The sequence below is a fragment of the Comamonas odontotermitis genome, assembly GCF_014207855.1.
GTDB classification, from domain to species: domain Bacteria; phylum Pseudomonadota; class Gammaproteobacteria; order Burkholderiales; family Burkholderiaceae_C; genus Comamonas; species Comamonas odontotermitis_A.
This window is the reverse complement of record NZ_JACHKZ010000022.1, coordinates 1-57,671: the sequence shown is the minus strand read 5'-3', so window position 1 is coordinate 57,671 and position 57,671 is coordinate 1. Positions and strand designations below refer to the sequence as shown.

Below are 57,671 nucleotides of genomic sequence, written 5' to 3'. Positions count from 1 at the left end.
CTGATCCGCTGATGAACCCTTACCTGGGCTTTGCAGCGCTGCTGATGGCAGGCCTTGACGGCGTGGAAAACAAGATCCACCCAGGCGAAGCAGCCACCAAGGATCTGTACCACCTGCCTCCTGAAGAAGACAAGCTGGTGCCTACCGTGTGCCACAGCCTCGATCAGGCGCTCGAAGCCCTGGATGCAGACCGCGCCTTCCTGACCAAGGGTGGTGTGTTCAGCGACAGCATGCTTGACGCCTACATCGAGCTGAAAATGAGCGAGGTGACCCGCTTCCGTCAGGCGGTGCACCCTGTCGAGTTCGACATGTACTATTCGCTGTAAAGCTGTTGTGGCTGGAGCGGCATTGCTGCCGCTCTTTGGCGATTTCTGTAAAGCGGCCTGTATTGCACAGGCCGTTTTTTCATTTCTTGTTTTTGTATAAAGTTGATAGCAAAGCGGTTTGGCGGGCCGGGCATGGTGTGGCCCAGGCGCTGCGAATCTGTAACAGTAGGAACTGTTATTCATGGTCAGCCTCTGTTTGTCTATACACTGCCTGTGCACGCCACAGCAGTTGCCCGCGTTATGAAACGTGATTGCAGCTAGTATTTGTTTGCTGTTGCAATGGGGTGCTGGAATCTTTGATGTACAGATTGGCGTGATACTTGCCACTGTGGAGTGAATGGGCGAAGAGAGGTTATGCATATCAAGTGGTTGTTTTTGGCGGTTGCAATGGCGGGTGCGCAGGGCGCTGTGGCGCAGGATCGCATTTATCGCTGCGGCAATGAATACACCAATGACGCGGCCAAGGCGCGCCAGCGGGGTTGTGCCCAGATCGAGGCTGCCAATGTGACCATTGTGCAGGGCACGCGCCTGCAAGGTGGTGCAGGGGCGGCCAGTCCGGCACCCGCTCCGTCAGCAGCCGCACCACGCCCCGCCCGTGCACCGGCAGCAGCAACGCCGGCGCCGCGTTCCACATCGGCTGAAGGCCGTGCGCGTGATTCCGACGCGCGGCTGATTCTTGAGACCGAATTGAAGAAGGCCGAGACGCGCAAGGCAGATCTGGCGCGTGAGTACAACAACGGCGAGCCTCAAAAGAATGCACTGGAGATGCGCAATCCTGCCTTCTACAACAAGCGCGTGGAAGACCTCAAGGCTGAGATCACACGCATGGACAGTGATATCGCCGGTATTCAGCGCGAGCTGCAACGCTTGCCTCCGCCTTGATTCCTCTTTCTTTGCCGCTGCAACCCCATGCCTGACCTGACTGCAGCCGACCGCGAATGGCGCGAGTGGCAAGCGCTGGAGCATATTGCTACCCTGGTAGCCGTTGTCCGGCTCGATGGCGCAACGGTGCGTGTGAACGCCGCACTTGAAAATGCGCTGGGTGTATCGCGTAAAAGCATTCTGGGCCATGAGCTCGGTGTTTTTTTTCAGGACGATGAGCTTTTGCACAAGGCTTTGGTGGACGCAAGGGCGCAGCGCTTTTCGTCCTTGAGATTCGAGGCGCAGCTGCGTCGCAGCCTGCAGGATGCCTTTCCGGTGCACGTGAACCTGTCCTGGTGGCAGGAAGACGCCGAGATTCTGGTGGAGCTGTGGCCTCTGGAGCAGCAGGTGCGCCAGGACCGGGAAGAGCGCGTGCGCGAGCAGGCCCTGGCCAATAAAGAGTTGATCCGCAACCTTGCCCACGAGATCAAGAACCCGCTGGGCGGCATCCGTGGCGCAGCGCAGTTGCTTGACATGGAGTTGCCCGACCGGCAGCTTAAAGAATACACCGACGTCATCATCCACGAGGCCGACCGCCTGCAGGCTCTGGTGGATCGGCTGCTCGCGCCGCACCGCCATCCGCATACGGTGGGTGATGTGAACATCCATGAGGTGTGCGAGCGCGTATGCCAGCTTGTGCTGCTGGAATATCCGAGCGGTCTCAAGATCGAGCGCGATTACGATATCTCGCTGCCCGAGATCCGGGGCGATCGGGAGCAGCTCATCCAGGCCTTGCTCAACATTGTGCAGAATGCCGCGCAGGTGCTGGAGCCGCAGATGGCTCAGGGAACCGCGCGCATCATTCTGCGCACGCGCATTGCACGCCAGCTCACACTGGGCCGCAAGCGCCACAAGTTGGCATTGGAATTGCATGTCATCGACAATGGTCCTGGCATTGAGCCGGACATCAAGGAGCGGATCTTCTACCCCTTGGTGACCGGCCGCGATGGTGGCACGGGCCTGGGCTTGCCGCTGGCACAAACCTTTGTACAAAGGCACGAAGGTCTGATTGAATGCGAGAGCGAGCCCGGGCGCACGGATTTCCGCATCATGCTGCCATTGACGGATTAGGTTGCATGGCGCAGCCCGGCCAGGACCACGATTCATGGTTTGTAGATTTGGAAGGGCGATAGCGACAATGAAACCCATCTGGATAGTGGACGACGACCCTTCGATCCGGTTCGTACTTGAGAAAGCGCTGGCGCGCGAACAATTGCCGACGCGCAGCTTTGTGCATCCGCAGGAAGTCCTGGAGGCGCTCGCCTCGAACGATGACCCGGCACAGGCGCCTTCTGTACTGGTGAGCGATATCCGCATGCCGGGTGGCAACGGCCTGCAGCTGCTGGAGCAATTGCACGCCGCCCAGCCCGAGCTGCCTGTCATCATCATGACGGCGTACTCCGACCTCGACAGCGCAGTGTCTGCCTTTCAGCGCGGTGCTTTCGAGTACCTGCCCAAGCCATTTGATGTGCCCAAGGCGGTGGAGCTGATCCAGCGTGCGGTGCAGCAAAGCCAAAGCCAGATGCCGGATCCGGCGCAGTCTGCCGGCAACGGCGAGATGCTCGGCCAGGCGCCCGCCATGCAGGACGTCTTTCGCGCCATCGGGCGCCTGTCGCAAAGCAATGTGACCGTAATGGTGACTGGCGAATCGGGCTCGGGCAAGGAACTGGTGGCGCGCGCGCTGCACAAGCATTCTCCAGTGGCAGGCGGGCCGTTTGTGGCCATCAACACTGCAGCCATTCCCAAGGACCTGCTCGAATCCGAATTGTTCGGTCATGAGCGCGGCGCCTTCACCGGCGCGCAGACCCAGCGCAGGGGCCGCTTTGAACAGGCCGAGGGCGGCACGCTGTTTCTCGACGAAATCGGCGACATGCCTTTCGATCTGCAGACCCGTCTGTTGCGTGTGCTCTCCGATGGGCATTTCTACCGGGTGGGCGGCCATGTGCCGGTCAAATCGCATGTGCGGGTGATCGCCGCCACGCACCAGAATCTGGAAGAGCGTGTTCAAAAGGGCGTATTCCGCGAAGACCTGTTTCACCGTCTGAACGTGATCCGTCTGCGGCTGCCGCCGCTGCGCGAACGCAAGGAAGACATTCCGATGCTGGCCCGCCACTTTCTGGCTGCCAGTGCCCGGCAACTGGGCGTCGAGCCCAAACAGCTGTCCGAAGGGGCACTGGCGCGGCTGGCGCAGTTCGGTTTTCCAGGCAATGTGCGTCAGCTCGAAAACATCTGCCACTGGATCACCGTGATGGCACCTGCCCAGCGTGTGTCCGAGCAGGACTTGCCGCCCGAAGTGCTGCAAAGCACGGCAGGGGCTGGCATATCCGCTGCGCCTGTACCGAAGGCCATGATGCCCGATACACATTTTGTGCCCGCTCCTCATGCGCCAATCGCTATTAATTCAGTAGCAAACGGCAGTGCTGTAGCGCCTGCAGAGACACCACGATCCACCATCGCGCCTGTCCCGGGCTCCGCACCATCATGGGAATTCGATCTGGCACGGGAGGCCGATGCGCTGCTTCAATCGGGTAGCACGGAGGTCTGGGATGTCCTCAGCCGCCGGTTTGAATCTCAGTTGATACGGTCTGCGCTGGCTGCCACGCACGGAAAGCGCATAGAAGCCGCGCAGCGCCTGGGCATTGGCCGCAACACCATCACACGCAAAATTCAGGAACTGGGCCTCGCAGCAGGTGATGAGTAGGCTGCTTTGCGGCTTGAAAGCACAGCCCGCAGCACGCGGGCTGTGTTGCTTGCGAACCCTGCTGCCATGGACGGACACAAGAAGACGGAGCGCCTGTGCAACTGCTGGTGGACCATGCCACAATGGTCAGATACAGCTTTCCTACGTGTACAAGCATGCAAAAAATGTCTTCGGTATTCACGGCACAGGCTTACCGCAACTCGCCGGAGCGGGTAGGGCGGCAGCGCTCGGCCATGCTCAATACTGTGCGGCTGGCGGTATCCACAGCCAATGGCATGGCCCATGTGGCGGGCGACGCGGTGCACAGTCTGCTGGCCAGAGGTCTGCCGCCCAAGGCCAAGGGGCAGTGGGGTAACCCCGCGCGTGAAGAAGCCTACTGGCGCAGCCATTACCAGAGCATGGATTTTTATGAGGTGGGCCAGCCGTTTGAGGTGTACCGCCCCGCGTTGGCGCTTGGCTGGTTTGCCGCGCAGCGCAATCCGCAAGGCTTTGACGAAGTGGCACCGCAGCTGGAGGTGCAGTGGCAGCATGTGCGCGGCAGCAGCACGCTCAACTGGCCTCAGGTGCGTGAGATTGCTGGTGCGGCCTATGAACACGCACTGCAAGGTATTCGCGGGGAGGAGCTGTCGGCGGCGCAAGTGCAGCATGCACTGCGGGTACTGCAGACCGGCCTGAAGGACTGCGAAGAATGCTTGGTGGCAGGCAGCGAGCAGGCCCGCGCCATTGCACTGCGCACGCACTTGTATGCGCTGGCCGAGCAATTTCGCGCGCTGAACTGGCAGTTGCAGGACGTGCTGCTGGCCATGCCTGAAAGCGGCCCGCTGGTGGAGCGCCCCAGCCAGAGCGCCGCCGGCCGCCTACATCGGCGCTGGACGGATTTCAAGCAGCGCGCCAACATGGTGAGCGACCGCGATCTGATCGCCGAGTGCAGCCTGTGCCTGGTGCTGGCTGCCGAGCGCTACCAGCGTGTGCTGGAATCTGCTCTTCCACTGGAGCTGCGTCCGCTGCTGCAAGGCCAGGCCCAGCAACTGCGCCGCCATATCGACGAGCTGCAGCATATGCAGGACGCGCGGGCACGCTGATTTATTGCTATAAAACTTGAATATACGGCGACCGCCTACCGGGCGCTGGCAGCTTTTTTCTGATTTTTTTTGTAGCAGAGGCGATGTGCATTCAGCCGGGCAAGATACCTGCTGAGTGCACGGGAATTGGGCGTCTTTGCGCCTTAGAAGGCTGGAGGTTGCGATTACAATCGCACCCGCAGAACATTGCATTCCTGCTGTCAAAAGCGGGCTCATGGTTTCCTTCCTGCTGGCGCCCTGCATGCGCCTTGGCGCGCCAAGCTGCGCGGCATCGGAGAGGAATGTGCACATCCGGATCACGAGAACAACAACCGCCGATGTGCATCAAGGGCCCCGCTCGGAGCGTTGATGGCACCAACAACCGCTCTGATTGAAGGTAATCGTTATGGCTCTAACGGGCAAAAAGGGCATGTCGTCGGCCCTGGTCATTCTGGCCGCCATGGTGCTGGGTATTGTGGTGGGCTATATCGTCCATGCCAGCGTGCCGGACCCGGCAGAGGTCAAAGAAATAGCCGGGTATATCTCCCTGGCCTCCGATATCTTTCTGCGCCTGATCAAGATGCTGATCGGGCCACTGGTGTTTTCCACCCTGGTCGTGGGCATTGCGCACATGGGCGATGCCGCCTCGGTGGGCCGGGTGTTCTTCAAGGCCATGCTGTGGTTTTTGACGGCTTCGCTCGTGTCGCTGCTGCTGGGCATGGTGCTGGCCAATGTGCTGCAACCGGGCCATAACCTGGGGTTGCCGCTGCCGGATGTGAGCGCCGCCACCAACCTGGCCACGGGCAAATTCACGCTGCGCGAGTTCATCAACCACACGGTGCCCAAATCCTTTGCCGAAGCCATGTCGAACAACGAGATCCTTCAGATCGTCGTGTTCTCGATGTTCTTTGGCGTGGCGATGGCGGCACTGGGTGACAAGGCCAGGACCTTGCTCGCGGCGATCGACGAGTTGTCGCACGTCATGCTCAAGATCACAGGCTATGTAATGAAGCTGGCGCCGCTGGCGGTGCTGTCGGCCATGGCTTCGACTGTGGCGGTCAACGGACTGGGCATTCTGTTGAAATTTGCGGTTTTCATGGGTGAGTTCTATCTGGGGCTGTTCATCCTGTGGTCGATTCTGGTGCTGGCGGGCCTGGCCTTCCTTGGCAAGCGCGTGTTCAAGCTGTTGGCGCTCATCAAGGAGGCATTCATGGTGTCGTTTGCCACCGCCAGCTCGGAGGCTGCGTACCCCAAGATTCTTGATGCGCTCGACCGTTTTGGCGTCAAACGCAAGATTTCGAGCTTTGTCATGCCCATGGGCTACTCGTTCAACCTGGACGGCTCGATGATGTACTGCACCTTTGCAACGCTGTTCATCGCACAGGCCTACGGTATCGAGCTGTCGCTGGCCACCCAGGTGACCATGCTGCTCGTGCTGATGCTGACCTCCAAGGGGATTGCTGGTGTACCACGTGCGTCGCTGGTGGTGATTGCTGCCACCCTGGGCCACTTCAATATTCCAGAAGCAGGCCTGCTCCTGATTCTGGGGGTGGATACCTTCCTGGATATGGGCCGCTCGGCCACCAATGCGGTCGGCAATTCGCTGGCATCAGCCGTGGTTGCCAAGTGGGAAGGCGAGTTGCTGTCGGAGGCGGATGCCGAGGTGCTGGCGCGCAAGCTCGATGAGGAAGCTGCACTGGCCATGCACGCGGTGCAGGAGCCTGAAAAGGCCTGACGAAGGCCGGGGCAACCAGGCTGCGACTGATCAAGAGATCAAGATCAAGCGAGCTAACGGGCGCATGCAGCGCCCGTTTTTTATTGACAGCCTATTTCTCGATGGCTCGGAGCCGCCGGCGCGGAAGGGGAAACGCCCTCAGCAGTATTGGCCGCAATGATGTGGCCAGAGAGCAGTCTCATTCCAAGGCTCTGGTCACCCCAGGGTGATCACTACCGGGGCGTGGTCACTGGGCTGCTTGTTCTTGCGCGGCACGCGGTCAATCATGCAGGCGCTCACGCTGCCCTTGAGCGCCTCGCTCACCAGGATATGGTCAATGCGCAGGCCGCGGTTCTTCTGGAAGCCCAGCATGCGGTAATCCCACCAGCTGTAGCTTTTTTCCGGTTGCTCGAACATGCGGTAGGCATCCGTCAGGCCCAGGGCCAGCAGGCCCTGGAAGTGGTTGCGTTCTTCGGTGGTGTGGTGGATGGTTTCGCGCAGGCCATCAGGGTCGTAGCTGTCGCGGTCTTCCGGGGCCACATTGAAGTCGCCAACCAGCACGAGACGTGGGTGCGCTGCCAATTCGGCCTTGATATAGGCCTCCAGCCCGCCCAGCCAGCGCATCTTGTAGGCAAATTTCTCCGATCCTGGCTCCTGGCCATTGACGAAATAGCAGTTGACCACGCGGATATCGCCAGCAGGGCTGGAGATGGTGCCCGCAATGATGCGCGCCTGCTCGTCCTCAAAGTGCGGGTTGGCGCGCACCACATCGGCAATATCAGTGCGGGCCAGCAATGCCACACCGTTGTAGGTTTTCTGGCCAAAGCTCACCGCCTGGTAGCCGACTGCCGCAAACGCATCGTGCGGAAACTTGTCATCAGTGAGCTTGAGCTCCTGCAACCCCAGCACATCGACCGGATTGGCTGCCAGCCAGTCCAGCACCTGCGGCAGGCGGACGGAGAGGGAGTTGACGTTCCAGGTGGCAATTTGCATATCTCAAAAATTCCGTTTCGATGGCTGGGCCATGGGGCAATGTACAGTGCATTGCGATGGGTCAAGTGTAGAACATGCACTGGACTGTTGGCACAAGGTTGTTGCCGGTAGGGCGCGGGCCTGGCTTCGCTTCTGGCAAAAAAAAGCCACCGCAAGGGTGGCTGAACGACGCTCAGTAAGCGCTGGCGCCGAAGGAGAAGGGGAGCTACTCGCTGCATCCGGTGCATCGGGCGCACCAGCATCCGCTTTCGCTCAAAAAAAATTCGCCCGCAGGCTGCACACTCAGGCAGCGGGCATCATGCAGAGACAAGGAGGTTGCGACGCAAACATGACATCAATATTTCGGATGGCAGGCGCCGCATGTGCTGACGAAGCCATGGCCCCTTGCATCTCTCTCAGGTTGGCACGGATCTCTCCACTGGCTTTCTTATGGTTATGGAGAAGTTTGCACTGTATAAAATGCCAGTATAGCAAAAATACTGTATGAATAAACAGTTTTTTGTTGTGCCGGGGATCGGTACTTGTCTTTTTCTCCACATCGCCAGACGAACCGATGGCGGGGGCTGGCCCCAGGCGCTGTCTACAATGGCGACCACTGCCATGAACAAGCCTGAGATTTCTTCTTTTGTCACTGCCGAGGGGGCCGCCTCACAAGCCGCCATGGTTCGCCGCTCGGTGCGGGCCTTTTCACCACAACCCGTGGCAGATGCAGTGTTGCACGCTGTGTTGCAGGAGGCTCGCCGTGCCCCCAGTGGTGCGAACCTGCAGCCAGGCTATTTCTGGCAGGTGTGCGGTGATTTGCGCGAACAGCTCTCCAGTCGACTGCAGCAGGCCTATGAGGCAGGTGCGCAGGAGGCGGAGGACTACGGCTATTTTCCCAACCCGCTGCCCATGTCGCTGCGCAAGCGCCAGGTGGCAGCGGCGCAGGCCTTGTATGGCGCGTTGGGCGTGGAGCGGGGCGACGCTGCTGGCCGCGCTGCGCAGTTTGGCCGCAACTTTCAGTTCTTCCAGGCGCCGGTGGCGCTCATCATCACCATCGACAGCGGTTTTGGCCCCGGCGGCTATATGGATCTGGGGATGGCGATCTATGGCTTGATGCTGGCTGCCCAGTCGCGCGGCCTGGCCACCTGCGCCATTGGTGCGATGGCGTCCTACCCGGGCCTGATCCGCGATGTGCTGCAACTGCCCGCATCGCAAACGGTGGTGTGTGGCATGGCAATGGGCTACGAAGCTGCCGATGCGCCAGTGAACCAAACGGTGACCGCGCGAGCAGCCCTTGGCGATTACTTTCAGCGCTTAGGGCGCGGTTGCTGAGTCACCGCTGGCTGGGCGCTTCTTCCAATGCAGTTGAATGCCTGCCACTTGGGTTGCCATTTGCGTGGGAGCGTATGACGCGGGGTAAATCACTTCCAGCGTGTGGTTGGCGGTCCAGTTCAGGCCTATTTCGGTGGTGGTGGGATCGCCGACGAGGGTGCTGTAGTTGCGCTTTCCACCATTGGTGTGTATGGACAGGCGCAACTCTGGGTCGGCTTGACTGTTGCATTGTTGCCAGGTGATCTCAGCCCATTGGCTGTTGTCAGGCGCATTGGCTTTGGCCATTGCAGACTGTGTGCAGGTTTCGGGACGCCCGAGATGGGCATAGACCATCACTGCAGTGTTCAGCACTCCAATGGCTGCAAACAGATACAGCAATGCGTTGAATATGTGTTTCATGCAGTTGTTACCTATCGAGGCATCAGCGTACCTGCTGTACCAGGCCTGCGCTTCCCAGTCCGCCAGCCCCTGCTATTGCTGCCAATCCCAGTCCTCCTGATGGAGTCCGCTCCAGTTCTGCCAGCATGCGCACGAGTGCAACGGCGGCCGATGCGCCTATGGGGTGCCCGCGCGCAATGCCGCCGCCATGGCGGTTGAGGAGATTTCCGTCCCCACCTTCGACCTGCAGCAGGGCCTGCCATTGCAGGCCTTGCACGGCAAAGGCGTCGTGCAGTTCAATGGCGGCCAGATCTGTCCAGCGGCGGTGATGGGCCTGCAGCAGGCTTCGGGCCGCCTCTGCGGCCAGCACCAGGGGCATGGCAGGTGCGCCTCCCAGCGATTGGTGGCCCAGCCACTGGGCGCGAGGCCTTGTGTGGAGGCGCGAGCAGGCGGCCTCGCTCATCAGCAACACCAGCGCCGCACCGTCGGCCTTGGGGGAGATGGCGACCGCGCTGACGGCGTGCTCGGTGCGCCGGGTGTCGTCCTCATCGGCGTCAGTGTGGGCAATGGTGGGCGCGCGTGCCAGCTGTCTTGCTCCCAACTCGCGCGGAAACGCATCTTGCGCCACGCCCTGGATCGGCACGATCTCTGCGGCCAGCACGTTGGCGCCCTGCAGCGCACGGGCATGGCTGGCGGCAGCGTAGGCATCCTGTACCGCGCGGGTGTGGCCTTGGCTTGCCGCGTAGCGGGCGGCTGCCTGCAGTAGATCGGGATCGTCATGCGGATGCGGGGCAAAGGCAGGGCGCTCGTAGGGCACGGGCGCCTCGCCCGCATGCAACGGGCGCGTGGCGCGCATGGGGGCGCGGCTCCAGGCTTCTGCGCCGCCTGCCACCACCACGTCGGCCTGGCCGCTGGCAATCAGGCTGGCGGCAAGCGCTACCGCGTCCAGACCCGCGCAGCATTGGGTATCGACGGTGTAAGCCGCACAGGTGTGCGGCAGGCCCGCAGCGAGGGCCAGCATGCGTGCCGGGTTGCCGCCCGCGCCAAGCGCGTTGCCCAATACCACGGCCTGCACCTGGCTGGCGGGCAGGCTTGCCTTGGTCAGCAGGGCGCGCAGCACGGCCGCGCCGATGTCATGTGCATGCAGGGCTTTGAAGGCGCCGCCTACCGGCACCACGGCGCTGCGGGTGTAGCTGGCAATGTAGACGGGATGTGCAAGCATGGTAAGGAAAACAGCCGTCAGTGCTTTTGAGGAAAGCGCTGGCAGCTTCTATTTTGATTGCGGTTTTATTGCGCGATGGCGCCTACTTTACCGCGTTGCTGTGTCTGTGCTGGCTAGGGTAGATGGTGTGCTTGGGGCCATGCTGTCCTGCAGCCATGCGGCAATTGCCGTGTGGTCGGTCTTGCCGCTGGCAGTTTGTGGCCATGGTGCTGCGGGCGCGGCGGCGAACCAGCCCAGCCAGCGGCGCGGGCATTTGTAGGTTTCCAGCCGGGTGCGGCACCAGGCAGAGAGTTCTGCGGCCAGTGCCGCATCGAGCGTGTGCAGCGCCTGTGTTGCTTGCCCTGGCGCGCCGCTGGCAGATGGCGCTGCGTCCTTGAGCAGCACCGCCACCCACACCTGTTTGCCGCGCAGCGCGTCATCAACGCCATGTACCGATGCGGCGGCGATGCGCGGATGCTCGCACAGCAGGTTTTCCACTTCCTCGGGGAAGAGGTTTTTGCCCTGGGTGACGATCATGCGTTTTTCGCGGCCCACCAGGGTGAGCTGGCCACTCCCGTCCAGGCTGCCCATGTCGCGCACGCTCAGCCATTCGCCCTCTTGCAGCGCGGCGGTTGCGTCGTGGCTGTCGCCCACGTAATCCATGAACAGCATGGGGCTCTTGATCCAGATCTGGCCGATTTGGCCCTCCGGCAAGGCTGCCTCTGTTTCGTTGCGGATCTGCAGTTGCACATTGCTGAAGGCCCGGCCCACGGCTTGCGGGGGCGCTGCAGGGTCTGCATCCATCCAGGCGATGAAGCTGGTTTCGGACGCTCCGTAGAACTCCACGATCCGCGCATTGGGAAACAGCGCCTGCAGCGCCGGAGTGTGCTGGCGTATCCAGCGCGCGCCGCTGATCAGGATGAGTTGCAGCGACGCGATGGGCGCCAGTGCACGGCGCTCGGCCAGTTGCAGCATCACCAGCAACTGACTGGGCACGGCCATGAGGCAGGGCGTAGCGTTGTGCTGCAGGCTGTGCAGGCACTGGCTGGCCGAAAAGCGTGGTTGCAATTGCACGCCGCCACCCGTCCACAGGCCCAGGAGGGCGCCAAACAGGAAGAGCGAATGCGACAGATTGCCCGGCGCCATCACAGAGCCTTGTGCTGCCTTGCCGAATGTATCCACGCAGACGCGAAAACTCTCAGCCCATGACTGGTGGTGCCGTCGAAAGCCTTTGGGCTTCCCCGTGCTGCCCGAGGTGAATCCAATATAAAAAGGATGGTGCCCCGCACTTTGAGCATCAACGCAAGGCGGTGTTTTTGCTGCTAAGTCGGCAATCCATTGCGCCGCCGTTGCGTGCTGGGTGGCGGGCCAGGCGGCATCGCCCAGCGCAGCGCAGCGGCCGCTGGCATTGGTGGCCAGAAAATCGGTGATGAGTGCAATGGGGGGTTGCGCGGCATCCAGAAGCCGTGTGCTGGGTGCTGCGCTGGCGTTCAGTTGATCGGCACCCGCTTGCACGGCGGCATGCAGCTGTGCAAAGCTGATGCGCTGTGTGCCGTCATCAATGGCCACGGCATCGGGCTGCACCTGCGCCCAGTGTGCCAGCGGGCCGTGGACGAGGCGCTGCCAGTTCTGCAATGGATGCACAGGCTCGCTCACAGCGCCCGGCCGCCAAAGCGCCAGTCGGGCAGGCCACGCGCCACGGTATGCACGATGACGGCCACCAAAACGCATTTGATGAGATCCCCCGGCACGAACACCAAGGTGCCGATGGCCGCTTGCACCAGGCTCAGCTTGGCCAGCAGCATGAGGCCCACCACGCCAAACACATGGATTACGAGCACGCCACCCACCACCGAGGCCGCCAGCGCCGCAAGCGCCAGACGCTTGGGTGAAGCAGGGCCCGAGCCTGCAGGCCCGGACAGCGCGCGCATGACCAGGCCCGTCACGATGGCGGCAAAGGGCCATGACACCAGATAGCCGGCCGATGGCAGAAAGAACACGCCCATGCCGCCGCGTCCGCCTGACAGCAGGGGCAAGCCCAGCGCCACGGCCAGCAGGAACAGCGCCATCGCCTGAAAGCCCATGCTGGCGCCCAGCATGCAGCCTGCCAGCATCACTCCCATGGTCTGTGCGGTGATCGGCACACCCAAGGGCAGATCGATCTTGGGAATCATGCCGAATGCGGCCATCAGCGCGGCAAACAGTGCCACAAGCGCAATGCGCTGGGCGCGGGATTCTCGGTGGGAGGAAGAGGTCATGGTCATGGACATGCTTTCATCAATCAAATCGGGGGCGGCGTCACAGCTTGAGCCGTATCGCCAGCGCATCGGCCACCTTGCGGGCGGTCACCAGCATGTGGATGGCCAGCGGCGCAAACAGGCGCAGCCCTCCGGCGCGGCCCGTGCGCACACGGTAGGCATCGGCCAGGCGCTGCCACTGCACAAAAAACTGCTCGGCAAACCGCATCATCAGGCCCAATTGCAGTGCCAGTCGCTCCACAGGCACGCCAAAACGGGCCAGAGGAGCCAGCAGCCATTCGGCCACATCCAGCAGATCGCCAAAGCGCGTAGTGGCCGTCAGCATGGCACCCAGCATGGTGGCGCTCATCAAGCGCAGGCCGCTGGCAAGGCCGACCAGTGGCTGGCCGGTGGCGGCATGCAGCGCACCTACCAGCACCGATGCAACCAGCGCAGCCACGACCAGGCGCCGCGTGGGACGCGATGCGGCCCCCAGGCTTGCGTACAGCACCAGCACCACGGCAAAGGCCGCGGCCTGACCACGTATATCGACGACAAACAGCAGGCCCAGGCCACACAGGGCCAGTGCCAGCAGTTTGGCGCCTGCCGGCACACGATGCAGCCAGCTGGGAATGTCACTGTAGAGCGTACCCATGCCGGTCAGCCTTGCACCGCAACAGCGGCTTCGCTGCTGTTTTGGGTGCCGTATGCGCTTTCTGTTTGCGCACTAGAGCGTGTTTTCACATCCAGCTCGTAGGCCGCGCATACGGCCTCGCCCGGGCCATCGCCGCGCACTTGGCCGCCAGCGAGCCACACCACGCGCTCAAAGTGGCGAACGTGGCTGAGCACATGGGTCGACACGACGATCTGTGCGGATGTGCGTTGCAGATCGGCGGCCAGACGCGCCTGGCCGGGTAGATCAAGGCTGGCAAAGGGCTCGTCAAGCAGCATCACCCGGGGCGCAGCCATTAGCATGGCCAGAAAGCAGACCTGCTGGCGCTGGCCCTGGCTCAAGCTGCTGACGGCGCGAGGCGCCCATGCGGCCAGACCCCGCTCAGCCAGAAATTGGCGCGCCTGCACCATGGCCGCCTTGCGTGCAATGCCCTGGTATTGCAGGCTCAGGCCCAGCTCTTCTTCCACGGTGGGAAAGATGATCTGGTCATCCGGGTTCTGAAACATCATGCCCACCACGCCGGGCAACTGCTCCCGGTGCTTTAGCACGTCATGGCCTGCAACATGCACCTGCCCCTGGCGAGCCACTTCCAGCCCGCACAGCAGACGGAAAAGGCTGGTCTTGCCCGCGCCGTTGTCGCCGATCAGGCCAATACGCTGCTCGGTGAGCGACAGGCTAAGACCGGCAAACACGGGCTGGGCGCCGCGTGTCAGATGCACGTCTTGCAGATGGATGCCCGTATCTGGCAGGGCGGGCGAATTGGCAGTCATTGGCGGGCAGAAACAGCTGGAAGCAGTCGGAATCGATATGAAGATATGGCAGCTTTGGAACCCTGCAATGCCATAGGCCGATACGCTGCGCATCGCATGGCGCTGTACGGCAAGGCCCATGCAGCACGGGTTTGCGTTGGTTGCCAAGTATTGTCGCACCTCAGTCGGCTTGCAAGCCCACACCTTTGCCGCCGGGCTTGAATAAGTGTGGTTGGAGATGGCTGCTTTTTGCGGGGGAGATGCCAGACGTTGGCCGAACTTGCAATGCTGCAGCGCTTATTGCACAGGAAATTGCAGCCATCTTTCACGCCCTGCCAGCCACTGAAGCTGCCCGGGATTGAAGTTTGTGCTTTTAAATTGATAGCTTTCGGTGCATGCTCCATGCGGTTTTCGTCGATTTTTCATATCAATATGAGAATGAGCTCCCAAAAACTGCCAAATGGGTCATAGGGGCATTGTCGATATCCGCTGACACCACAGCCCACGCCGCTGCGTTCCAATAACACATAACACCTGCGCGAAAGGAGGCCTTCATGTTGGAACACCCCCACTACCACTGGCAAGATTGCGCCACCTTCGTGGGCCTGATCATCGCGGTAGCCCTGGCTTTCTCGGTTTTGGTCTGGCCCAACAGCACCGCACAGGCTGCCGATTCATTCGCCCATATGCTCAAAGGCTTGCAGCTGGTGCTGCGGGGGAGGTAGACGCAGCTTGGGTAAATCCAAGCCGTGCTTCGTTCAATTCTGGCCGCCTTCGGGCGGCCTTTTTTGTGCCAGTTTGTGCAGGTCAGCATGTCGCTTGCGGCGTGGGCGCAACGCATCACCAAAAAATTGATGGGCGGAAAGTTTTGGTTTTGCCTTGTCGATTCATAATTTCTATGGATGCCGCTGTGCTGCTATGGATGGCAGTGTCGGCGGCTCCTCCATATATCTCCGGCTCGGCAAGAGCCAATAACCTGAGGCCTTTATGAAACGACTGAATCCACTTGGCGCTACCAGTGCGCTGTTGGCCGCGCTGCTGTTGGCAGGCTGCGCATCCGGCCCATCCAAAGAAGAACAGGCCGCAACTGCCAAGACAGAGGGGGCCAAGGCAGAAGAAGCCAAGGCTGCAGAAGCCGCCAAGGCCGCGCCAGCGCCAGTGGCGCCTCAGGCCACAGCGCAGTTTGCCGATGCCAAGCCCAACAAGTTCGTGCAGCAAAGCTATGCCACTGCCAATGGCGAAGGCAACAGCAATTTCAGCGTGCAGTTCTTGAAGGGCAACCGGGTGGTCTACAAGGCCAAGGCCGACGATGGAAAGCAGGTGCTGTATCGCGGTACCTGGAAGCGCACCGGCAACCAGATCGACGTGGCCGCCAAGGATCCCAAGTCCGATGGCGCAGTGAACCTGAGCTACGAAGTGCGCCCGGAGCTGACCAGCCCCGCCGAGCAATACAAGGAATGCAAGAAGTTCGCCCCTGGCCTGTACCCCCTGAATGTGAATGGCAGCACTGACGAAGACCTGAGCTACAGCCTGTGGCCTGAGCACATGGTGAAAACCAATGCTGCTCCCTGCGAGCCAGAGCGCAAGCATGGCGGCAAGAAGCGCAAGCAAAAATAACGCAGTGGAAAGCCACTGAGCCAGTCCGGCAAGTGGTTACCGTTCAAAAGCCAGCGCTTGCGCTGGCTTTTCTCATGGGAAAACGGCGCCAGCAGCTGCGCGTGGAGCAGCGTTTTGCGAAGAGCGGAGTCTTCATGCTCTATCGGTATAAGAATGGGAGAAATTATTCGTTGGGATTGGTAAGCCATGCGCAGATACTTTGCCCATTCACCAACCGATGAAAAGGTGCACAGCACCAGGAGCGTAATAGACATGACGACCTTTTTCTCCACCCGCCGCTCGCTGATCGCCGCTGCCGTGCTGGCCGCTGCATCCATGGGGGTGGCTGGCCCTGCGCTGGCGCAGGATGCCTCCAAGAAGCAGCTGGTGATCGGCGGCACGGCGGGCTCGAACATCGACCAGCTGCAGGCCGGCATCGTGCCGCTGCTGCAGAAAAAGGGCTACAAGGTCAAGCTGGTGGAGTTCAACGACTATGTGCAGCCCAATCTGGCGCTGGCCGATGGCTCGCTGGACGCCAACTTCTTTCAGCACGAGGTGTATTTCAACCAGTTCAAGGGTGACCGCAAGCTGGATCTGACGGCGCTCGTGCAGGGCCCGATCGCACCGATGGGGGTGTACAGCAAGCAACGCAAATCGCTCGCAGACCTGAAAGAGGGCGACAAGGTGTCGCTGCCCAATGACCCGAGCAACCTCGCTCGCGGCCTGTTGCTGCTGCAGCAGGCGGGGCTCGTCAAGCTCAAGGCTGGCGTGAATCCGCTGCGCGTATCGGAGCTGGATCTGGCCGAGAACCCCAAGAAGATCAAGCTGCTGCCGCTGGATGCGGCGCACCTGCCGCGCTCGCTCGATGATGCGCAGTTCGCCATCATCAATGGCAACTTTGCCATTTCCTCGGGCCTCAAGCTGCAGGATGCCGTGCTGCTGGAGAAGACGCCGGAGCACTATCTGAACATCGCCGCAGTCAAAACCAAGGACAAGGACGCGCAGTGGGCCAAGGATCTGGCCGAAGCCTTCCGCTCCAATGAATTCAAGGCGGTGGTGGATGCCAAGTTTGCCGGTTACGCCAAGCCTGCATTCCTGCAGTAAGTGGTAGCGCCCATGCGTGGCGCGAGACCCGGGGCCGCATTTGCGGCCCTTTTCTTTTGGGTGCGAGTCTACTGAAGCTTCGGTGCCATGAAACTGACTGCGCGCGGTCATCATGCAGTCATGTGATTTGCCAAGAATCGCCCGGATCTCACCCGGCAAGGGTGAGGCGTTCTTCGAGCAGATCACACACCCATGGCACTCCAATCAAATACACCATCTTCCTCGCGCCTGCGTCTTCCGTTTCCCTTGAATGCCTTGTGCAACGGCCTGGTGCTCAGCCTGGCGTCTGCAGGCGCATTTGCAGCGCCCGTGCCATTTGGCGGCAGCTATGCGCAGGATTTCAATACGCTTGCCAACACTGGCGCCAATGCCCCCTGGGCCAATGACAGCACGCTGGCGGGCTGGTCGCTCTTCAACAAGGATGGTGCGGCCATCACACAAATTGCGGTGGGTAGCGGCGGCAGCACGGGTGGCAGCTTCTACAGCTTTGGGGCAGACGCCTCAGACCGCGCGCTCGGCGTGCTGGCCTCCAGCGGCACTTATTTCGGATCTCCCGGATCGGGTGCCGTTGCAGGCTGGATTGCACTCGCACTGGTCAACAACACCAGCGCGCCAATCGATGCAGTGAATCTGCGCTTCAATGGCGAGCAATGGCGCAATGGCGGCAGCCCAGCGGGGCAAGGCATGACCCTGGAGTGGGGCTTGGGCAGCAGCTTTGGCAGCGTGCAGGCCTGGAGCCCCGCTGGCGATCTGTTCAGTTGGGTCGCGCCCGTGACCGGTGGTACCGCTGGCGCTGTGGCGGGCAATACGCAAGGCGGCGGTGGCGGCCTGGTGCCCCAGGTGGGCGGCGATCTGCAGGGGCTGGGTTGGGGTGTGGGCCAGACGCTGTGGCTGCGCTGGGTGCAAAAGCGCACGGCCAGCGGTTCGAGCAACGGGCTGGCCATTGATGATGTGGTCATCAAGACAGCCGGGCCAGACACCGCAGCGCCGACCTTGCAGTCCAGCGTACCGGCCAGCAACGCCACCGGCGTGGCAACCACGACCAGCAGCTTCTCGTTGACCTTCTCCGAGGCGGTGCAGGCGGGTGACGGGCGTTTTGAACTGCGGCAAGGCTCCAGCGTGCTGGCCTCCATGTCTGCGCAAGACACGGCCAAGGTGGTGTTTGGCGGGCAGACCGTCACGCTCAATCCCGGTGTGGCGCTGGCGCCTGATACCGCTTACCGCATTGTCCCCGTGGGCACGCCGGTGCAGGATGCATCAGGCAATACCTGGGTTCCCGGCGATCTGGGCTTCACGACCGGGGCGGCGCCCACGGTCACCCGCATCCACGCCATCCAGGGTAGCGGCGAGGTATCGCCCCTGCTGGGCAAGCCCGTCACCGTCAATGGCGTGGTGACCGGCCATGCTCCGGGGCTGAGCGGTTTTTACGTGCAGGAAGAAGAAGCCAATTACGACAGCGATGCCGGTACATCGGAAGGTATTTTTGTCTACTACGGAGCCCAAAACCCCGGTGTGGATGAAAGCACAGTGGGCAAGCGCGTGCAGCTGAGCGCGGTGGTGGACGAATACAACAAGCAGACGCAGCTGAAGAACCTCACCTCCTTCCAGGTGCAGGGCGCTGGCGTGCTGCCGACGCCGATCTCCATCACGCTGCCAGTTGCCGACATGGCAAGCTGGGAGCGATACGAAGGCATGCTGGTGAAGGTGACATCGGCCAACGCGAGCGGCAAGCTCGTGGTGTCGGACAATTACACGCTGGGCCGCTTTGGCGATGTAACCTTGTCGGCCGACAAGGTTCTGCCGCAGTTCACCGACGAAAACGTCCCCAGTGTGAGTGGCTATGCGCAATATGCCAACACCATGCAGCGCAGTCAGATCATTCTGGATGACCTGAGCAGCAAGCAGAATCCGGTGGTGGTGCGCGGCCGCGGCGGCAGCGATCTGTCTGCGTCGAACACATTGCGTGCGGGCGATGGGGTGGATGCGGTGGTGGGCGTGCTTGACCAGTTCTACCAGGCATCGTCTCCGCCTGAAATCTACCAGACCAGCTACCGCGTGCAGCCGACACAGACGCTGAGCTTCACAGGGGCGGCACGCCCCACCGTGGCCGATCTGCAGGCGGCAGTGGGGGCGGCAGGTGTCAAGGTGGCATCGGCCAACGTGCTCAATTTCTTCAGCAAGGTAGGCGATACCAGCACCAATACCAAGGATGTGTTCACCACCCCGCTGGGCAACAGCATCGGTATTCGCGGTGCCAACAATGCGGCGGAGCTGGAGCGGCAGAAAGCCAAGGTCGTGGCCAATCTGATTGGCCTGCAGGCCGATGTGTATGGGCTGATGGAGGTGCAGAACAACGGTTTTGGCAGTGACAGCGCGCTGGCGCTGCTGGTGGATGCCATGAACACGAGCGCTGACAAACCGGCGGGCGCTACCTACGATTACGTGAAGGCGCCTTTCAGCCAGGGAGGCAGCGCGACGATTGCTGGAGCGGGCACGGATGCGATCACGGTGGCCATTGTCTACCGCAGCGACCGCGTCACGCCCGTGGGAGCGGCGGCGGTTCCCAACGTCAATACCTACGACGCTTTCACGCCAAGCGTGGGCGGCGCGCGTGTGCCGATTGCGCAGACCTTCTCTGTGCCGACCGCGTCAGGTTCTGAGCAGCTTACCTTGGTGGTGAACCACTTCAAATCCAAGGGTTCGCTGCTGACCACGGGCGGTAACGAAGACAAGCTGGACGGTCAAGGCAATAACAACCCGGCGCGGGTCAAGACGGCCATGCAGCTCAAGGACTGGCTGGCGACGCGGCCCACCGGCTCGGACACCGACAAGGTGATTCTGGTGGGCGACTTTAATGCCTATGCCAAGGAAGACCCGGTCACCTATCTGGAGTCGAATGGTTTTACCAAGGTGACGCACGGGTATTCGTATTCCTTTGACGGGCTGTGGGGCTCGCTCGACCATATCTTTGTGAGCCCGACCCTGGTCTCCAAGGTGGGGGCCGCCGTGAAGTGGGCCATCAATGCCGAAGAGCCCACCGTGCTTGACTACAACACCGAATACGGCAAGCCTGAGTCCTTCTACGCCGCAACGGCCTACCGCTCCAGCGACCACAACCCGATCGTGCTGGGCCTGAACCTGGATGCACTGCCTGCCAATCAGCCGCCAGTGATCAAGGGAGTTCCAGGCAGTGCGGTACAGATCTCGGTGGGGCAGAGCGCATCGCTTGCCTCCCTGAGCGTGGAAGACGTGGACAGCGAGCAACTCACGCTCACGCTGATCAGCACGAACGGAAGCCTGCAGGGCGTTGCCGACGCCGATGCGCAGCAGGAAGGAACGCAGCTCAAGGGAAGCGCAGCGCAGATCAATGGTGAGCTGGCGAAGGCAGGCTTTGTGGCGCAGGCACAGGGCGATGCCGCTGTGGGCCTGAGCCTGAGCGACGGCGTGAACGCGGCGGTTACCGCGCGTTATGCGTTCACGGTATCGGCCAGCGGCAATCCGGACACCAGCTTTGTGCTCACACCGGTTGCAGGCGGCAGCGTGACAGGCACTTTGCAGGGAGCGGGATGCAAGCTGGCGGCGCCTGTGCACTATGTCAGCGCGCAGAGCCTGGGCATTACCCAACTGCCAAGCCCCGGCGCCACCTTGCCTGATGGCTTGATGGTGCTGAACGCCACCGGTTGTGAGCTGGGCGGCAAGCTCACCGTCTCCATGAACTATGCGCAGCCGCTGCCGCAGGGCGCGCAGTTGTGGAAATGGGGCCGCACATCCGACAGGCAGGAAAAGCACTGGTACCGCGTTCCTTCGGAAGTGAGCGGGCAGGTGGTGCGCTTTGAGCTGCACGACGGCGGGCTGGGCGACGATGACCTAGTGGCAAACGGCAACATTGCCGACCCGACGGCGCTGGTGGTGCCAACGGCGGCCGGGGCCACGGCAACGCCGGTGCCAACCCTCAGCGCATGGGGCTTGCTGGCGCTGGCGCTCTCCTTCCTGCCATTCCTGCGCCACACTTCCATGGCGCGGCGCGAAAAAACGCAGCGCTGAGACAGTGACAGGCGGCGCGTACCACAGTGGGTCGTGGTGCGCGTCTGCCGCATCATCAGGCGGTGCGCGCCTGGACTTCGCTTTTGAGGATGGTCATGGCGCGCTGCTCCATGTGCAGCAGCTGCTGCACCTGCTCTTGCGGCAAACCATGCAGCAGGGCGGCGGCTCCCAGATCGCTCAGTACGGCATCGCCGGTTGCCGGATTCCACAACACGTTGTGTGCATACAGATCGCCATGCAGAATGCCGTGTGCATGCAGGTGACCGACTGCGCTCTCGATGCCCTGCAACAGGCGCTGCGCGACGTCTGGCGAAAAACGGGTGGCAGGCGCATACACGTCGCGCGTACAACTGTCCATGCTGGGCGGGCCAGCCAGAGCCTGCAGACCTGGCGGCAGCAGCGGCAAGGCCATGGCCAGCTTGCCTTGCGGGTGTCCGGCCACGGGGGCGAGCGGCGTCAGCAGGTGGGGGTGCAAGCTTGCAGACAGGCCAGCGGCCAGCTCGGACGCGGGCGTCCCGTCGCTGGTCTGGCCCGCCTTGAAGACCTTGAGCGCCACATCACCACCGCCGATGCGGGAAGCCCGGTAGATGTGCCCGCTGGCACCTTCGCCCAGCAGTTCGTGCTGCTCAAGGCTGTGGTGGAAAATTGCCCTCTGATCAGACCGGGAAAGCGCGAGCTGCTCATTTTTTTGAGTGAGCGGATTGCCAGCAATGGCCAGCCACGCCAGGGCAGGCAGTGCAAACACCGCGTCTGGAATCTGCGCAAACGCATTGCCAGAGATGCGCAGCAGTTCCAGCCTGGTGCATTGCGCAAGGCTTGCAGGCAGATCCTGCAATTGGTTGCAGGCAAGCATGAGCTTTTGCAGGCGCGGGCGCTCGCCCAGTGTGCCTGGGAGATGGCGAATCTGGTTGTCTGTGAGGATGAGCCAGCGCAAAGCTGGCGGCAGGCTTTCTGCCGGTACTTCGCGGATCTGGCAGGCCTTGAAGCCGACCATCTCCAGCTGTGGCATGCCGCCGAGCACACGCGGTAGTTCGGTAAACGGATTGTTGGAGGCAAACAGGATGCGCAGGCGGGTAAAGCGTGCCAGATCGTCCGGCAGGGCGCTGAACTGGTTGCCCGAGAGATCGAGCACCTCCAGCGTGTCCGCGAACTGAAAGAGTTCGCGCGGAAACTCGCGCAGGCCCGCAGACAGCTTGATCTGGCGTGCGCCGAGCAGGGCGCCGCTGCGCAGTTGTTCGTGAAAGGCTTGAAGGCTTTGCATGGCTGCACAGTGTAGGTGCTGGCAGCGCATGCATGGGCCATGTTGCGCAGCAAGAGTTACTTGGCGCGCTCGATACGGGTAATGGTCAAGGTACCGCCATCATCCTGCACATGAAAGCGCACTTTGTCGCCCGCATTGAACTGAGCGGCCTGTGCCCCGTCCTTCAAGGCAAAAACCATGGTCATGGCTGGCATTTCCAGGTTCTTGATGTCTTCATGGCGAATGGTCAGCTTGCCTCCGCGTGCATCGACACGGGTGATCTCGCCAGCTGTCATCACAGCGTTGGCACTGGGAGCCGCCGCTGCAGGCGCTTTGTCGGCAGAGCTGCCTGGGTTGCTGTGGCCCGGGTGCTCCTGGGCAAACGCTGGAGCCAGCAGGGCGGCGCCCAGTGCCAAAGCTGCGATGGTGGTGGTGGTGATGTTTTTCATGAAATTCTCCAAATCTGTGAAACAGGGCTTAGCCGCGGTAGCTGGTGAAGACCGTGGTTGAGACATCGCTGCTCATCAGGTTCTTGGTGACCAGCAGAACATCGAACGGGTCTTTGCGGCCGCCGTATTCGGGGCCATCCATGCCTGGGCTGCCGACGGGCATGCCGGGCACCGCAATGCCCAGCGCCTTGGGTTTTTGCTGCAGGAGCTTGCGCACATCGGCTGCGGGAACATGGCCTTCGACGGCATAGCCGTCCACCAAGGCGGTATGACAAGAGCCCAGGCGTGCAGGCAGGCCCAGCTTGGCGCGCATGGCGCTGTTGCCGGTTTCATGCACGGTGACGGCAAAGCCTGCTTTTTCCATCAGCGCAATCCAGTCTTTGCAGCAGCCGCAGTTCGGGTCTTTCCAGACATCCATCGGCGTCTTGGCCGGGCTGGCTGCAAGGGCCGGAAAGCCGGAAGTCAGGCCTGCGGTAACCGCAGTGGCGGTGGCCAGCAGGTGCAATGCGTGGCGGCGGGTGAGGGTCTGTTTCATGATAGGTCCTTGGTAGGTGTTCAACGTGTGCGCGTTTCAATCGGTGACGGTGAAAGTGCCCGTCATGCCTGCCTGGTAGTGGCCCGCAATCAGGCAGGCGAAATCAAAGCTGCCCGTGCGGTTGAAGTTCCACACCAGGTCCTCGCTTTTCTGAGGGGCGACATGGGCCATGTAGGGCTCGGCATGCTCCATGCCGGGGAACTTGAGCATCAGTTGCGCATGTTGGTCGAGCGATGCCTTGGTGCCCAGCACCACTTCGTGCATCACTTGGCCGCGGTTGACCACGCGCAGGCGCACGGTTTCGCCTTTTTTGACGCTGAAGTGCGAGGGTGAAAAACGCATATCGTCCGTCATGTTCAAGGTGATGGTGCGTTTGGCGTCCTTGGCATCTCCGCCAATGCCCCATTCCTTTTGCTCCTTGGTGGCTGGGACGGAAGCGTGGCTTTCATTGCCATGCGCAAATACGGTGCTGGCGCTTGAAAGAAGAGCGCAAACAGCGATGAATTTGATGGTTTTCATGGGGTGAGTCCTGTGTTCAGTGGTTGGCGTGGCCCGACGCATCGGCTGGCTTGTGCACGCGAGGGGCTCCAGGAGCCGTGCCTGGCATGGTCTGGCGCGGAGCCTGCGCGTCAGGTGGCGGGCCCTGCCATTCATAGGCCGTGGTTCCTCTGGGTTGGGCATACCAGCCTGGGTCTTTGTAGTCACCAGCGGCAAGGTTGCTGCGCACCTTGAAGGTGGTGAACATGCCGCCCATCTCAATGTTCCCGAATGGGCCCTTGCCGGTCATCATGGGAAAGGTGTTGTCGGGCAGGGGCATCTGCATGGCGCCCATGTCGCCCATGCCACGTTCGCCCATCAGCATGTAGTCGGGCACGATTTTCTGGATCCTGCCGACGAGGCCCCGGTGGTCGACACCGATCATGGTCGGCACCTCGTGCCCCATGGCGCCCATGGTGTGGTGGCTTTTGTGGCAGTGAAAAGCCCAGTCGCCGGGCTCGTCCGCAATCAGCTCCACCTGCCGCATCTGGCCCACGGCCACATCGGTCGTCACCTCGGGCCAGCGTGCCGATCGCGGCACGGGGCCGCCATCGGTGCCGGTCACCTCGAACTCGTGGCCGTGGAGGTGGATGGGGTGGTTGGTCATCGTCAGATTGCCGACACGGATGCGCACGCGGTCGCCTTGCCTTGCCACCATTGGCGTGATGGCGGGAAAGGCGCGGCTGTTGAAAGTCCAGATGTTGAAATCCGTCATCTCGCCTACCCGGGGCGTCATCGCACCGGGCTCGACCGCGTAGGCACTGAGCAGGAACGCATAGTCGCGCTGCACCTCGGCGATCAAGGGGTGCCTTGTCTTGGGGTGGGTGATCCACAAGCCCATCATGCCCATGGCCATCTGCACCATTTCATCGGAGTGCGGGTGGTACATGAAGGTGCCGGGGCGGCGTGCCTCAAATTCATAGACAAAGGTTTTACCGGGCGGGATGTGGGGTTGGTTGAGCCCGCCCACGCCATCCATGCCATTGGGCAGGCGCTGGCCATGCCAGTGGATGGTGGTGCTCTCGGGCAGGCGGTTGGTGACGAAGATACGCACCCTGTCGCCCTCGACCACCTCGATGGTTGGCCCGGGCGACTGCCCGTTGTAGCCCCACATGTTGACGAAAAAGCCCGGTGCCACCTCGCGCACCACAGGCTCGGCCACCAGATGGAATTCCTTGACACCGGCGTTCATGCGCCACGGCGTGGTCCAGCCATTCAAGGTGACGACCGGGTGGTAAGGCCTGCCGTTGGGTGGCATCAGCGGCGCTGCGGTGTCGGCGCTCGGTTGAGTGACGGGCTCGGGCAGGGCCGCCATGGCGACCCTGCTGACGGCTGCGGAAGCGGTGGCGGCGGCCACTGCTGTGGCCGCGCCGGTGAAAAATTGGCGGCGTTGCATATCAGTGGCCTTGTTCAGTGCTGGCAGCGGGCGCTGCGGTGTTGAGGGCGGGCGCCGTACCAGGCGATGTGCCGGTGAGCGCCAGTTGTAGATCGGTCTCGGCCAGCCAGAAGTCGCGTTGGGCTTCTGTAGCCGTCACCACGGCCTGCGTGGTGGCGCGTGCCTGGGCCAGGAGTTGCCACACGCTTACGAACATGCCGTTGTAGCGGTAGACGGTTTCTTCCTGCACCAGCCGCGCAAGTGGCAGCACCTCTGCCTGCTGCTGCTGGGCCAGGTCGTAGGCTGTGCGGTAGGCCAGCCACTGACTGCGCGCCTCGCTGCGGGCACGGATCGCATTGTCGCGCAACTGCGCCGCGCTGCGCAGCACTTCGTTTTTCGCCATTCCGCGTGCGGCAGAGCCCCAGTCGAACAGCGGCAGCGGCACATCGAATTCCCAGCCCCGCGTCTTGTCGCTGTGTCCGCTGTCGCGCTCGGTACTGGTGTTGTTGCTGTAGGTGGCACCAATGTCGCCAAAGATGGAGCCAATCGCAGCCCAATCCTCGCGGCCTGCGCTCACATCGAGGTCGCGGCGCAGTGCGACCAGGTCGAGCCGCTGGCGCAGCGCGGTGGCCTCGGCATCTTCGCCGCTGCGCAGATCCCCAGCGCTTTTGGGGAGCGCGGGCAATTGTGCGGGCAATTGGAAAGCCAATTGCTGGCCCCACAGGCCCATGCGGCGCCCCAGTTGCTCGCGTTCGAGCTGTGCATTCAGACGGGCTCGCGCAAGCTGCGCGGCGGCCAGCTGCTGCAGGGCCAACTCGCGCGCCTGGTCCATCTTGCTGAAGTTGCCTACCTGCGCCATGCGTGCAGCCAACTCGCCACCCAGGGCGGCGGCTTCGTGCATGCGCTCGCTGGCGGTCAGAGCCTGCTCGGCGGCGACAGCGCGCAGCCAGCTGCGGCGGGTATCGGCAGCCAGCAGCAGCACCTGTTGCGCGGCGGTCAGCGTGGCCTGCTCCATCTGCCAGCCCTGCCAGCGGCTGCGCCACGGCAGGGTGATCAGCTGTACCAGGCCAAAGCTGAATTGGCGCTCGATCTCGCGCTCCTGGCTGTTGCGAAAGCGGCCAAAGGTAAAGCTGGGGTTGGGCAGCGTGAGTGCCTGTACGCGCTGTGCGTCTGCAATACCCAGCTGCGCAAGCTGGCCTTGCAGGCCGGGATTGTTCAGCAGGGCAATACGCACAGCGGTATCGGCGTCGATGGGTGCCTCAAGCCAATGGGCGATCTGCGTTTGGGCCTCCTGCTGGGCCTTGGGGTCGATGGAGGGGAGCTGCGCCCCCTGGGGCAGACGGCCTTCGGTGCGCTGGGCAACATTGCTGCGCAGGCCATCGGGCGACACGCTTGCACAGCCCGCGAGCACCAGGACGGCCAGCAGCGGGGAGAGGCGGAGGATGGTGCGCTTCATGGCCGGCCTCCCTGGTGCTGGCGATGATGCTGTTGGTGGTGCGGGCAGACGTGTGTCTCGCCAGTTTCCCGGTCATCCATCGCTGCATGGTCTTTTTCCCAGAGCATGACATCGGCATGGCCGCGCGGGAAGTCGGCTACAGCAGCGTTGGCTTCTTTCCAATCGCCCGGCTGGGCCACGATGGCGCCGCTTGCCGCCATGGCCTGGTGACGCAGGGGTGCCGTTGGCGCTTGGGGCGAGGCGGGGTCACCCAGAGCAGGTGCAGATTCAGCCGGGTTGGCTGCGGGCTGGGTGGGTTGGGCAAGGCTGTAAGAGGCCATGGCCCAGGCCGCAGCGGCAATGCCGACGGCCAGGCACCTTCGGGTGCCGAATGGGGGACGCGCGTGGCGCATGAGAAATTCCTGTCGTTGAAACCATGTTCACGACCGCAGAGCCAAGGCTTTGGCTCCTGGCACAGACAGCAGGCACAGTGGCTACTATCCGATTGCGGACGCACCTAGGGTGTCAGATGACAGAAATGGGAGGTTTGATGATGGAGGCGGGCAAGGTGCTGGCAAAGCGCGTGGCCGCTTCTGCCAGTCGTTGAGGCGCAGAAGGCACTGGGGCCAGCACAGCAATCGCAGGCAGGCCTACCGCGGAATGACAGATGCCGCAGGCCGAGCAGTTGGGCCCGTGTGCAGCGCTGTCACTGCAGTGCGCGGGCTCGGCGTCGCTGCAATGGGCAGTGGCCGCCGGGTGCACTTGCAGGTCAGCAGGCGAGGCGTCGCTAGGGGCAGCGCTGTTGGCCTGGTGACTTTCATGCAGCCCAACCGGTACGCTGTTGTGGGTGGTATGCGCACCGCCCGTCTGGGCGACGGGTGTAACGATGCCCATGGCCATGGCGTCGCCCAGCAGGCCGCGCAGGACCAGCGTGAGAACGAGCAGGATGGACAGGCAGGAGCGCATGATTACTGTGGAGCGGCTTGCCGCAAAAAAGTTCCGCTCCGAAGGGGCCACATGAAAGCCGGATCAAAGCCATGAACGAAAGACAAGTGTACGCCATCTCGATTGCGGCGGCTCTCCGGCCCGGTGGCGCAGTTGCCGGGTGGTGTTTGTAGTGGCCTCATGCCGACAGATCCTGTGTGTAGAACACGTAACGCCCACGGCCTTGTTTCTTGGCTTCGTAGAGGGCGATGTCGGCTTCGCGCAGCAGGCGGTCCGGATCGAGCGCCTGCGTCTGGCCCAGGTGCATGGTGATGCCGACCGAGGCGCCAATGTTGACCCGTTGGCCCTCGATGAAGTAATCCGCACTCAGAACATCGATCACCCGCTGCGCGAGGCTGGCTGCTGCCTGTGGAGACGAGGCTTTCTGTACGATGCAGAACTCATCGCCGCCCAGTCGCACCACGAGATCGGTGTCGCGCAGCAGGCCACGCAGGCGCTCGGCGACGGAGCACAGCAGCGTGTCGCCCGCGGCGTGGCCCAGGGTGTCGTTGACCTGCTTGAACCGGTCCAGATCCAGGTAGAGCAGGGCGCCGGATGCACAGGTGCTGCCGACGCTGCTGATATGGTTTTGCAGCAGGCTGCGATTGGGCAGGCCTGTGAGCGGGTCGTGGTGGGCAAGGTAGGCAACAGCTGCCTGGGCGCGCTTGCGGTCGTCTACATCTTCGAGCACGCCCAGCCATTCGTGTACATGCTGCTCCGCACCCAGAATGGCCGCGCCGCGTGCGCGCATCCATCGCCATTGGCCGTCATGGGTGCGCAGCCGGAACTCCACATCCAGCGCATGTTCGCTGTTGGGAAGCAGATCGGCGGCCTGGCGGCGCAGGTCTGCCACATCTGCAGGGTGAATGCGGCGCAGCCAGCCAAAGCCCAGGGCCGTGCTGTCGGGCATGCCTGCAAGCACCTGCCAGCCGACCATGGATGTGGCGCGGCCCTGTGCATCGAGCGTCCACAGAACGGCGGCGCCTGCATGTGCCAGGGTGCGGCTGCGCTGTTCGCTCACAGACAGCGCGTGGGCGATCTGGCGCTGGCGGCCCAGCGCGGATTGAAGTTGCGCGCGTGCATTGGCAAGGCTGCGGCGCAGGGTTTCGTACTCCTTGACCATCAGTACCTGGTGCTCATCGGCTCCGGGCGTGTCGTAGGCCGAACCCGTACGGGATGCATCCGTCAACTGGCGGATGGGCCTGAGCAACTGGCGCGATACCCAGGCGCTCAGCAGCATCGCCACGATGAGCGCCACCGTGCCCACGAGGGCAATATTGAGCATGGGTTTTTGCCAGCGGGCATTGAAGGCTTCCAGAGACTCGCCAGCAACGATGACCCAGCCGGGCGTTCCCTTGATTTCATGGAAGGCGAATACGACCTTGCCCTTGTCGGCACGCTCGGCCTCGAAGGTTCCGCTGGTGGCACCTACCTCTTTGAGTTTTTGCCAATCCGGTACGGGGGAGCCGATGTAGCGCTCGGGCTGCACTGAGCGCGCAAGCATGCGGCCATTGCCGTCGGTCACCGCAATCAGTGCACCCTGATCACTCGTGTCTTGCGCTGCGCTCACCAGGTGCTGGGGCGTGGTGGTCAGCATCAGCACCTTGCCACCGGTTTTTTTCATGCGCACGGCAATGGCGATGCGCGGCTTGTCGTCGTGAAAGAACAGTTGTGAAAAAACAGGTGCTTTTCCGCTCAAGGCCTGCTGCACCAGACCGGGCGGCACGTACCCTTTGATATGCGAATGGGCCGACACCAGGAGTGGCGAGTCACTGCCGGGCGCGGTGACGACGAGCATGCTGTCCGAGTCCATGCCGGTGAGAACCAGCCACTTGGCCAGAGCCTCGGCGTTCTCCGATTCCGCATTGGCCGCATAAGCCTCCAGCATGGCCGCGCGGCCGGCCAGATCGCTTTCGATGATATGACCCAGATTCTTGGTGGTATCGAGCATGCGCCGCAAGCTGTTGTCGCGGTATGAGCGGGCCACGTGCTGCACGGTATAGATGCTGGCAATCAATACCGGCAAAGCCGCTGCAAGCATCATCACGATCAGATAGGTACGCAGGCTGCGTGCGCGCCAACGCGGAGCGGCCGAATGCGGCGCGGCCGAGTCTGGCTTGGCAGCGGGCTCCTGCAAGGAGGTGACAGAGGAACGTGCAGCGGGAGAGGACATCCGGGCGCAGCAATATCGCGGCTATGAAGGACAGTGTATGGGGCTATAAACAGCTATTATCCAATTTGTCTCTATTTGTTTCAATGGTTGAGGAGGAAGCTTACATTTGTTGAAGAAGTTTGTGTTTATTCACTGCGCAGCCGCGGAGTGGTGGGCTTCTCCGCCTCTATAGCAGCGCAAACGGCCTGCCCGCGATCTACCAACGACAGCGTAAAAGCAATCTGCTGCTAACGGTGCTGTATGGTTGACACGAGCATGGCCAAGCCCGCCATGGTCAGAAGCCCCAGCACCACACGGCGGAAGGCCACATCGCTGATGCGGTGGTAGAGCCGACCGCCCCATAAGGATGGCAGCAGCATGGCGGGCAGCGCCACGGCGAACAGAGGCAGCATGCCTGGGGTGACAAAGCCTGTTGCCACATAGCTGGCAAAGGTGACGGCAAGCATGGTGAGATTGAAGTTCTGGATCACCTGGCGTTGCTGGTCGCGCGCCACGCCCAGCAACTGGCACCACAATGTGGGCACGACGCCTGAAAACCCACCCAGGGCCGCCATCGCGCCACCCGCAAGTCCCGCCAATCCGTTGGCAATGCGCAGCATGGGCCCCTGCATGCAGCGCCAGCTGGCAATGCGCGGCAGCCGGTGTGCAAATGCCATCAGGGGGCAAAAAACCACGAGCAGCGCCCCCAGCACGGTCTTGAACAGCTGTGCATCCAGCAGCGGCAGGAGCCGCAGCCCAAGCGGCAGTCCGCACAGCCCGCCCAGTACAAAGGGCCATAGCATGCGCCATTCAAAGCCGCGCCGCACGCTGAAGGCCTGGATAATCTGCCCGGTAAGTCCGCCAAAGACGGCCAGTGCGGCAGCAAGCGTGGGCTCCAGCGTCCAGGCCCACAAGGCCATCGCGGTCATGCTGTAGCCAAAGCCGGAGAGGCCCTGCACAAAGCCCGCGAGGGCCGCTCCCAGGATGATGACTATGATTTCCATAGCTGGTCGTGCTTGTCAGATGCGCGCTGAAGGCTTTTTTGAAAACGATAAAAGAAAACGGCCCACAGGGCATGTGAGCCGTTCTTAGTAGCTGGCGCGCAAGAGCGCTGTAGCCACTGTAACCATCAGGACTCGTAGTCGGACAGCGGCACGCAGCTGCAGAACAGGTTGCGGTCGCCGTAGACGTTGTCCACCCGGCCCACGGGGCTCCAGTACTTGGCGCGGCGCAGGTGAGGCACAGGGTAGGCGGCGGCTTCGCGGCTGTAGCTGTGGTTCCACTCGGCAGTCAGCAGGGCTTCGGCCGTGTGAGGGGCGTTCTTGAGCGGGTTGTCGTCCTGTGGCAGCTGGCCCGCTTCGATCTGGGCGATTTCGCCGCGGATGGCGATCATCGCGTTGATGAAACGGTCCAGCTCGTGCAGGCTTTCGCTTTCGGTCGGCTCCACCATCAGGGTGTTGGGAACGGGGAACGACAGTGTAGGCGCGTGGAAGCCATAGTCGATCAGGCGCTTGGCCACGTCTTCGGCCATTACGCCGCAGGTTTCCTTGAAGTGGCGCAGATCCAGAATGCACTCGTGCGCCACGTGGCCGTGTTCGCCTGCGTACAAGGTCGGGAAATGGTCCTTGAGCCGTGCGCTGATGTAGTTGGCGTTGAGGATGGCGGTCTCGGTGGCCAGCTTCAGGCCCGGCTCGCCCATCATGCGGATGTACATCCAGCTGATGGGCAGGACCGCAGCGTTGCCCAGCGGCGCGGCGCTGACGGCGCCCACCTTGCCGGGAACGCCCGCCGTGGCGTGACCAGGCAGGAAGGGCACCAGGTCTTCCACCACACAGACCGGGCCGACGCCGGGGCCGCCACCGCCGTGTGGAATGCAGAAGGTCTTGTGCAGGTTCAGGTGGCTTACGTCGCCACCGAACTCTCCGGGAGCCGCCAGGCCCACCTGGGCATTCATGTTGGCGCCGTCCACATAGACGCGGCCACCATGGCTGTGCACCAGCTCGCACAGCTCCTTCACCTGGGTCTCGAACACGCCGTGTGTGCTAGGGTAGGTGATCATGATGCAGGCCAGATTGGCGCTGTGCTTCTCGCAGGCCAGTTTCAGGTCTGCCATGTCCACGTTGCCGTTGTCATCGCACTTGGTGACGACCACCTGCAGGCCGACCATTTGCGCGCTGGCAGGGTTGGTGCCGTGTGCGCTGCTGGGAATGAGGCAGATATTGCGGTGCGCTTCGCCCTTGGAGGCGTGGTAAGCCTTGATGGCCAGCAAGCCGGCGTATTCGCCTTGCGAGCCCGCATTGGGCTGCAGGCTGATACCGGCATAGCCGGTGGCCTGGCACAGCCATTGGCGCAGTTGCGCGTCCAGCTCGGCATAGCCTTGCAGCTGGTTGGCGGGCGCGAAGGGGTGCACGTTGGCGAACTCGGGCCAGGTGATGGGGATCATCTCGCTGGTGGCGTTGAGCTTCATCGTGCACGAGCCCAGCGGAATCATGCTGCGGTCCAGCGCCAGATCCTTGTCGCTCAAGCTGCGGACGTAGCGCAGCATGGCGGTTTCGGAGTGGTGGGCGTTGAAGACCGGGTGCGTCAGGTAGCTGCTCGTGCGCTGCAATTCCTGGGGGATCAGCGAGGTAGCGCCCTGGTCCATGGCTTCGATGGAGGGCAGGGTAGCGCCTTCCTGGGCAAAGATGCTCCAGATCAGTTCCACATCGGCGCGCGTCGTGGTTTCGTCCAGGCTGATGCAGATGTATTCGTTCCAGGCCTTGCGCAGGTTGGCACCCTTGGCGAGGGCACGGGCGATGATCGCATCCGTGGCGCCCTTGGTGTGCAGCGACAGCGTGTCAAAGGCGGTGTCATGGTGGTGGGCGCTGAAGCCCAGCTGTGCCAGACCGCGGCTCAGGATCGCCGTGAAGCGCGCCACGCGCTGGGCGATGCGCTTCAAGCCCGCCGGGCCGTGGTAGACCGCATACATGCTGGCGATGACGGCCGGCAGCACCTGCGCCGTACAGATGTTGGAAGTGGCCTTTTCGCGGCGGATATGTTGCTCGCGCGTTTGCAGCGCGAGGCGGTAGGCGGGTTTGCCATGCACATCGACGCTGACGCCCACGAGGCGACCGGGCAGCGAGCGCTTGTAGTCGTCGCGGCAGGCCATGAAGGCGGCGTGCGGGCCACCTGCGCCCATGGGCATGCCAAAGCGCTGGCTGTTGCCCACCACGATATCGGCACCCCATTCGCCGGGTGGCGTGAGCAGGGTCAGCGCCAGCAGATCGGTGGCCACAATCGCAGCGGCCTGCTTGGCGTGGATGGCGTCCACATCGGCCTTCCAGTCGACAATCCAGCCACTGGAGGCGGGGTACTGGATCACGGCAGCGAAGAAATCGCCCGCCATCGCAGCTTCCCATTCGTTCTTGCTGTTGGCCACGAGCACCTCAATGCCCAACGGCTGGGCACGGGTGTGGATGACTTCGATGGTCTGCGGGTGCACATCACCTGCGAGCACGATGCGGTTGCTCTTGGACTTGACCGAGCGCTTGGCCAGTGTCATGGCTTCCGCTGCGGCGGTGGCCTCGTCGAGCATCGATGCGTTGGCGATCGGCATGCCGGTGAGGTCGCACACCATGGTCTGGAAATTGACCAGCGCTTCCATGCGGCCCTGCGAGATTTCGGCCTGGTAAGGCGTATAAGCGGTGTACCAGGCGGGGTTTTCCAGGATGTTTCGCAAAATCACGCCGGGCGTGAAGGTGCCGTAGTAGCCTTGGCCGATGAAGCTCTTGAGTACCTGGTTCTTTTCTGCAATGGCCTTGAGCTCGGCAAGCGCTGCCGATTCGGTCACGGGGGCAGGCAGATCCATGGGTCTGGCGCGGGCGATGGAGGCTGGCACCACATCGCGGATCAAGGCATCCAGGCTCGGCTTGCCGATGACTGCCAGCAGGGTCTGCTGGTCATTGGTGTCGGGGCCAATGTGGCGAGGGATGAATTCGGTGGCGTTTTCCAGCGCGGCCAGGGGCTCTTTGGAGGACATCAGCATGGTGGGAAATCCAGGTGTTTGTGCTTGAAAATGCCACTAGCGCAGGATAGGCGGGCGGAAGCAGCTATGAATATGTGAGTAAGCATTGACGGCCATGCGCGCATGCCGCCAATGCACAGGGACTCGGGCTTACGAGTTGGCCGCGAAGTCGTTGTAGGCGGTTTCGTCCAGCAGGGCATCGAGCTGCGATGCGTCGGCAAGCTTGACCTTGAAGAACCAGCCCGCACCCAGCGGGTCGCTGTTGGCGAGTGATGGGTCGTTGCGCAGCTCTTCGTTCACTTCCACGATCTCGCCAGACACGGGCATGTACACATCGGCGGCGGCCTTCACGGATTCGACCACGCCGGCCACATCGCCCTGGTTGAACGAGGCGCCCACTTCGGGCAACTCGACAAACACCACATCGCCCAGCGCGTCCTGGGCGTGCACGGTGATGCCAACAACAGCGGCGCCAGCGTCAGCGGCGTTGATCCATTCGTGGTCGCGGGAGAATTTGATCGTCATAGGGAAACTCCAGTTGGTAGGCGTGAATCTGATGTCCAGAACGGCGCGCGACAGCGCACGCCAGCAGCTACTTTAGCCGCGGAAATAGTTGGGGGCCACGAAAGGCATCGCCACCACCTCGACAGGCACCGGCTTGCCGCGCACCATGGCGTTCAGGCGGGTGCCAATGGCTGCGAAAGCTGGCTCCACATAGGCCATGGCAATGGGCTTGTCGATGGTGGGGCCGAGCAGGCCACTGGTGGTGACTCCGATGGCCTTGCCATCGGGCGTGCAGATTTCCACCTGCTCGCGCACGGGAATGCGCTCTTGCGCAATCAGACCAACGCGCTTGCGGGGCAGGGTGGCGGGGGTGTCGATCTGGGCGAGCACCTTGTCGGTGCCGGGAAATCCTCCAGCGCGGGCGCCACCAGTGCGGCGAACTTTCTGGATAGCCCAGTTCAGGCCTGCTTCGGGGGGCGTAGTGGTCACGTCCAGATCGCTGCCGTACAGGCACAGGCCTGCTTCCAGGCGCAGCGAGTTGCGGGCGCCCAGGCCGATCGGCTTGACCTCGGGCTGGGCCAGCAGCAGGCGCGCCAGCGCTTGCGCCTGGTCGCCTGCGACGGAGATTTCAAAACCGTCTTCGCCGGTATAGCCGCTGCGGGTGATGAAGCAAGGGATGCCCTTCACATCGAAGTTGCCCCCCGTCATGAAAACCAGTTTTTCAACGCCTGGCGCCAGGCGCGAGAGGGCAGCCACCGCCTGTGGGCCTTGCAAAGCGAGCAGGCCGTGGCTGGGCATGGGTTCCACCTTGCAGCGGTTGCCGATACGGGCCTGGATGTGGGCAATATCGGCCACCTTGCAGGCACCATTGACGATGACAAACAGCTCGTCCTGCGAGACGCGGAAGAACATCAGGTCGTCCAGAATGCCGCCGTCATCGTTCAGCAGCAGGCCGTAACGCTGCTTGCCGACAGCCAGATCGATCACATCAACGGGCATCAGGCTTTCAAAGGCTGCTGCCGCGTCGGGGCCCACCAGACGCAACTGACCCATGTGCGAAACATCAAAGAGGCCTGCCGCGCCTCGGGTATGTTTGTGTTCCGCAATCAGTCCATCGGGGTACTGTACGGGCATGGAATAACCGGCAAACGGCACCATGCGGGCGCCCAGCTCAATATGCAGGGCATTCAATGGAGTGGTGAGCAGGGCGGCGGAAGCAGTGGCGGTCATGAAAAAAACTCCAGGGCAAATAACAATGCCATGCCGCTGTTGCCAGCCGCATGCTGTTTGCCCTGCTGTCCGCTTTACCTGAGAGATTCACCCCGCACCTTCGAGGCGTGGGGGGCTTGCTCCTTCGGTGGATGGTGTCTGGGCACCATCTCTCTCCAGCCGGGGACGCTGGCGGCGCAAAAGCCTGCATCAGCGTGTGCCAGTCCTTTTGCCTGAGCGTTCGGCATTGAAGCCTGCGCCTTCGGCGGCCTTGCTGCCCGCTTGGGGCGAAGACTCTCTCCTGACTGCGGCGATTTTAACGGCAAACGCGGCATATACCCAGACGGTGCCCATAAATTTGTGACGCTTCAGCTGCACGCCTCATGCATAAAAAACGCCCGGCAAGCCGGGCGTTTTCATTTCATCAGCGGATTTTCTGCCTTCGTCGGGCCAGTGCTGCAATGGCCACGGCAAGCCCCGCCACACTCCACAGCGCGTTGGCCGGTACAGGAGCAGGCGTGGTAGGTGGTGTGGGAGGTGCTGGCGGTGTAGGTGGCACAGGCGGTGTCGGAGGTTCAACCGGGGGATTCACTGCATCCGCAGTCATGTAATTGACTGTGGCGATATTGTCTTCGGGCGTCAAATCTTTCGCGGTGACTTCGGTCACACCATCATTCAGCAGCGCCTTGGCTGGTGAGCCCTGCAGTGCGACAGAGGCAACATTCTTGAACGAGCCGGAGCGCAACAGGTTGCCAGTGATGGTGCAGTTGACGATTGCACCGCGCTCCATGTTGCTGATGGGGATTTGCAACTCGTTGTTCGCTACGGCAATACTGCCCAGCAGTGACCCGGTAGGGACGGTGGCATTACCGGCACTCACGCTGCAGGATGCGGCCGTAGCCTTGAAATCAGGGCCCAAGGTGTCCTTGGCGATGGCCTGGCGTATGCTCTTTGGGCCGTCTGGTGCAGTGTTGTTGGCAAACTGCAGATCAAACACGACTGGCGTAGCAAGGTCGGGCACTTCCATGGGCGTCACTCGTTTGTTGCTCGTGAGGTTGACGCAATAGGGTGCGTTGGGCAGCACTTCGATCTGTGTGTCTGCCAGATTGGCGCTGCTGGGTGACTGGATGTAGGAAGGGCCGAAGGTGTAGCCGTCGGTAGACACGGACACCACGCTGAAAGCCGCCTGATTCTGCAGCGCATCGTTGTGATGCATGCACTGTAGATTGCTATCAATTTTAAAGCGAAGAGCGATCTGCATCACAGCCTTGGAGCCCCATTTCACATGCACGTTCTGGCTGAACGATGGTGTGAAGTAGGCCCGATATGGCTGGATGGGGTTGTTGGCAGGAATGCAGTTGCCGTTGCTGTCCTCACAACTGATCCACTCCATCTGCAGCTGCAAGGCGTTGACGGGGGCAGCCATTGGCATATGGCCCTTGGCCAGCAACACGGTGTCATACACGTTGAAGTCGATGCCGTCCCGGTTGGAGCCTGGGGGGGCGGTGTCCTGGCTCAGGTCTACGGTCAGTTCGTAGATGGCCACATCGCCGTCCTGGTCGATGACCTTGCTGGTCTTGGCGACACCTGCCTTGTCCTGCACAGACAGCAGCTTCTTTTCTGCATTCTCATGCAGATTGACGGCCGTGCAATCCCTGCCTTGGGTCGAGAGGGCGATGGGAAAAGAGAACGAGACGGTGCTGCTGTCGCTGCCGGATCCATCCCATTGCAGATGGACGTCTTCGGCCGTGACAGCCCAGGTGGCCGTGTTGGCGAGCGCGGGGCTGCCGCACAGTGGCGCCTTGAACGAGCGCCAGTATTTGATGGTAATGCTCTCGCCCGCCTGCATCACCTCCTTGCCGAAGCCCGTGCTGTCGGTATTGAGGAAGGTATTGACATTGGTGCCCGCCTGCGAGGAAGCGCCGGAGAAGCTGAGCGCATTGCAGATGGCGCTGCCCGCGCCGTCCACGCTGCTGGCGCAACTGGTCAAGCCGCCATCGGAGCCGCTGGGTACGATCTGTGGCGACCAGCTGCCTTCCCAGTCGCTCCACTTGCTGGCAATGGCGCCCAGCGAGACCGGTGTTGCAGACTTGTTGGTATAGGTGACCGTAAATTCAACGGGGGCGTTGTAGGCGTTGCCGATCCAATGCGTCGCGTCGTTGGGATCCTGCGATGCACCGGCAGTGATCTTTTTGTCGACCGCAAGCTTGATTTCCGATTGCGTCACTGCAAACGGATTTTCACTGGTATTGGTGGAAGGCGTGGTTTCGGTATCTCCGCTGCCTGCAGCCATCGATGACCGCATCAGATAGGCGGAATCCGCCTTGGTGGGTGTGACGCTGAGCACGTAATTGCATTGCTGCCTGTTCTGCATCAGGGGGAGGGTGGCGCTCATGGTTTCGCCTCCTGCCGTGTTGTCTGTGGGAACAGGGCTGAAGGCCGATGCCGCAGGGCAGCTGGCCGCATTGCCACTGGCTGCTGTCAGCATAACGGATGTGACATTGGCGGGCAGCTCGATGCTCGCCCGGGCATTGGTGGCCGTGCCGTTGATATTGGAGAAACTGACGTTGAGCCGGTAGGGCACAAAGGTCTGTGCCGGAATGTTCGAGGTGACCGGTTCAATATTGGTGACCAGATCGACATTGGCGGCATGCGCGGCGGGCGCAAACACGCTTGCTGAGGCTAGCAGGCCCAGGGCCGCCCATTGCGAGCGTAAAGTGGCAAGCGTTCCGCAGCGGTATGCAAGACTGGCTGTCATCCATTCCTCTCTATGTATAGTTAAAAACAAACGAAAATGGAAATCCGATGTTTAAAAATTATATTTATGAAATGAGGTGCCGTAGCCGTTGACACAAATTCATACTTTTTTGGAAAGATTTTTTGACAATCTGTGCCGGAGAGCAGAAGGCAAACATGAAAAAAGCCGCGTCCTAGACGCGGCTTTCTGTTGGAGTAATGCCAATCTCAGCGGTACACCAGATCGCGCAGACCCAATGAGATGCCAGGCACATAGGTGATGACCATCAGGCACAGCAGGATCACGGCCACAAAGGGCAGCAGGTATTTGATGATCTGGTCGAGCGAGATTTTGGCGACGGTGCAGGCCGCAAACAGGTTGACGCCAAAGGGCGGGGTGATCATGCCCAGCGCCAGGTTCACCACCATGATCAGGCCGAAGTGCACCGGGTCGATGCCAAAGTGCTGGGCAACGGGCGCCAGGATGGGTGCCAGCACGATGATGGCTGCGCTGGTTTCGATGAACATGCCGATGATGAAGAGGGCGGTGTTCACCCCCAGCAGGAACATGGCGGGGCTTTGCAGCATCTGTTCCAGCCAGTGGCCGATGGCTTCGGGAACGCCAGCGCGGGTGATCAGGAAGGCAAACAGCCCGGCGTTGGCAATGATGAACATGATGATGGCCGACGAGATGGCCGATTTGCGGAAGATGGCGTACAGATCCTTGATTCTGATTTCACGGTAGATCAGCATGCCGACAACCAGCGCGTAGAACACTGCGACGGCGGATGCCTCGGTCGGCGTAAACACGCCGCCATAGATGCCGCCCAGAATGATGACCGGCATCAAGAGTGCCCATCCGGCCTGCAGCGTGGCCTTGCCAAAGCCCAGGCGTCCTTCGCCGTCGTTCTTGCCCCAACCCTTGTATTTGCAATAGGCCCAGACAAAAACCATCAGCGCGGCGCTGATGAGCAGGCCTGGGCCGAAGCCGGCGATGAACAGTTCACCAATCGAGACTTCGGCGCTCACCCCGTACAGAATCATTGGAATCGATGGCGGGATGATCACACCCAGCTCTGCGCTGGTTGCCTGCAGTGCTGCGGCATAGTTTCTGGGGTAGCCATGCTTGATGAGGGCCGGGATCAGGATGGCGCCAATGGCAAACGTGGTGGCGACCGAGGAGCCCGAGACGGCGGCAAAGATCATGCAGGTCAGCACGCAGGTCATGGGCAGGCCGCCCTGCACGCCGCCAACAATGCTCTTGGCAAACTCCACCAGCCGGCGTGAGATGCCGCCGGTCTCCATCAGGTTGCCAGCCAGAATGAAAAAGGGGATGGCGGCCAGCGGGAATTTGTTGATGGCGCCGAACATCTCCTTGACCGAGATGAGCATGTTGGCGTTGCTGGCCTGAATGCCGAAGATCGAGGCCAGGCCAATCGATACGGCGACGGAGACGGTGAGCGCAAAGCACAGCACCATCGTGGAAAGCATCACGGCGGTCATTGCGCGTTCTCCAGTTCGGTATTCTTGGGATCGATCAGATTGCCGATGACGCCAATCACGGCAAACACGCCGCCGATCGGCATGGCCACATAGGCCCAGAACATGGACAGCGATTCGAGCCCGGCCATGGTCTGCACGCTGCCGCGCCGGGCATAGTCCCAGCCCCACCAGATGATCACGGCCAGAAGTGCCAGCGTGGCAATGCACACCAGCCAGTCCAGCACTCGGCCAAAGGCGCGCGGGCTCCAGCGGCGCAAAACGTCAACGCTCACCATGGCGCCCTGGCGAAACGCCATGGGAATGGCCAGGAACACCATCCATATGAGGCTGAAGCGGATCAACACCTCGGTCCACTCGGCGGGCTCTTCCAGCACGAAACGGGTCAGGATCTGGAACACGCCCAATGTGGATGCAATGGCGAGCATCAGGCAGGCGACCGCCATCGCAAAGCCCGATGTCCATCGCTCCAGGGTCAGAAATGCATTTTTCATGGTGTCCGAAAGCGCAGGCCTGCATGGGCAGCGCGCCCGCTCTCTCCTCCAGTTTTAATAAAAACAGCTGTTTGCGCTTATCCGTGAAGCGCAAGCAGCTATCGAAATGAGAGTAATTGGTTGGGGGCACCGCCGGGCCACAGGCCAGTCCAGCGGGTGCCTGCCCCGTGCTTACTTGTAGTCGCGGATGCGGTCGAGGTTGGCCTTGCCAAATTGCTTCTCAAAATCTGCATTCGTCTTGGTGAGCGCAGCCACAAACTTGGCCTTGTCCACGTTCTCGATCACCTGCATGCCCTTGCTTCGCAGTTCTGCCACGCCATTGGCATCATCCTGGTCCACACGGGCTCGGTTGGCCTTGGTCGCTTCCTGGGCCGCCTCCACAAAGGCCTTCTTGTCGTCGGCGCTCAGCTTGTCGTAGGCGCCCTTGTTCATCACCAGGATGCAGGGCGAGTACACATGGCCGGTGAGCGACAGGTGCTTTTGCACCTGGTCGAACTTGGCCGAGGTGATCACCGGCAGGGGGTTTTCCTGGCCGTCCACGGTGCCTTGCTGCAGCGCGGTAAATACTTCCGGGAAAGCCATGGGCGTGGTGATGATGCCCAGGGCCTTGTAGGCCTGGATGTGCACCGGATTTTCCATGGTGCGCATCTTCAGGCCCTTGGTGTCGTCGGGGCTGTTGATGGCGCGCTTGGAGTTGGTCATGTGGCGAAAGCCGTTCTCTGCCCAGGCCAAGGCCTTGAAGCCTTTGGAATCGAACTTGCCCAGCAGCTCCTGGCCGATGGGGCCATCGAGCACGGCACGGGCATGGGCCTTGTCGCGGAAGAGAAAGGGCACGTCGAGGATCTTGGTCTCGGGCACGAAGTTCGGCACGGGCCCGCTGGAGCTGAAGGCCAGCTCCTGCGTGCCCAGTTGCACGGCTTCGATCGATTCGCGCTCTCCGCCCAGTGCGCCGCTGTAGAAGGTCTGCACCTTGTAGCGGCCACCAGTGCGTTTTTCCACTTCCTTGGCGAAGGTGTCGATGGCCACGCCCTGGTGCGAATTCTGCGCCACCGAAATGCTGATACGCATCGTGGTCTGAGCGCTGGCAATATTGCCCGCCATCAAGCCCACGGCCAACCCCACGCCCCAAGCCAGTTTTTTCATCTGCATGATTTGTCTCCTCGGTCTTACCGAATGATCGTTATTGCCGTCTGCGGAAAGCCCGCGCGAGCTTTGCATTGTGGGCAAAGTGGCGTGAATCCATATTGGGGTTTTTATGATGCCGCGATGCAGCGCAGGCTGGTAGTGGCAGCGCACGTCGATAAGTGCTTGATAGCACGGCGTTGGGGTGCGCTGCTGCCTGAGGCGGTTGTTCTTCTGGCTGTCGCAGGGCGGACAGCCGCCTGCGGTAGCTCCACGCTGAATGAAAAAGGCGCCAGTGTCTGCTGGCGCCTGAAGGTGGAATGCAACGGTGCAGGGGGCAGTTACATGCCCTGACCCAGATCGGAGATGAGCTGTGCCGACAGGTACAGGCGGCGTGCAATGGGCTCGGTCAGCACGTATTCGGCCAGATTGGAGTGGTAGTTGGCACCGGGCAGGCCCAGGCCTTCGATCACCGGCTTGCCCGAGAGCGCGGCGTAGGCCGCGTCAGAGCCGCCACCGCCGCGCGTGGTGTACATCTGCGATTTGCCGCCTACGTCGGCATAGATGGTGATGGCTTTCTGGATGAGCTTGACGCCGTCGTCGGTGGCGTTGAAGGCCGGGCGGCCGCGGGTCAGGTTGATGTCGATGGTGGCGCCAGGTACATGCGGCGCGGCCGCTGCCTTGTCCAGCATGCCTTTCATCCAATCCAGATCCTCGTTCTTGCCGTAGCGCACGTCGGCGTTGACAACGGCCTTGTCGGGGATGATGTTGGTCGCGGTGCCGCCAGCGGTCATGGTGGTCCAGTTGAAGCCGCGTTCCTTGGACTTTTCCTGGATATCCTGGGTGCGCAGCACGAGGGCCGATGCTTCGGTGAGCGCGTTGATACCTGCCTCTGGTGCCACGCCCGCGTGCGATGCCTTGCCGTGCACCACGGCCTGCACATAGGCAATGCCCGAGGTGGCGGTGCCAAAGCCCTCTTCAAGGCCCGAGGGTTCGTACGACAGCACATAGTCGTGTGCTGCCGCGAGCTTCTGGATCAGGTCGCGCGAGCCGAAGGAGCCTTTTTCCTCATCGGTGTTGAACATCACGGTGATGGTCTTGAACTTGCTGAAGTTCTGCGCCTTGAGCAGGCCCAGGCTGTGCAGGATGACGGCGATGCCGCCCTTGGCATCGGCAATGCCTGCGCCATAGGCCTTGTCGCCTTCCACCTTGAACGGGGCCGTGGCCAGGATGCCGCGCGTGTACACGGTGTCCATGTGCGCCATCAGAAGCAGGCTCTTGGTGCCGCTGCCCTGGAAGGTGCCGACGATGTTGTCGCCCACCACGCCAGCCTCTGCCTTGTGGCGCACTACGGTGGCGCCCAGCGCCTGCAGGCGGGCTTCGAGGTAGTTGCCCATCTGCGGAATGCCGACGGAGTCATTGGTGCCGGTTTCGATGTTGACCAGCTCCTGCAGGGTCTTGATCACAGCGGCCTTCTCGGCCTGCGAGGCCTGGTCGAGTGTGGCGTTGTAGCTGATGGAGGCGGCGCTACTGTCGGAGCAGCCCGATACGGTCAGGGAAAGCGCCGCTGCAGCTGCGATGGCCAGCAAGGTTTTTTTCATGGCAATCAAAAGGGTGGGGAAGGGGGCGCGGTGAGCGCGCTGCGTTTACCACCCAATTGTTACCAAAATGTGAATTGCGCCAAACCAAGGCTGTCACGGCTGAGACCAGCGCGATGCCCTGGGCGCAGGCGGCTTCACCCCGCAATGGCCGCCAGGCGCTCGGGCGTGCCCACATCCACCCAGACTCCGTCGTAGCGGCTGGCGCTGCAGCGGCCCGCCTGCATGGCGGCGCGCAGCTGCTGCACCAGGGGCATCTTCACGCCATGAGGGTTGCCGGGCGGAATATCGCAAAACGGAGGTGCGAACAGCTCCTTTTTCAGCAGCGCAACGGAGCAGTAGGTCAGGCGCGGCCGGGTGTCGTCTGCTGCTGGGGTCTCGGCACGGCCGGTATAGGCGTGGCCTGCATCGGTATGGTCATCTTCCGTCAGCACAAAATCCCCCTTGGGGTGGTGCGGCGCATTGGGCACCAGCCACAGGTGGGCCAGATCACCCGATTGGGCAAAGCGCTGGCGCAGCGCTTCGTCAAAGGGAAAGCTGGGGATGAACACATCGCCCGATACCAACCAGAACGCATCATCGAGCAGCGGCAGCGCACGGCTGATACCGCCGGTGGTTTCGATGCCGCCGCCAAAATCCAGGTCTTCGCGCGAATAGCGGATCTGCACGCCATGCCCGCCCATGTCTGCCTTGGCGGGCCAGGCATCCGCCACCTGCTGGCCCAGCCAGCCGGTGTTGATGACGATGCGGTCCACTCCGGCTGCGGCCAGTTGCTCCAGGCTGTGCTGCATCAGCGGTTTGCCGCGTACCGGCAAAAGCGGCTTGGGCGTGTGATCGGTGAGCGGGCGCATGCGCTCGCCCCGGCCTGCGGCCAGCACCATGGCCTGGGCGCGGAATTCGGTGGTGGATGACATGATCATGAAGAAAAGTGGCTCTGGCGCTTTACTGTAAAGAACAAGCAGCTATCAAAATTATAGAGCCTCCGATAAGGAGGCTCTGTGGGGATGGTGGGGAGGGCGCTCAGCCTTTCCAGGTAAAAGGGAACTTCAGCTGCTTGAAGAACCCGTTGGGCACATAGTCGCCCAGCACGCCATAGTCCTTGGGCCAGAGCTTGTCGCTCTTGACTGCCGTGCCAAACAGGTAGTCCAGAAAGGCAAAGTGGGCTGCATAGTTCTTGTCCAGCGCTTCCTGGTCCTGGCTGTGGTGCCAGTGGTGGAAGTTGGGCGTGACGATGACGTAGCGCAGCGGCCCCAGGCGCACGCTCACATTGGCGTGGTTGAAGACGGCCTGGAAGCCAACGATGATGATGTAAGCATCAATCACCTCCTTGGAAAAGCCCAGCACATAGATGGGGGCCAGCACCAGCGTGCGGGTGATCAGCAGCTCCAGGATGTGCTGGCGCGAACCTGCCAGCCAGTCCATGCTCTTGACGCTGTGGTGCACGGCGTGAATGCGCCACAAGAGCGGCACCTCGTGGTAGGCGCGGTGCGTCCAGTACTGCACCAGATCGGCCACGAGGATGATCAGGAACAGCGCGACCCAGAAGTTCAGGTTGGCCACCCAGCCACGGATACCGTCGTTGGCGGCCCAGCCAAACAGCTTGTGCACCATCAGATTGGTGGCCAGCAGGATGAATCCGACCACCATGTGGTTGACGAGAAAGTGGTGAAAGTCGGTCTGCCACTCGGGGCGGAAGACCGGCTGGTCCTTGCGCAGTGCAAACAGCTTCTCGATGAAGATGAAGATCAGCGAACTGCCCAGCAGATCGAGGATGAACCAATCCAGGCCGATATAGGGCGTGTCGGTGGCGAATTCGCCCACTGGCACCTTGTGGCCGCCCAGCAGTGCCGACAGCGCCACCAGCCCGAAAGCCGACGCAGCCAGCCAGCGCACCCGCCCCAGCACGATCAGCGCAACCGACAGGCCGCCCGCAATCACCATGCACCAGAACAGCAGCTGCCGCATGACATCTACGTTGTAGCTGCGGCGCAGCTCAGGAGTCGTGAGGTACTGCGGAAAGTGAAAGGCCATCACTCCCAGAAAGCACAGTGCCGCCAGGATGAGGGCGATTACGCCCGTCACCATCCCCTTGCCGGCCTGCAGGGATCCGTGGCTTTCAGACAGATCATTGAGTCGCTTGAACATAGCTGCTTCGTTGTCATGTTGTGATTTGGCGCCACTATGCCACGGGCGGCAGGTGTAGGACAGGACGCCGCATGGCCCCAATTGCAACAGTTTTGTTACGCCAAGGGAAAGCGCAGGGACGGGTGAGGGCACTGTAGACACTGTGCAACAGCCCAAAACAACCCGCCCCCATGGCAGCGGTAACTGCCTGGGGGCGGGCGGTGAGAGGGGCTGCCGGTAAGCAGGCTCTGCAAGAAAGCGGCTTCGGTAAAAGTGTTTCGATGCCCAAAGTATGGGCCCGGATAGCTGGGAAGAAATTCTGTTTTGTCTGGTAATTTTTATAAATTCGGAAGAAAATTCTTTTAAATCTTCAATGGTGGAAAAATATGCTGCTTGATCGTCTAGATCGAAAAATTCTTGCGGTACTGCAATCCAATAGCCGTGCCAGCCTGCAAGACATAGGCCATGCCGTGGGGTTGAGTCCTTCGCCTTGCTGGGGCCGCATCAAGAAGCTGGAGGAGGCGGGCGTGATCGAAGGCTATACCGTGCGCCTCAATCCACTGGCGCTCGGGTTGGGCGACACCGTACTGGTGCAGGTCACGCTCGACAGCCACTCGGACAACACACTGGAGAAGTTTGGCGAAATGCTGGCCACCATTCCTGAAGTGGTGGAGGCGCACCTTGTCTCCGGTGAATACGACTACCTGTTGCGGGTGGTGGTGAAGGACACGCGCGACTATGAGCGCCTGCTGCGAGAGAAGCTCTACAAGATCAAGGGCATTCGCCACAGCCAGTCGAGCTTTGTGCTGCGGACGCTGAAGAAGGCCGACCTGCCGCTGGGCGTGTGAAGAGAATGGCATGGCGAGCCGAATGGCATGGCGAGCCGGGCCGGGCCTGGAGCGATCAATGGATTTTCTGTGATGGCGATAAACCCATGTAAATCGGTCAATACCATCATATCTATATCGAATTTTTCAGAAGAAATTTCTGGTGTGAATATATCAAATGAATGAGAGATTATTTTTTGAAAATTAAATAAGAAAGCAAGCTTCGATAATGGCATCCTGAAAATCTATTTCATTACAGGTGAAATAGATTATTTTTATGACATCTGCAGAAGATGTGATAAAGACCTGCTCAGTTTGTAAGAATTTCCCATTTATTTGCAAACAAACGTTATTTTAAAAATTCATAAAATTTTAATTGTTTCAATAAAGCTTATGGCTATGGATAATTGTGTTCCCCGTGAGGCGAAGAGAGACTCTTTGGGGAGCGCACTTCCATTTGAAGGCCAGGTATTTGAATCACTTCTTGGTGAATGAATACGATGAATGGTTTGTGCATTTGCATTTAATTTTTTGGAGAGGCCTTTATATTAATATAAAGGATCAGTTCCATGGCACAAAGAAAACCATTTTCCAGTATTATATTTGCCGCTATCCAATATATTGTCGCAGGCATTGTATTGGCGGCATCGCCTTTGCATGCAGGGGCGCAGACCGCTGATGTGCAGATTACCAAGTCCGGCCCTTCGTCAGGCGTAGGTGGAACAGGTTTTATATATATTTTGGAAATGGATAACAACGGCCCGAACGCTGCCGATGGTGCAAGCTTTCAGGACCCGTTGCCAGCCGGAATCACCAATGTGCAGGCGACATGCACGTTGGCAACCGGGGGCGCGGCATGCCCCACCGACTTGTCGGTGGTCAATGGCACGGTGGCCGGTACCCTGGCGACTTTCCCCAACCTGGGCAAGGTGCGGGTGGAGATCAGCGGCAAGTTTGGCGTCACCGGCCCGAGCACATTGACGAATACGGCCAACATCAGCCCGCCAGGGGGCGTGACAGACCCCTTGCCCAATTCGAACACCAGCTCCATCAGTACCGCCATGCGCTACGAAGCGGACCTGGCTGTCACTAAAACGCAGAGCAGCGATACCTACCAGTCCGGCGTGCCCCTGACCTATACGATCACGCTCAGCAACAATGGGCCGGGTGCTGCAGACGGCGTCGTGCTGTGGGACACGCTCTCCAACAGCTTCATCAGCCATATCGCGGCCGATCTGGTGTTCAACCAGTGCACGGCAACGGGTGGTGCCCAGTGTCCGGACAATGCCAGTTTTCCCAATCGTGCAGGGCAGAGCAGCTACAGCCCGGTGTTCAACGCCACCATTCCGGCGCTCCCGCCAGGAGGCACTATCACAGTGACCTACACCATGACGCCGTACCTGGTGCCCAATGCGGCTTGCGGCAGGCCCGCCGGGCAATTGTTCAACACGGCATCGATCCAGCTGCTCGATGGGATGAATGACACCAGCCCCAACAACAACCAGCAGTCTGCCATTTTGCAGGTGCCGGGTACGCCCCCGTGCCGGCAGACCGACCTGCAGGTGACCAAGACCCAGGAGCCCGCCACCCCGCAGATGGGCGATCTGGTGACCTACACCATGGAGCTGACCAACGCAGGCCCCGAGGCCGCCGATGGCGCGTACATCTCCGATGTCATCCGAACCCATGGCGGCTCTGCCGCGTACATTGACGCGGCGGCGCAGTTCCAGAGCTGCGTGGCGGATTTTGGCGCGGTGTGCCCCGCGAATTCCGAATTCCTCAATCCGTCGGGCAGCGCGTCGTACTCCACCTTGTTCAATACACAAGTGCCGGTCTTGCCGGTCAATGGCCGCCTGACCATCGTCTACCAGGTGCAGACGGGCTTCAATGCACCGGTCCCCTGCGGCAGAACGCTCGGGGGCCTCAACAACGAATTTGCCGCCAACCCGCCAGATGGGCTGGACGACTCCAACACCAGCAATAACTTTGCGTCGGTGCCGATCATCGTTCCCGCAACGCCGGAATGCCCGAAAACAGACCTCGCGGTCACCAAGACGCAGAGCTCGGACGCTTACCAGCCAGGCGTTCCGGTCACCTACACCGTAACGGTGACCAACAAGGGCCCCAACCCCGCAGATGGAGCCTCCATCGCCGATCGCCTGATCACCTTTGAGCTGGGCGCGAGCCTGGATGTGCAGTCGTCGGTGGTCAATTGCACGGCTGCTAATGGTGCTGTCTGCCCTGGCGCATCTGCTTTTCCCGCACCGTACGCGGGCAGCATCGGCGGTTTTTCCGGCCCCTTCCAGACAGTGGTACCAAAACTGCCCGTCGGTGGTTCGCTGACGATCACTTATTCGCTGACCTATGGTTATTCGCAGAGCACCTGCAACTGGCCATCGGGCTATCTGGTCAATGAATTTTCTGCCGGGCCGCCGGATGGCACGGATGAGCTGGCACCCGGCGACAACCAGGCCACTGTCACGATGGCGCAGTTCAACTGCTCGAATGTCTCGGTCAACAAATCGGTGGCGCCGATCACGGCCAATCGGGGGGCCATGGTGACGTACTCGGTGGATGTCTACAACGCTGGCCCGTCCGATACCACGAATGTGCTGTTCTCCGATCCATTACCCCAGGGCGTGGCTTTCGTGGATGCGGCGTGCTCCGTGCTGACGGCTCCGGCGGCCTGTGGTGCTTCGGTGAACTACGATGCGGCAACGCGCACGGTCAGCAGCACCATTGCGTCTCTGGGCAATGGTGCCGCGGTGCGGTTCGTGATCCACACCACTGCAGGCTACCAGCCCGGCACCTACACCAATACCGGCTATGCCACGGTGGCTGCGGGCGTGGTTGATCCCATCCTGGCCTCGAACGAAAGCCATGTGAATCTGCAGATCTTCAACACCAGCACCCCCCGGACGGTGACCAAGGTGATTGAAGGCATGGCCGCGGGCCTTGCCAGCCCCCTGACTTTCACCGGCACCATGGTGTGCGGTTCGCAACCTGCGCAGGTCTGGTCGGTCACCGTGCCTGCGGGCGCAACCAGCGGCACCAGCGCCCCGGTTATCTTCTATGACGGGGACAGCTGCACAGCGACCGAAGACACGCCGCCTGCGGCCCCTGCAGGCTATGCATGGGTGGGCGCGCCGGAGATCAGCGCGCAGGACGCAGGCTTTACGGTGACCAACCGCGTGCAGCGGCAGACCGCAGGCATTGCGCTGACCAAACGGATCACCGGAGATACGGCGGCTGCAGCCTTGGTCAATGGCACGTTTGATTTCTCGCTGAACTGCGGGGTGGATGGCGTGCACCAGCTCAGCGTAACCATTGCCAATGGACAGACCGCGTCGGCCAGCCTTGGCGCGCTTCCCGCCAATGCGTCCTGCTCGGTCACAGAAACTGGCAAAGCCAATCCTCCTGTCGGGTTCAACTGGGGCGCGCCGGGTTACTCTGCCAATCCAGTCACCATTCCCGCCGCAGGCAATGCGCAGGTGGAAGTCGTCAATCCGCTGGTCGGCGGCGATGATGGTGGAGGAGGCAGCGGTGGCGGTGGTGGTGGTGGCAGCGTTGGCGGTGGAAGCAAGCCAGCCCCCAACCCTGTTCCCGTGGGTGGCCCATGGGGGTATCTGCTGCTGGCGCTGACGATGGGCTGGCTGGCGGCCGCTCGCTTTCGCGTGGCACGCCAGGGCTAGGAAGTTGTTCAAAGTCTGCGCACCCGGAGGGGTTGCGCGACTGGGTTGGGCCGAGCAAGCCGCACCAGGGGGCGGTGCAACGCTGCTACAGCGCAACGGCGCAACGGCGCAACGGCGCAACAGCACCTAGGCCCATGCGCCGCGCTCGATGTGCAAGCATCGCGCGGTAGCTGCTCAACCCTCGAACGCCTGCTGGCCCAGCGTCTGGGCCACGTAGTCCACAAAGCAGGTGATGCGCGCCGCCAATGCCGTATTGCGGTAGTAGACGGCGTTGATGGATTGGCGCACATCCAGTGTTTGCTCTGGAAACAGCTGCACCAACTGGCCGTTGCGGCGGTCCTCGCGGGTCATGAAATCCGACAGGCTGACGACGCCCAGGCCCGCAAGTGCCATGTGCCTGAGCGTTTCTCCGCTCGATGAAGTAATCGCAGGCTGGATGCGCAAGGCGTTGCCGTCCGCATCGCGCAGCGGCCAGTCGTTGAGCGACTCAGGCTGGGTAAAACCCAGCAGGGTATGCGGCCCGCCCGCCTGGGTGAGCTGTGCAGGTTCGGCTGGCATGCCATGCTGCGCCAGGTAAGCGGGGCTTGCGAGCACCCGCACGCGGCTGGTGCCGATGGGGCGGGCATGCAGCGTAGAGTCTTTCAGCACCCCGATGCGGAACGCCACATCGGTGCGTTTTTCGATCAGGTCGATGATGCCTTCGTTGGAGTTCAGCTCCAGCTCCACCTCGGGGTAGCGCATGCTGAACCCTGCGATCAGCGGCACCAGCACATGCAGCATGAACGGCGTAGCCGCGTCCACTCGCAGCCGGCCAGCAGGCCGCACGCGCCGGGCGGCCATCTGTTCTTCGGCTTCGTCCACCAGCGCCAGGATGGCCCGGGCGCGCTGCAAAAAGGCGGCGCCTTCTTCGGTCAGCTCCAGCCTGCGCGTGGTGCGGCGCAGCAGGGTGGTTTGCAGCTTCTCCTCCAGCCGGCCCAGTGTGCGGCTGGTGGCTGAGATCGTCAGCCCCAGCAGCTCGGAGGCGGCGGTGATCGAGCCCGTGTCCACCACCGCCGCGAAGGCCTGCAATTCATCAAGGGTGGTTTTCATTGTTGATTTTTTATCAAGAGATATTGGTTAATAAGGGGCTTAATCTGCAAATATTAACCGTGCACACTGTCATCCATCAAGCGCAACGGCAAAGCTGCGGCACGGCCGCATCCTGTTTCTGCGTTCCATTTACCTGATTGAGGAGTCCTTTCATGAACCATATCCCTTCCTTCGGCGTCGGCACGTTCCGCCTGAGCGGCCAGACCGTCATCGACTCGGTGCGCAATGCGCTGGACGTGGGCTACCGCGCCGTCGATACCGCGCAGATCTACGGCAACGAGGCCGAGGTTGGCCAGGCGATTGCCGAGAGCGGCGTGCCGCGCGCCGAGCTTTTTGTGACCACCAAGATCTGGACCGACAACTACGCCAGGGCCAAGCTGGTGCCCAGCCTGCGTGAAAGCCTGAAAAAGCTGCGCACCGACTATGTGGATTTGACGCTGATCCACTGGCCCGCGCCGGGCAACGGCGTGGAGCTGCCCGAATTCATGGACGCGCTGGCCGAGGCCAAGGCGCTGGGCCTGACCCGCCAGATTGGCATCTCCAACTTCAACATCGAACTCACCCGCCAGGCGATTGCCGCTGTGGGCAAGGGCGAAATTGCCACCAACCAGATCGAGCTGAGCCCCTATCTGCAGGGCCACAAGCTGACGGCTTTTCTTCAGGAGCAGGGCATCCAGGTGACCTCTTACATGACCCTGGCTTACGGCAAGGTGCTCAAGGATCCGGTGCTGGCCAGCATTGCCGCCAAGCACCAGGCCACGGTGGCGCAGGTGGCGCTGGCCTGGGCGCTGCAGCTGGGGTATGCGGTGATCCCGTCGTCAACCAAGCGCGAAAACCTGGCCAGCAACCTGCTGGCCCGCGGCCTGAAGCTGGACGCCGAGGACATGGCCCTGATCGCCACGCTGGAGCGCAATGGCCGGGAAGTCAGCCCCGAAGGCCTGGCACCGGCCTGGGACTGAGCGTTTGCTGGCGGGCCACCCTGCCAAGAGGGGGCCCGCCGCCGCGCAATCGTTGCTTAAGCCGCGATCTTGGCCGCGAGGGTGGCAACCTTGGCGCCCTGGGCAAAGGCCAGCTCCAGCTCGGGCTCAGATGGCTGGCGCGAGCCGTCGGCACCTGCCAGGGTGGCAGCACCGTAGGGCGAACCGCCCTTGACCTGCGACAAGTCAAACTGCGAGGGCAGGCCAAAGCCAGCGGGCACGATCACCATGCCGTGGTGGGCCAGCGTGTTCCAGAATGAGGTGACGGTGGTTTCCTGGCCGCCCAGTGTGCCGGTGGAGGTGAACACGCTGCCAACCTTGCCTGCCAGTGCGCCTTTGGCCCAGAGGCCGCCGGTCTGGTCGAGAAAGCTGCGCATCTGGCCGCTCATGTTGCCAAAGCGGGTGGGGGTGCCAAAGATGATGGCGTCATAGTCGCCCAGCTCAGCGGGCGAGGCCACGGGGGCTGCCTGGTCCGTCTTTCCGCCTGCGGCCTTGAAAGCCTCTGCAGGCATGGTCTCGGGCACGCGCTTGACGGTGACCTCGGTGCCTGCCACGCTCTTGGCGCCTTCGGCGATCTTGGCGGCCATGGTTTCGATGTGACCGTACATGGAATGGTAGAGAACCAGAACTTTAGCCATTGCGATTTCCTTCGTATGAGTGAGTGGCCGGCCCAAGGGGCGAGCACGGTGTCAGAACACGAAAACCACTTGGCCGTCGACCTGTTTTTGGCGTCGGGCCCTGTGTGATTTCCTGAAACACAACTGTAGCCAGATCCTTTGCTGGCAGAGGACGCGCGATTTGAACGCAGCGTTGCACGAATTTGAACGACGCCTGCGTGGTGAGGCCACATCTGAGGATGAATCTGGCCGCCAGCGCTTGCGTGTGGGGGGCTGTGACTTAAAAAATCATCGCTAAACGAAAAGTCAGGCCCGCTGGCTGCCTTGCTGTTTGCCGTTTCCCGTTTGCTATTTGCTGTCTACTGTTTGCCGCGTCTACGACTCTTTTCGCCCATCGCCAACGGCGCCTTTGCAGCACAGCAGGTGCGATGCCTAGAGCCATGAAGGCGCAATAGAAAAAGCAGCTGGCCCACGGTAGTGAAAGCCAGCTGCCTTGTTGGAGGCGGCGAGGTGCTCGGGAAACCTGTCAGCTCAGCAGCAGGGCATCGTCGGCCAGTTTTTCGCCGCGCACCTTCTCGAACATCTGCAGCAGGTCGGGCACGTCCATGCGGGCGCGCTCATCGCCGCTCACGTCCAGAACCACCTGGCCCTGGTGCAGCATCACGGTGCGGGTGCCCACGTCGAGCGCCTGGCGCATGCTGTGGGTCACCATCATCGTGGTGAGCTGGCCTTCTTCCACGATGCGTGCGGTGAGGTTGAGCACAAAGTCTGCCGTGCGCGGGTCAAGTGCTGCGGTGTGCTCGTCAAGCAGCAGGATGCGTGAAGGCTGGAGCGCCGCCATCAACAGGCTCACGGCCTGCCGTTGGCCGCCCGAGAGCAGGCCGATGCGGTCGGTCAGGCGGTTTTCCAGGCCCAGGCCCAGGGTGGCGAGGCGCTCGCGGTAGAGCTCGCGGTTGGCGTTCTTCACGGCTTTGGACAGGCCGCGGAAGTTGCCGCGCTCGTGCGCCAGGGCCATGTTCTCTTCAATGGAGAGGTCTTCACAGGTGCCCGCCATCGGGTCTTGAAAGACGCGGGCGACTTTGTGGGCGCGGTCCCAGACGGGTTTGCGCGTCATGTCTTCGCCGTCGATGACGATGCTGCCGGTGTCGACCATCAGGTCGCCCGAGATGGCGTTGAGGAAAGTTGATTTTCCGGCGCCATTGGAGCCGATGACGGTGACAAACTGGCCGGCAGGAATCTCCAGCGTCATGCCGCGCAGGGCGCGGGTTTCGATGGGCGTGCCGGGGTTGAAGGTGATCTTGAGGTCTTTTGCGCTCAGCATGGCTATTCTCCGATTCTGGGCTTAGGGCTTCTTGCTGAGCTTGCGCTTGAGCTGGGGTATCACCAGTGCCACGGTCACGAGCAGCGCGGTCACCAGATTCAAGTCCTGGGCCTTCAGGCCGATGAAGTCGCTGTTCAATGCCAGGGCAATGAAGAATCGGTACACGATGGCGCCGATCACCACGGCCAGCGTTGCCAGAATCAGCTTGCGCGACGGCAGGATGGATTCGCCAACAATCACCGCCGCCAGGCCGATCACGATGGTGCCGATGCCCATGGAGCTGTCTGCGCCGCCCTGGGTCTGGGCAAACAGCGCGCCAGCCAGGCCCACGAGTGCGTTCGATACGGCCATGCCCAGCAGGATCATGCCGCCGGTGTTGACGCCCTGGGCGCGTGCCATGCGGGCGTTGGTGCCAGTAGCGCGAATGGCCAGGCCCCGCTCGGTGAGGAAGAACCAGTCCATGGCGAGCTTGGCGAGGATCACGATCACGATCAGCAGCAGCGGGCGGAACACATAGTCTTCCATGCCGGAGGGCTGCAGCTGGTTGAAGAGGGTAGGGTCGTTGATCAGCGGCACATTGGGACCGCCCATGATGCGCAGGTTGACCGAGTACAGCGCAATCATCATCAGGATGGAGGCCAGTAGATCCATGATCTTGAGCTTGACGTTGAGCCATCCGGTGATCAGACCAGCGATGGCGCCTGCCAGCGCCGCGCCGATGGTGGCGACGATGGGGCTGTAGCCGCTCGTGATCATCACCGCACAGACGGCGCCGCCCAGCGGAAAGCTGCCGTCCACCGTCAGGTCGGGAAATCGCAGCAGGCGAAAGGAGATGAACACACCGAGCGCGACCAGCGCAAAGATCAGGCCGATCTCGATGGCTCCCAAAAATGAAAATAAGGTCATGGATTTTTCTTATCTAAGAGGTGGCTAGATAAAACAAGCCCCGCTTCTGGCGGGGCTGCATCTTGTCATCACCTGCGCTGCACGGTCAGCACGGCAGCAGGCAATGCGGCATTACTGAACCACCTTGGCGGCCGACTTGACCAGCTCGTCGCTCAGTTTGATGCCTTGCTTCTCCGCAGCGCCGGGGTTCACGAACAGCTCCATCTTGGTCGAGACTTCGGTCTTGATGTCGCCAGGCTTTTCGCCCTTGAGGATGCGAGCGACCATGCGGCCGGTCTGCTCGCCCAGGTCACGGTAGTTGATGCCCATGGCGGCCACCGCGCCACGTGCGACGGAGTCGGTGTCCGATGCCACCAGCGGCACCTTGGAATCTTGGCCAACCTTGACCAGGGCTTCATATGAAGACACGACGTTGTTGTCGGTGTTGGTGTAGATCACATCGACCTTGCCAACCAGCGAGCGCGCAGCGCTGGAGACGTCCACCGAGCGTGGCGCTGCGGCTTCCACCAGGGTCATGCCCAACTTGGGCAGCAGCTCCTTGAGCTCCTTCACCACCACGGCCGAATTGGCCTCGCCCGGGTTGTAGACCATGCCTACGCGCTTGGCATTGGGCACGACCTTCTTGACCAGCTCCATCTGCTTGTCCAGAGCCAGCAGGTCGGACACGCCGGTCACATTGTTCTTGGATGGCTCCCAGCTGGGTACCAGCTTGGCGGCAACCGGATCGGTCACGGCGGAGAATACGACGGGCACAGTCTTGGTAGCGGCGACGACGGCCTGGGCCGAAGGCGTGGCAATGGCTACGATGGCATCGGGCTTGTCACCGACGAACTTGCGGGCGATCTGCGCGGCGGTGCCAGGATTGCCCTGAGCGCTCTGGTACTGCCACTTCAGGTTCTTGCCTTCTTCGAAGCCTTCGGTTTTCAGGGCGGCTTTGACACCATCACGCACGGCATCCAGTGCGGGGTGCTCAACGATGGCAGTCACAGCAACCGATTTCTGATCGGCGGCCTGCGCCGGCGCGATTGCAGCAATTGCCAATGCCACTGCGCCCAGAGGCGCCCATGCCAGTTTCTTCATTCGTGTATCTCCGCCAGGGTGGGTTGAAAGTCGTAGCTGCAGCGTCGAGCGTTGCAAGCAAGTGGCAGCAGTCTACACCCCTGTTAACGGGCAATGACGGTTTTTGAACTCAGGGAGAGCCCTAGTTGCGATGATGCGGAAAAAATGAATGCTTGCAGGCGCTGTTTGCCTGAATGTTGAAGAATAATTGCTTGAAAATGCAGTGTTGAAGCAGAAAATTGTGACGTTCTCCATTTTTTGCATGGGTGGCGCAGAAAACGTGCGGAGCAGAAGCTGCGCCTTGATGGCGGTTTTCAGTTTTCCTGGCCCGACCAGACGAGGTTGCCCATGTCCGGGTAGTGGCGTTTGGCTAACTGTGTGAGCGCCCGGCGCAGGGGCTCCGGCACGGAAGGAGAGCGCGAAAGCACAAAATACGATCCCGCCGTGGGCCCTTTGACCAGTGCCCACTGGTAGTTGGCATCGATGGCAAACGTGCGGTAGTCCACGCTCAGCAGGTTGCCAAAGCGGTTGATGCGGAAAGTGACGGGTGGCTCAATCCTGGGGCTGCTTTGGAAGGATCCGCCATTTTTGTCTACCGGCTCCATGTAGTCCTCGACCCGCTTCCATTGGTTGGACAGGGGCAGGTAGTAGGTATAGATGACGCGCACGGCACCGTCATAGCGCAGCAGCATCTCATAGCGCTCCCGTGTACGCAGCTCATTGCTGGGGATCTCGGTCTTGCCTGCCTTGTACCAGAGGCCCATGTAGCGCTCGGCGTTGTAGCGGGTTGCGAGCTCCAGGATCACCGAGGAAGGGGGCGCTGGTGGCGCAGGGGTTGCCACCGGAGGCGGGGCGGCACGGCTGCTTTTGGCCGATTGCGCCGCAGCCAGCCCATGCATTGCCATGGCAGCGCCCACCCCAACGAGACCGTAGAGGGCAAACTTGGCACGGGCAGCTCTGAAACCGAGAAGCATGGACATGTGCGCTATTCTGGTGCGCGAGCAGAAAGCGCTTTGTCGGTAAATGTCGGTATTGCCACGGAATGCCGTAGCGCGCTAGTGCGCTTGCCCAGGCTCCTTACCACCGCCGTGCACTTGTGATGCGTATTTGCGCCTGCGGAGATGCTGTTGCATGACGGAGACTTCCCATCCATGCAAATGCCGCTAGGCATTGACCATGCTTTTTACTTCTTCGTATTGAGAAACCTCAACCGCTTGGATGCGGTGTATCTAATCGACGTCTTCCGACAATCGGTCGCTCATTTCCGGTTGCCTCTCCCTATTATCTGGCCCCATACCAACGCACATACACCCATAAAAACCAGGGGCCAACATGCCAAGCCGCACCTTTGTCGCCCACAGCCCGCTGGGCGAGCAACTGGAATTTCGCTCGCTCGAAGGCGCAGAGCAGATATCACGGCTGTTCCAATTCAGAGTGCGGCTGCTCAGCGACTCCCCCAGCCTCTCAGCCAAATCCTTGCTCGGCAAAGACATCAGCATCGAGATTGACCTCACCACCGAAGCGGCAGGCAGCGGCAAACGGTTTCTCTCCGGCCAGGTCACCCAATTCACCTACATCGGCAGAGACGGGGATTCCAGCCTCTACGAATGCATATTGCGCCCCTGGCTGTGGCATGCCACACGCCGCTCTGATTTCAAAATCTTCCAGTTCCAAAAGGCCCCCGACATCATCGAGGACGTGCTCGGCAAATACGGCTTCTCTATTGAGAACCGGTTAACGGGCCACTACCGGCAGTGGACCTATATCGTCCAATACGGCGAGAGCGACTTCAACTTCGTCTCCCGCCTCATGGAAGAAGAAGGCATCTTCTACTTCTTCGCCCACAGCAACGGCAGCCACAAGATGGTGCTCGCTGACGATATCGGCTCTGTCGCCCCCTTGCCCACCGGCCCCACCACCATTGCCTACTACCCCAACAACAGGGCAGCGCACATCCACAGCGAAGACTTCATCGACGCCTGGGTCCATGCCGAAGACATCGCCAGCGGCAACTTTGCAGCCGACGACTACGACTTCGAAAAGCCCAAGGCCATCCTCGACACCCGCCAGCAGCAGCCCGCAGGCCACAGCGAAGACAGCAGAGAGCAATACGAATGGCCCGGCGGCTACACCGAGCATGGCGATGGTGAGAACTACGCGCGCATCCGCATCGA

Annotated in this window: 48 protein-coding genes and 2 riboswitches (1 of these 50 running past the window's edge); of the genes, 15 read left to right on the top strand and 33 right to left on the bottom strand. The window is 61.6% G+C overall.

Going from position 1 to position 57,671, the window contains the following annotated elements; translation table 11 throughout:
- From glnA to HNP33_RS15580, 6 genes are all read left to right on the top strand, one after another.
- Positions 1 to 326 carry the 3' portion of a type I glutamate--ammonia ligase gene (gene glnA, locus HNP33_RS15605; RefSeq protein WP_184710015.1) on the top strand. 1,090 nt of this gene lie to the left of the window's left edge, so only the last 326 of its 1,416 coding nucleotides appear in the window; its start codon lies off the left edge, out of view; it ends in the stop codon at positions 324 to 326.
- Between the two features lie 354 nt (positions 327 to 680).
- Positions 681 to 1,208 carry a hypothetical protein gene (locus HNP33_RS15600; RefSeq protein ID WP_184710017.1) on the top strand — a complete coding sequence of 176 codons (528 nt, stop codon included), beginning with the start codon at positions 681 to 683 and terminating at the stop codon, positions 1,206 to 1,208.
- A 27-nt stretch (positions 1,209 to 1,235) separates the two neighbouring features.
- Positions 1,236 to 2,318, top strand: coding sequence for a nitrogen regulation protein NR(II) (gene glnL / locus HNP33_RS15595; protein ID WP_184710019.1), 1,083 nt, complete (start codon positions 1,236 to 1,238; stop codon positions 2,316 to 2,318).
- Positions 2,319 to 2,385: 67 nt separating this feature from the next.
- Entirely contained in the window at positions 2,386 to 3,948 is a 1,563-nt protein-coding gene (gene ntrC, locus HNP33_RS15590) for a nitrogen regulation protein NR(I) (protein WP_184710021.1), read from the top strand.
- Positions 3,949 to 4,112: 164 nt separating this feature from the next.
- Positions 4,113 to 5,030, top strand: a complete 918-nt coding sequence (locus HNP33_RS15585) for a hypothetical protein (protein ID WP_184710023.1) — start codon at positions 4,113 to 4,115, stop codon at positions 5,028 to 5,030.
- A gap of 385 nt (positions 5,031 to 5,415) precedes the next feature.
- Positions 5,416 to 6,744, top strand: coding sequence for a dicarboxylate/amino acid:cation symporter (locus HNP33_RS15580; RefSeq protein ID WP_184710025.1), 1,329 nt, complete (start codon positions 5,416 to 5,418; stop codon positions 6,742 to 6,744).
- Positions 6,745 to 6,939: 195 nt separating this feature from the next.
- Here HNP33_RS15580 and xth read toward each other — a convergent pair whose 3' ends face one another.
- A complete protein-coding gene (xth, locus tag HNP33_RS15575; RefSeq protein ID WP_184710027.1) occupies positions 6,940 to 7,716 on the bottom strand; it encodes an exodeoxyribonuclease III in 777 nt (258 codons plus the stop codon).
- Between the two features lie 660 nt (positions 7,717 to 8,376).
- Here xth and HNP33_RS15570 point away from each other — a divergent pair.
- The gene (locus tag HNP33_RS15570; protein ID WP_233464551.1) at positions 8,377 to 9,030 is read left to right on the top strand and encodes a nitroreductase; all 654 of its coding nucleotides are present in this window, start codon (positions 8,377 to 8,379) and stop codon (positions 9,028 to 9,030) included.
- Here the strand turns inward: HNP33_RS15570 and HNP33_RS15565 are convergent.
- The 6 genes from HNP33_RS15565 to HNP33_RS15540 form a co-directional block, all read right to left on the bottom strand.
- A complete protein-coding gene (locus HNP33_RS15565) occupies positions 9,013 to 9,429 on the bottom strand; it encodes a hypothetical protein (RefSeq protein WP_184710031.1) in 417 nt (138 codons plus the stop codon). The two genes, HNP33_RS15570 and HNP33_RS15565, sit on opposite strands and share 18 nt — an antisense overlap.
- A gap of 22 nt (positions 9,430 to 9,451) precedes the next feature.
- Complete coding sequence (locus HNP33_RS15560) at positions 9,452 to 10,630, bottom strand: thiolase family protein (RefSeq protein WP_184710033.1); 1,179 nt, start codon at positions 10,628 to 10,630, stop codon at positions 9,452 to 9,454.
- Between the two features lie 87 nt (positions 10,631 to 10,717).
- Complete coding sequence (locus HNP33_RS15555) at positions 10,718 to 12,265, bottom strand: AMP-binding protein (RefSeq protein WP_325064946.1); 1,548 nt, start codon at positions 12,263 to 12,265, stop codon at positions 10,718 to 10,720.
- Entirely contained in the window at positions 12,262 to 12,873 is a 612-nt protein-coding gene (locus HNP33_RS15550; protein WP_184710037.1) for a biotin transporter BioY, read from the bottom strand. The genes HNP33_RS15555 and HNP33_RS15550 overlap by 4 nt, the downstream gene beginning before the upstream one ends.
- Before the next feature lie 34 nt (positions 12,874 to 12,907).
- The gene (locus HNP33_RS15545; protein ID WP_184710039.1) at positions 12,908 to 13,501 is read right to left on the bottom strand and encodes an energy-coupling factor transporter transmembrane component T; all 594 of its coding nucleotides are present in this window, start codon (positions 13,499 to 13,501) and stop codon (positions 12,908 to 12,910) included.
- A gap of 5 nt (positions 13,502 to 13,506) precedes the next feature.
- On the bottom strand, positions 13,507 to 14,289 hold the full coding sequence (locus HNP33_RS15540; protein ID WP_233464547.1) for an energy-coupling factor ABC transporter ATP-binding protein: 783 nt from the start codon (positions 14,287 to 14,289) through the stop codon (positions 13,507 to 13,509).
- Positions 14,290 to 14,822: 533 nt separating this feature from the next.
- Between HNP33_RS15540 and HNP33_RS15535 the strand changes: the two genes are divergently transcribed.
- From HNP33_RS15535 to HNP33_RS15520, 4 genes are all read left to right on the top strand, one after another.
- Entirely contained in the window at positions 14,823 to 14,993 is a 171-nt protein-coding gene (locus tag HNP33_RS15535) for a hypothetical protein (RefSeq protein ID WP_184710041.1), read from the top strand.
- Between the two features lie 262 nt (positions 14,994 to 15,255).
- Positions 15,256 to 15,885, top strand: coding sequence for a hypothetical protein (locus tag HNP33_RS15530; RefSeq protein WP_184710043.1), 630 nt, complete (start codon positions 15,256 to 15,258; stop codon positions 15,883 to 15,885).
- Between the two features lie 252 nt (positions 15,886 to 16,137).
- Positions 16,138 to 16,968, top strand: a complete 831-nt coding sequence (locus HNP33_RS15525; RefSeq protein ID WP_184710045.1) for a MetQ/NlpA family ABC transporter substrate-binding protein — start codon at positions 16,138 to 16,140, stop codon at positions 16,966 to 16,968.
- Positions 16,969 to 17,160: 192 nt separating this feature from the next.
- Positions 17,161 to 21,012, top strand: coding sequence for an ExeM/NucH family extracellular endonuclease (locus tag HNP33_RS15520; protein ID WP_184710047.1), 3,852 nt, complete (start codon positions 17,161 to 17,163; stop codon positions 21,010 to 21,012).
- A gap of 55 nt (positions 21,013 to 21,067) precedes the next feature.
- On the opposite strand, the gene HNP33_RS15515 is transcribed toward HNP33_RS15520, so the two are convergent.
- The 20 genes from HNP33_RS15515 to HNP33_RS15420 form a co-directional block, all read right to left on the bottom strand.
- Entirely contained in the window at positions 21,068 to 22,273 is a 1,206-nt protein-coding gene (locus tag HNP33_RS15515; RefSeq protein WP_184710049.1) for a leucine-rich repeat-containing protein kinase family protein, read from the bottom strand.
- 56 nt (positions 22,274 to 22,329) lie between these two features.
- A complete protein-coding gene (locus tag HNP33_RS15510; protein WP_184710051.1) occupies positions 22,330 to 22,701 on the bottom strand; it encodes a copper-binding protein in 372 nt (123 codons plus the stop codon).
- 28 nt (positions 22,702 to 22,729) lie between these two features.
- Positions 22,730 to 23,236, bottom strand: a complete 507-nt coding sequence (locus HNP33_RS15505; protein ID WP_184710053.1) for a DUF411 domain-containing protein — start codon at positions 23,234 to 23,236, stop codon at positions 22,730 to 22,732.
- Between the two features lie 36 nt (positions 23,237 to 23,272).
- A complete protein-coding gene (locus HNP33_RS15500; RefSeq protein ID WP_184710055.1) occupies positions 23,273 to 23,755 on the bottom strand; it encodes a cupredoxin domain-containing protein in 483 nt (160 codons plus the stop codon).
- A 16-nt stretch (positions 23,756 to 23,771) separates the two neighbouring features.
- Complete coding sequence (locus tag HNP33_RS15495; RefSeq protein ID WP_184710057.1) at positions 23,772 to 25,169, bottom strand: multicopper oxidase family protein; 1,398 nt, start codon at positions 25,167 to 25,169, stop codon at positions 23,772 to 23,774.
- A gap of 1 nt (position 25,170) precedes the next feature.
- Positions 25,171 to 26,604: a TolC family protein gene (locus tag HNP33_RS15490; RefSeq protein WP_184710058.1), complete on the bottom strand. Its 1,434-nt coding sequence runs from the start codon at positions 26,602 to 26,604 to the stop codon at positions 25,171 to 25,173.
- A complete protein-coding gene (locus HNP33_RS15485) occupies positions 26,601 to 26,996 on the bottom strand; it encodes a hypothetical protein (protein WP_184710060.1) in 396 nt (131 codons plus the stop codon). The genes HNP33_RS15490 and HNP33_RS15485 overlap by 4 nt, the downstream gene beginning before the upstream one ends.
- Before the next feature lie 112 nt (positions 26,997 to 27,108).
- Positions 27,109 to 27,549: a hypothetical protein gene (locus tag HNP33_RS15480; RefSeq protein ID WP_184710061.1), complete on the bottom strand. Its 441-nt coding sequence runs from the start codon at positions 27,547 to 27,549 to the stop codon at positions 27,109 to 27,111.
- A 157-nt stretch (positions 27,550 to 27,706) separates the two neighbouring features.
- A complete protein-coding gene (locus HNP33_RS15475; protein WP_184710064.1) occupies positions 27,707 to 29,740 on the bottom strand; it encodes a diguanylate cyclase domain-containing protein in 2,034 nt (677 codons plus the stop codon).
- A 227-nt stretch (positions 29,741 to 29,967) separates the two neighbouring features.
- Positions 29,968 to 30,723 (bottom strand): sulfite exporter TauE/SafE family protein, encoded by a 756-nt coding sequence (locus HNP33_RS15470; RefSeq protein ID WP_184710066.1) that lies wholly within the window; start codon positions 30,721 to 30,723, stop codon positions 29,968 to 29,970.
- 125 nt (positions 30,724 to 30,848) lie between these two features.
- Positions 30,849 to 33,743, bottom strand: coding sequence for an aminomethyl-transferring glycine dehydrogenase (gcvP, locus tag HNP33_RS15465; RefSeq protein WP_184710068.1), 2,895 nt, complete (start codon positions 33,741 to 33,743; stop codon positions 30,849 to 30,851).
- Positions 33,744 to 33,872: 129 nt separating this feature from the next.
- Entirely contained in the window at positions 33,873 to 34,247 is a 375-nt protein-coding gene (gcvH, locus tag HNP33_RS15460; RefSeq protein WP_184710070.1) for a glycine cleavage system protein GcvH, read from the bottom strand.
- 72 nt (positions 34,248 to 34,319) lie between these two features.
- Positions 34,320 to 35,456, bottom strand: coding sequence for a glycine cleavage system aminomethyltransferase GcvT (gene gcvT / locus HNP33_RS15455; RefSeq protein WP_184710071.1), 1,137 nt, complete (start codon positions 35,454 to 35,456; stop codon positions 34,320 to 34,322).
- A gap of 55 nt (positions 35,457 to 35,511) precedes the next feature.
- Positions 35,512 to 35,625, bottom strand: a riboswitch (glycine riboswitch).
- A gap of 21 nt (positions 35,626 to 35,646) precedes the next feature.
- Positions 35,647 to 35,749: riboswitch (glycine riboswitch) on the bottom strand.
- Positions 35,750 to 35,859: 110 nt separating this feature from the next.
- Positions 35,860 to 38,193, bottom strand: a complete 2,334-nt coding sequence (locus HNP33_RS15450; RefSeq protein ID WP_184710073.1) for a hypothetical protein — start codon at positions 38,191 to 38,193, stop codon at positions 35,860 to 35,862.
- 206 nt (positions 38,194 to 38,399) lie between these two features.
- Positions 38,400 to 39,674 (bottom strand): TRAP transporter large permease, encoded by a 1,275-nt coding sequence (locus tag HNP33_RS15445; RefSeq protein WP_184710075.1) that lies wholly within the window; start codon positions 39,672 to 39,674, stop codon positions 38,400 to 38,402.
- Positions 39,671 to 40,165 carry a TRAP transporter small permease gene (locus HNP33_RS15440; protein ID WP_184710077.1) on the bottom strand — a complete coding sequence of 165 codons (495 nt, stop codon included), beginning with the start codon at positions 40,163 to 40,165 and terminating at the stop codon, positions 39,671 to 39,673. Before HNP33_RS15440 ends, HNP33_RS15445 begins: the two co-directional genes overlap by 4 nt.
- Positions 40,166 to 40,336: 171 nt before the next feature.
- Positions 40,337 to 41,314: a TRAP transporter substrate-binding protein gene (locus HNP33_RS15435; RefSeq protein WP_184710079.1), complete on the bottom strand. Its 978-nt coding sequence runs from the start codon at positions 41,312 to 41,314 to the stop codon at positions 40,337 to 40,339.
- Positions 41,315 to 41,628: 314 nt separating this feature from the next.
- Positions 41,629 to 42,888 carry a glutamate carboxypeptidase gene (locus tag HNP33_RS15430; protein WP_184710081.1) on the bottom strand — a complete coding sequence of 420 codons (1,260 nt, stop codon included), beginning with the start codon at positions 42,886 to 42,888 and terminating at the stop codon, positions 41,629 to 41,631.
- 134 nt (positions 42,889 to 43,022) lie between these two features.
- Positions 43,023 to 43,799, bottom strand: a complete 777-nt coding sequence (locus HNP33_RS15425) for a nucleotidyltransferase family protein (RefSeq protein ID WP_233464546.1) — start codon at positions 43,797 to 43,799, stop codon at positions 43,023 to 43,025.
- A 106-nt stretch (positions 43,800 to 43,905) separates the two neighbouring features.
- Positions 43,906 to 45,030 (bottom strand): sterol desaturase family protein, encoded by a 1,125-nt coding sequence (locus HNP33_RS15420; protein WP_184710083.1) that lies wholly within the window; start codon positions 45,028 to 45,030, stop codon positions 43,906 to 43,908.
- Between the two features lie 365 nt (positions 45,031 to 45,395).
- Between HNP33_RS15420 and HNP33_RS15415 the strand changes: the two genes are divergently transcribed.
- The gene (locus HNP33_RS15415) at positions 45,396 to 45,857 is read left to right on the top strand and encodes an Lrp/AsnC family transcriptional regulator (protein ID WP_184710084.1); all 462 of its coding nucleotides are present in this window, start codon (positions 45,396 to 45,398) and stop codon (positions 45,855 to 45,857) included.
- Between the two features lie 548 nt (positions 45,858 to 46,405).
- Entirely contained in the window at positions 46,406 to 49,528 is a 3,123-nt protein-coding gene (locus tag HNP33_RS15410; protein WP_233464545.1) for a DUF5979 domain-containing protein, read from the top strand.
- A 174-nt stretch (positions 49,529 to 49,702) separates the two neighbouring features.
- Here HNP33_RS15410 and HNP33_RS15405 read toward each other — a convergent pair whose 3' ends face one another.
- Positions 49,703 to 50,617 carry a LysR family transcriptional regulator gene (locus HNP33_RS15405; protein ID WP_184710088.1) on the bottom strand — a complete coding sequence of 305 codons (915 nt, stop codon included), beginning with the start codon at positions 50,615 to 50,617 and terminating at the stop codon, positions 49,703 to 49,705.
- 152 nt (positions 50,618 to 50,769) lie between these two features.
- On the opposite strand from HNP33_RS15405, the gene dkgB reads away from it, so the two are divergent.
- Entirely contained in the window at positions 50,770 to 51,576 is an 807-nt protein-coding gene (gene dkgB, locus HNP33_RS15400; protein WP_184710090.1) for a 2,5-didehydrogluconate reductase DkgB, read from the top strand.
- A gap of 56 nt (positions 51,577 to 51,632) precedes the next feature.
- Here the strand turns inward: dkgB and wrbA are convergent, their stop codons facing one another.
- From wrbA to HNP33_RS15375, 5 genes are all read right to left on the bottom strand, one after another.
- On the bottom strand, positions 51,633 to 52,232 hold the full coding sequence (gene wrbA / locus HNP33_RS15395) for an NAD(P)H:quinone oxidoreductase (RefSeq protein WP_184710092.1): 600 nt from the start codon (positions 52,230 to 52,232) through the stop codon (positions 51,633 to 51,635).
- 505 nt (positions 52,233 to 52,737) lie between these two features.
- Positions 52,738 to 53,532, bottom strand: coding sequence for an ABC transporter ATP-binding protein (locus HNP33_RS15390; RefSeq protein WP_184710094.1), 795 nt, complete (start codon positions 53,530 to 53,532; stop codon positions 52,738 to 52,740).
- Between the two features lie 21 nt (positions 53,533 to 53,553).
- On the bottom strand, positions 53,554 to 54,438 hold the full coding sequence (locus HNP33_RS15385; RefSeq protein WP_184710096.1) for an ABC transporter permease: 885 nt from the start codon (positions 54,436 to 54,438) through the stop codon (positions 53,554 to 53,556).
- Positions 54,439 to 54,549: 111 nt separating this feature from the next.
- Positions 54,550 to 55,518 (bottom strand): ABC transporter substrate-binding protein, encoded by a 969-nt coding sequence (locus HNP33_RS15380; RefSeq protein WP_184710098.1) that lies wholly within the window; start codon positions 55,516 to 55,518, stop codon positions 54,550 to 54,552.
- Between the two features lie 293 nt (positions 55,519 to 55,811).
- Positions 55,812 to 56,477, bottom strand: coding sequence for a lipocalin family protein (locus HNP33_RS15375; protein WP_184710100.1), 666 nt, complete (start codon positions 56,475 to 56,477; stop codon positions 55,812 to 55,814).
- Between the two features lie 352 nt (positions 56,478 to 56,829).
- Between HNP33_RS15375 and HNP33_RS15370 the strand changes: the two genes are divergently transcribed.
- Positions 56,830 to 57,671, top strand: an 842-nt coding sequence (locus HNP33_RS15370; protein ID WP_184710102.1) for a type VI secretion system Vgr family protein, incomplete at its 3' end; no start/stop codon positions are given.

What these genes read in the sequence shown, in the direction of transcription:
- HNP33_RS15410 (WP_233464545.1), top strand. Translation starts at nt 46,406, where the DNA reads ATGGCACAAAGAAAACCATTTTCCAGTATTATATTTGCCGCTATCCAA.
- HNP33_RS15510 (WP_184710051.1), bottom strand. Translation starts at nt 22,701, where the DNA reads ATGAAAAACATCACCACCACCACCATCGCAGCTTTGGCACTGGGCGCC.
- HNP33_RS15515 (WP_184710049.1), bottom strand. Translation starts at nt 22,273, where the DNA reads ATGCAAAGCCTTCAAGCCTTTCACGAACAACTGCGCAGCGGCGCCCTG.
- glnL (WP_184710019.1), top strand. Translation starts at nt 1,236, where the DNA reads ATGCCTGACCTGACTGCAGCCGACCGCGAATGGCGCGAGTGGCAAGCG.
- HNP33_RS15375 (WP_184710100.1), bottom strand. Translation starts at nt 56,477, where the DNA reads ATGTCCATGCTTCTCGGTTTCAGAGCTGCCCGTGCCAAGTTTGCCCTC.
- HNP33_RS15425 (WP_233464546.1), bottom strand. Translation starts at nt 43,799, where the DNA reads ATGTCATCCACCACCGAATTCCGCGCCCAGGCCATGGTGCTGGCCGCA.
- HNP33_RS15415 (WP_184710084.1), top strand. Translation starts at nt 45,396, where the DNA reads ATGCTGCTTGATCGTCTAGATCGAAAAATTCTTGCGGTACTGCAATCC.
- HNP33_RS15470 (WP_184710066.1), bottom strand. Translation starts at nt 30,723, where the DNA reads ATGGAAATCATAGTCATCATCCTGGGAGCGGCCCTCGCGGGCTTTGTG.
- HNP33_RS15525 (WP_184710045.1), top strand. Translation starts at nt 16,138, where the DNA reads ATGACGACCTTTTTCTCCACCCGCCGCTCGCTGATCGCCGCTGCCGTG.
- HNP33_RS15535 (WP_184710041.1), top strand. Translation starts at nt 14,823, where the DNA reads ATGTTGGAACACCCCCACTACCACTGGCAAGATTGCGCCACCTTCGTG.
- HNP33_RS15585 (WP_184710023.1), top strand. Translation starts at nt 4,113, where the DNA reads ATGTCTTCGGTATTCACGGCACAGGCTTACCGCAACTCGCCGGAGCGG.
- HNP33_RS15540 (WP_233464547.1), bottom strand. Translation starts at nt 14,289, where the DNA reads ATGACTGCCAATTCGCCCGCCCTGCCAGATACGGGCATCCATCTGCAA.
- gcvT (WP_184710071.1), bottom strand. Translation starts at nt 35,456, where the DNA reads ATGACCGCCACTGCTTCCGCCGCCCTGCTCACCACTCCATTGAATGCC.
- gcvP (WP_184710068.1), bottom strand. Translation starts at nt 33,743, where the DNA reads ATGCTGATGTCCTCCAAAGAGCCCCTGGCCGCGCTGGAAAACGCCACC.
- HNP33_RS15550 (WP_184710037.1), bottom strand. Translation starts at nt 12,873, where the DNA reads ATGACCATGACCTCTTCCTCCCACCGAGAATCCCGCGCCCAGCGCATT.
- HNP33_RS15445 (WP_184710075.1), bottom strand. Translation starts at nt 39,674, where the DNA reads ATGACCGCCGTGATGCTTTCCACGATGGTGCTGTGCTTTGCGCTCACC.
- HNP33_RS15565 (WP_184710031.1), bottom strand. Translation starts at nt 9,429, where the DNA reads ATGAAACACATATTCAACGCATTGCTGTATCTGTTTGCAGCCATTGGA.
- HNP33_RS15495 (WP_184710057.1), bottom strand. Translation starts at nt 25,169, where the DNA reads ATGCAACGCCGCCAATTTTTCACCGGCGCGGCCACAGCAGTGGCCGCC.
- HNP33_RS15440 (WP_184710077.1), bottom strand. Translation starts at nt 40,165, where the DNA reads ATGAAAAATGCATTTCTGACCCTGGAGCGATGGACATCGGGCTTTGCG.
- HNP33_RS15430 (WP_184710081.1), bottom strand. Translation starts at nt 42,888, where the DNA reads ATGAAAAAAACCTTGCTGGCCATCGCAGCTGCAGCGGCGCTTTCCCTG.
- HNP33_RS15485 (WP_184710060.1), bottom strand. Translation starts at nt 26,996, where the DNA reads ATGCGCCACGCGCGTCCCCCATTCGGCACCCGAAGGTGCCTGGCCGTC.
- gcvH (WP_184710070.1), bottom strand. Translation starts at nt 34,247, where the DNA reads ATGACGATCAAATTCTCCCGCGACCACGAATGGATCAACGCCGCTGAC.
- xth (WP_184710027.1), bottom strand. Translation starts at nt 7,716, where the DNA reads ATGCAAATTGCCACCTGGAACGTCAACTCCCTCTCCGTCCGCCTGCCG.
- HNP33_RS15490 (WP_184710058.1), bottom strand. Translation starts at nt 26,604, where the DNA reads ATGAAGCGCACCATCCTCCGCCTCTCCCCGCTGCTGGCCGTCCTGGTG.
- dkgB (WP_184710090.1), top strand. Translation starts at nt 50,770, where the DNA reads ATGAACCATATCCCTTCCTTCGGCGTCGGCACGTTCCGCCTGAGCGGC.
- HNP33_RS15580 (WP_184710025.1), top strand. Translation starts at nt 5,416, where the DNA reads ATGGCTCTAACGGGCAAAAAGGGCATGTCGTCGGCCCTGGTCATTCTG.
- HNP33_RS15600 (WP_184710017.1), top strand. Translation starts at nt 681, where the DNA reads ATGCATATCAAGTGGTTGTTTTTGGCGGTTGCAATGGCGGGTGCGCAG.
- HNP33_RS15435 (WP_184710079.1), bottom strand. Translation starts at nt 41,314, where the DNA reads ATGCAGATGAAAAAACTGGCTTGGGGCGTGGGGTTGGCCGTGGGCTTG.
- HNP33_RS15380 (WP_184710098.1), bottom strand. Translation starts at nt 55,518, where the DNA reads ATGAAGAAACTGGCATGGGCGCCTCTGGGCGCAGTGGCATTGGCAATT.
- HNP33_RS15475 (WP_184710064.1), bottom strand. Translation starts at nt 29,740, where the DNA reads ATGTCCTCTCCCGCTGCACGTTCCTCTGTCACCTCCTTGCAGGAGCCC.
- HNP33_RS15450 (WP_184710073.1), bottom strand. Translation starts at nt 38,193, where the DNA reads ATGACAGCCAGTCTTGCATACCGCTGCGGAACGCTTGCCACTTTACGC.
- HNP33_RS15480 (WP_184710061.1), bottom strand. Translation starts at nt 27,549, where the DNA reads ATGCGCTCCTGCCTGTCCATCCTGCTCGTTCTCACGCTGGTCCTGCGC.
- HNP33_RS15520 (WP_184710047.1), top strand. Translation starts at nt 17,161, where the DNA reads ATGGCACTCCAATCAAATACACCATCTTCCTCGCGCCTGCGTCTTCCG.
- HNP33_RS15385 (WP_184710096.1), bottom strand. Translation starts at nt 54,438, where the DNA reads ATGACCTTATTTTCATTTTTGGGAGCCATCGAGATCGGCCTGATCTTT.
- wrbA (WP_184710092.1), bottom strand. Translation starts at nt 52,232, where the DNA reads ATGGCTAAAGTTCTGGTTCTCTACCATTCCATGTACGGTCACATCGAA.
- HNP33_RS15390 (WP_184710094.1), bottom strand. Translation starts at nt 53,532, where the DNA reads ATGCTGAGCGCAAAAGACCTCAAGATCACCTTCAACCCCGGCACGCCC.
- ntrC (WP_184710021.1), top strand. Translation starts at nt 2,386, where the DNA reads ATGAAACCCATCTGGATAGTGGACGACGACCCTTCGATCCGGTTCGTA.
- HNP33_RS15505 (WP_184710053.1), bottom strand. Translation starts at nt 23,236, where the DNA reads ATGAAACAGACCCTCACCCGCCGCCACGCATTGCACCTGCTGGCCACC.
- HNP33_RS15545 (WP_184710039.1), bottom strand. Translation starts at nt 13,501, where the DNA reads ATGGGTACGCTCTACAGTGACATTCCCAGCTGGCTGCATCGTGTGCCG.
- HNP33_RS15420 (WP_184710083.1), bottom strand. Translation starts at nt 45,030, where the DNA reads ATGTTCAAGCGACTCAATGATCTGTCTGAAAGCCACGGATCCCTGCAG.
- HNP33_RS15530 (WP_184710043.1), top strand. Translation starts at nt 15,256, where the DNA reads ATGAAACGACTGAATCCACTTGGCGCTACCAGTGCGCTGTTGGCCGCG.
- HNP33_RS15560 (WP_184710033.1), bottom strand. Translation starts at nt 10,630, where the DNA reads ATGCTTGCACATCCCGTCTACATTGCCAGCTACACCCGCAGCGCCGTG.
- HNP33_RS15405 (WP_184710088.1), bottom strand. Translation starts at nt 50,617, where the DNA reads ATGAAAACCACCCTTGATGAATTGCAGGCCTTCGCGGCGGTGGTGGAC.
- HNP33_RS15570 (WP_233464551.1), top strand. Translation starts at nt 8,377, where the DNA reads ATGGTTCGCCGCTCGGTGCGGGCCTTTTCACCACAACCCGTGGCAGAT.
- HNP33_RS15500 (WP_184710055.1), bottom strand. Translation starts at nt 23,755, where the DNA reads ATGAAAACCATCAAATTCATCGCTGTTTGCGCTCTTCTTTCAAGCGCC.